This window comes from Kitasatospora brasiliensis (genome assembly GCF_032654805.1).
Taxonomy (GTDB): domain Bacteria; phylum Actinomycetota; class Actinomycetes; order Streptomycetales; family Streptomycetaceae; genus Kitasatospora; species Kitasatospora brasiliensis.
On record NZ_JAUOOW010000001.1, the window covers coordinates 1 to 57,671 of the forward strand.

Sequence of the window (57,671 nt, forward strand, 5' to 3'; positions counted from 1 at the left end):
GCCCAGGGCGCGTTCCAGCGCCGCCTGGTCCAGCTCGCCGGTCAGGCGCAGCGCCAGCGGCGAGTTGTAGAGAGCGCTCGGGCCCTCGATCCGGTCGATCAGCCAGAGCCGCTGCTGGGCGAAGGAGAGCGGCACCCGCTCCGGCCGCTCGACACAGGCGGTCAGCGCGAGACGCTCCGCCCCCGAACCGAGGCACGAGGCGAGCCCGGCCGGCGTCGGCGCCTCGAAGACGTCCCGGATGCCGAGTTCCGCGCCCAGCACCGCCCGGACCCGGCTGAGCAGCCGGATGGCGAGCAGCGAGTGGCCGCCGAGCTCGAAGAAGTCGTCGTCGGCACCGACCACGTCGAGGCCGAGCACCTCGCGGAACAGGCCGCAGAGGATCTCCTCCTGCGGGGTGCGGGCGGCCCGGCCGCCGGCCAGCGCGGCGAAGTCGGGGGCCGGGAGCGCGGCCCGGTCCAGCTTGCCGTTGGCGGTCAGCGGAAGGGCGTCGAGCGTCACCACCGCGGCCGGGACCATGTAGCCGGGCAGCGACTCGGCGGCGAAGGCGCGCAGGGCGGCCGCGTCGAGGGGGCCGTCGGCGACCACGTAGGCGACCAGGCGCCGGCCACTGTCGTCGGGCAGCACGGCGGCCTGGCGCACGGCCGGGTGGTCGGCCAGCACGGCCTCGATCTCGCCGGGTTCGATCCGGAAGCCGCGGATCTTCACCTGGTTGTCGGTGCGGCCGAGGTACTCCAGCTCGCCGTCCCGGGCGCGGCGCACCAGATCACCGGTGCGGTACATCCGCTCGCCGGGGGTGAACGGGCTGGCGACGAAGCGCTCGGCGGTCAGGCCGGGCCGGCCCAGGTAGCCGCGGGCCAGGCCGGCTCCGGTGAGGTACAGCTCGCCGGGGACGCCGACCGACACCGGGTTCAGCCGCTCGTCCAGCACGTACCCGGCCGTCCCGGCGACGGCCCGGCCGAGCACCGGGCGGTCCACGCCGTCCAGCGGACGGGTGAGGGCGTGCACGGTGGACTCGGTGGGGCCGTACATGGTGTGGCCGGTGGTCAGCGGGGCCTCGCACAGCCTGGTCCACAGGCCCTGGCCGATGGCCTCGCCGCCGAGCAGCAGCAGCTTCGGCGCGGGCTCCTCCAGCAGGCCCTCCTCGATCAGCTGCTCGGCGTAGGAGGGGGTGACGTGCAGGGCGTCGAGCCCGGCGCGGCGCGCGTGGCGGACGAGCTGGGCGGCGTCCCGGCGGACCTCGTCGCCGATCAGGTGCAGCTCGTGCCCGGCGATCATCCAGAGCACGACCTCCAGCGAGGCATCGAAGCAGAGCGAGGCGGTGAGCGCGACGCGCAGCCGGCCGTGCGCGGCCTCGGCGTCGGCGATCAGGGTGGCCCGGTGGCCGGCCAGCAGGGCGGCGAGGCTGCCGTGCGGGACCACCACGCCCTTGGGGCGGCCGGTGGAGCCGGACGTGTAGATCACGTACGCCGCGTCGGCCGCCCGCAGCGCGGGCCTTGCGCCATCCGCGGGGCCGGGCGTGTCCGTCACATCGAGGACGGGCAGCTCGGCGAGCAGTTCGGGCAGCGGCCAGCGGTCGTCGGTCAGCACCAGGGCCGGCGCCGCGTCCGCCAGCATGTGCGCGGTGCGCTCCGCCGGGTACTCGGCGTCCAGCGGCAGGTAGGCGCCGCCGGCCTTGAGCACCGCCAGCAGTCCGACCACCGTCTCGGCCGAGCGCGGCAGGGCGAGGGCCACCACCTCGCCCGGCGTCAGTCCGGCCTCGACCAGCCGGTGCGCCAGTCGGTCGGCCCGCGCGTTCAGCTCCGCGAAGGTCAGCGCGGTCTCCCCGCACACCAGCGCCACCGCCTCCGGGGTGGCCGCCGCCTGCGCCTCGAACACCTCCGGCGCCGGCGGCACCTGCGAGTCCGCCAACGGCGTCGCACCGCCGATGAGTTCGGCCCGCTCCCCGGCCGCCATGACCTCGGCGTCGGCGACGGCCAGGTCCGGGTCGGCGGCGGCCTGCCGCAGGATCAGGACCAGCGCGTCGGCCAGCCGCTGCGCCGTCTCCCGGTCGAACAGGTCGGTGGCGTACTCCAGTCCGCCCGCGAGCCCGTCCGGGGTGCCGTCCGCGCGGTGGCGCTCGGTCAGCGACAGCCGGAGGTCGAACTTGGCGGTGCCGTAGTCGACCGGCTCCTCCTCGGCCGTCACCCCGGGGAAGGCGGGGCCGGACGCGGCGGCGGTGGCGAAGGTCAGCATCACTTGGAACAGCGGGTGCCGGGCCAGCGAGCGGACCGGGTTGAGCTCCTCGACCAGGCGCTCGAACGGCGTGTCCTGGTGTTCGTACGCGGCGAGGTCGGTGTCCCGGACGCGGCGCAGCAGTTCGGCGAAGCTCGGCCGCCCGGAGAGGTCGGTGCGCAGCACCAGGGTGTTGGCGAAGTAGCCGACCAGGTCGGTGACGGCCTCGTCGAGGCGGCCGGCCACCGGGGTGCCGATCGGCAGGTCGGTGCCGGCGCCGAAGCGGTGCAGCAAGGTGGCGTAGCCGGCTTGGAGGAGCATGAAGAGGGTCGCGCCGTGCTCGGCGGCGAGTTCGCCGAGCCGGGTGTGCAGCTCGGCGTCGAGTTCCAGCGGGACGACGGCGCCGCGGTGGCTGGCGACCGGCGGCCGGGGGCGGTCGGCGGGCAGCGCCAGCTCCTCCGGCAGGTCCTTCAACCGGGTACGCCAGTGGGCGAGTTGGCTGGCAGCCAGGCTCTCGGGGTCGTCCTCGTCGCCGAGCAGGGCGTGCTGCCACAGGGCGTGGTCGGCGTACTGGACGGGCAGTGGCTGCCAGTCGGGGGCGTGGCCGGCCAGCCGGGCCCGGTAGGCGTCGGTGAGGTCGCGGTAGAGCGGGCCGAGCGAGGCGCCGTCCCCGGCGATGTGGTGCAGCACCAGGACCAGGACGTGCTCGTCCGGGCCCTCGGGCCGCAGGTAGGCGTGCACCGGCAGGTCGGCGGCCAGGTCGAAGGTGTGGCGGGCGAGTTCGTCGACCGGGCGGTCGGTGGTGGTGAGCAGCGGGGCGTTGGGGCCGTCCAGGATGTGCTGGTACGGGGTGCCGTCGTGCTCGGCGAAGACGGTGCGCAGCGCCTCGTGGCGGCGGACGGTGTCGTTCAGGGCGTCCGCCAGGGCGGCGGCGTCGAGCGGGCCGCGCAGCCGCAGGGCGAGGGTGACGTTGTAGGTGGCGGCGGGGCCCTCGGCCTGGGTGAGGAACCAGAGGCGGCGCTGGGCGAAGGAGAGCGGCACCCGCTCGGGCCGGGGGGTGGGGCGCAGCGCGGGGCGGGCCGGGGCGGGGGTGTCCGCCAGTCGGGCCACCAGAGCGGCGACGGTGGGCGCCTGGAAGAGGTCGCCGATGGCGAGTTCGACGCCGAGTTCGGTGCGCGCTCGGGCGACCAGGCGGGTGGCGAGCAGGGAGTGGCCGCCGAGGGCGAAGAAGTCGTCGTCGATGGTGATGTCGTCGATGCCGAGGAGTTCGCCGAAGAGGGCGCAGAGCACCCGTTCGCGTTCGTCGCGGGGTGCTCGCCCGGTGTCGTCGGCGGCGAGGTCGGGGGCGGGCAGGGCGCGCCGGTCGACCTTGCCGTTGGCGTTGAGCGGCAGCGCGTCCAGCAGGACGACGGCGGCGGGGACCATGTAGCCGGGCAGCGCGGTGCCGGCGAAGGCGCGCAGCTCGGCCGGGGTGAGGCCGGGGTCGGCGGTGCAGTAGGCGACCAGCCGCAGGTCTCCGGGGCGGTCCTCGCGGGCGACCACGATGACCTGGCGGACGGCGGGGTGGCGGGAGAGGGCGGCCTCGATCTCGCCGGGTTCGATCCGGAAGCCGCGCAGCTTGATCTGGCCGTCGATCCGGCCGAGGAACTCCACGGCGCCGTCGGCGCGCCGGCGGACCAGGTCGCCGGTGCGGTACATGCGCTCGCCCGGCAGGTACGGGCAGGCGACGAAGCGTTCGGCGGTCAGGCCGGGCCGGCCCAGGTAGCCGCGGGCCAGGCCCGCGCCGGCGAGGTACAGCTCGCCGGGGACGCCGGGCGGGACGGGGCGCAGCCGCTCGTCCAGGACGTAGCAGCGCGTGTTGTCCAGCGGGGTGCCGATCGGCACCCGGGGGCCGTCGAGATCGGCGGGGGTGAGCGGGTGGTGGGTGGCGAAGGTGGTGGTCTCGGTGGGTCCGTAGACGTGGGCGAGCAGCAGGTCGGGGCAGGCGTCCAGGACGCGGCGCAGCAGCACGCCGGAGGCGGCCTCGCCGCCGGTGCAGACGACGCGCAGGGCGGCGAAGGTCTCCGGGGCCTGCTCGGCGACGAGGTCGAACAGGGCCTTGGTGAGGAAGACGGCGGTGACGTCGTGGCGGGTGGTGACGGCGTGCAGGGTGTCGGCGTCGAGCGGGCCGGGCGGTGCGACGACGACGGTGCCGCCGGCCAGCAGGGGCGTCCAGATCTCGTAGGTGGCGGCGTCGAAGGCGTGCGGGGAGTGCAGCAGGACGCGCCGGTGGCAGCCGTCCTGCCAGCGCCGGTCGGCGGCGAGGTCGAGGACGTCGCGGTGGCGGACGGCGACGCCCTTGGGACGGCCGGTGGAGCCGGAGGTGTACATGGCGTAGGCGAGCTGGTCCGGGTGGACGGGCAGGCCCGGCCGGTGGGCGGGGGCGTCGGCCTCGTCGCCAGGGCGGACCACGGCGGCACTGTGCGGGAAGCCGGGGTCGGCGCGGTCGGTGAGCAGGACGGGGGCGCCGGTGTCGGCGAGCACGTCGGTCATCCGCTCGGGCGGCAGGCCGGGGTGCATGGGGACGTAGCAGCCGCCGGCCTTGAGGACGGCGAGGGTGGCGACGACGACGTCGGCGGAGCGTTCCATCAGCATGGCGACGGGGGTTTCGGGGCCGACGCCGAGGGTTCTCAGGTGGTGGGCGAGGCGGTTGGCGCGGGTGTCCAGTTCGGCGTAGCCGAGGGTGCCGCCGTCGTACGCGAGGGCGGTGGCGTGCGGGGTGCGGTCGGCCTGGCGCTCGAAGGCCTCGGCGAGGGTGCCCGTCCGGCGGGGGGCGTCGGTGGCGTTCCACTCGGTGAGGAGGCGGGTGCGCTCCTCGGGGGCGAGCAGGTCGAGGGTGCCGATCGGGGCGTGCGGGTCGGCGGCGGCGGCGGCCAGCAGCCGGCCGAGGCGCTCGGCGAGGGCGGTGACGGTGGTGCGGTCGTAGAGGTCGGCGGCGTATTCGATGGAGCCGGTGAGCCCGGCGGGGGCGCCGTCGGGGCCGTGGTGTTCGGCGATGCCGATGTTGAGGTCGAACTTGGCGACCCGCAGGCCGATCGGTTCGGTGGCGCACTCCAGTGCGGGCAGGTCGAGTCGGGCGTCCTGGCCGTGGTTCTGGAGCACCAGCAGGGTCTGGAACAGCGGGTGGCGGCCGAGGGCGCGGGGCGGGTTGAGTTCCTCGACGAGGCGCTCGAAGGGGAGGTCCTGGTGGGCGAAGGCGTCGAGTTGGGCCTCGCGGACCCGGCCGAGCAGTTCGGCGAAGCCCGGGTCGCCGATAGGGGCATCCCCAGCGGAGCGAGGGGAAGTGTCGACGCGCAGAACCAGCGAATTCACGAAGAAGCCGACCAGGTCGTCCAGGGCGTCGTCGGCGCGCCCGGCGACGCCGGTGCCGAGCGGGATGTCGGTGCCGGCGCCGAGCCGGGTGAACAGGGCGGCCAGTCCGGCCTGCAGGACGGTGAACAGGGTGGTGCGGTGGGTGTGGGCGAGGTCGAGCAGGGCGGTGTGCAGATCGGCGCCCCAGGCGAGGTCGACGGAGTCGGCGGCGCCGGTGGGGGCGGGCGGTCGGGGGCGGTCGGTCGGCAGCTCCAGCTCTTCCGGAAGATCCTTCAACTGGGATCGCCAGTAGTCGAGTTGGCGGGAGAGCAGGCTGTCGGGGTCGTGTTCGTCGCCGAGCAGGTCGCGCTGCCACAGGGCGTAGTCGGCGTACTGGATCGGCAGCGGTTCCCAGTCGGGGGCGCGGCCGGTGAGCCGGGCCCGGTAGGCGGTGGCGAGGTCGCGCAGCAGCGGGCCGAGCGACCAGCCGTCACCGGCGATGTGGTGGAGCACCACGAGCAGCACGTGCTCGGTCGGAGCGAGGGTGAACACCGTGACCCGGATGGGCAGTTCGCGGCTCAGGTCGAAGGTCTCGGCGGCCGCGGCGTCCCGGCGGGCCGGGTAGTCGTCCGGTGCGCAGTCCACGGCCAGGAAGCGCGGCCGCGCCTCCTCGGCCGGCAGGATCCGCTGCACCGGCACGCCCCCGGCCACCGGGAACACCGTGCGCAGGGCCTCGTGCCGGGCGACCACGTCCGCGGTCGCGGCGCGCAGCGCGGCGGTGTCGAGCGCGCCGCGCAGGCGCAGGGCGAACGGCAGGTTGTACAGCGCGGTGGGCCCCTCGATCTGGTCGATCAGCCAGAGCCTCTGTTGTGCGTACGAAACCGGGATCACGGTGCTTCCTCTACTCGGGTCTACTGACGTCACGGGCTGATCGAGGGGGGGACCGTCAGACGATGGCCAGATCGGGGCGGATGCTCGGCCGGCAGTCCAGGACCTCCAGCGGCTGCCCCATCGAGACGGCGATCTTGCGCGCGCCCCGGTACGGGTCCCGGCCGTGGGCGCAGAGCACGTTGTCGACCAGCATCACGTCGCCGACCTGCCAGCGCTCCCGTACGGTGGCGGCGTGGTAGGCCTCGTTGAGGGCGTCGACGTCGGCCCGCTCCAGCGGTTCGCCGTCGCCGAAGCCGGTGTTGAACGGCAGGCCGTCGGGGCCGAACTCCTCGGTCATCGCCTCCCGGATGTCCGGGTCCAGCGACCACTCGTTCCAGAACGCCAGGTGGTTGAACCAGACCTCCTGGCCGGTCGTCGGGTGGTGGATGGTGCCGGGGCGCAGCTGGCCGGTGCGCAGGTTGCCGTCCGGCAGCCACTCGCAGGTGATGCCGTTCTCCCGGCAGTAGGCCTCGACCTCGCTGGGGTCCTCGGTGGCGAAGGCGGTGCGCCAGCCGAGCGAGATGTAGTCCGAGTAGTTGCGGGTGAGCGTCCAGCCGGAGGTCCGCATCCGTTCGACCAGGTGCCCGGGAAGCAGGTCGAGCACCTGGCGGCAGTCGGCGGTGGGGGTGGCCCCGCCTTCCTCGGGGGCGGTCAGGCAGGCGAAGAGCAGCCGGCCGGGGAAGGTGAGGGTGTAGCTGTTCTCGTTGTGCATCCGGATCGGCTGGATGGGCGGCAGGTCGGTGGAGGAGTAGACGCCGTTGCCGTAGTCGCTACGCGGGGTGGCCTTCTCCCGGTAGGGGGTGCGTTCGGGGATGAGGACGTCGCGCACGGCGGCGACGTCCTCGGTGCCGGTGACCGGCAGGCCGCGCAGGAAGATCGTGCCGTAGCGGTGCAGGGCGTCGGTGAGCGCGCTCTCGTTCTCGCGCAGCCACTCGCAGGCCTCGCCCATGCCGGCGGTGCGCGGCGCGTGGGCGAGGGCCGGGCGGCCGGGGTTCAGTTCCCAGGTCGGCATGGTGGCGGTCACCGGTCGGCGTCGGCGAGGGCGGCGACCAGGCTGGCGGGCCTGATGTCGGTCCAGTTGGCCTCGATGTAGTCGAGGCAGCCCTGGCGGGTGTCCTCGCCGTGGACGGTGGTCCAGCCGGCCGGCGCGTCGATCCAGACCGGCCAGAGCGAGTGCTGGTTCTCGTCGTTGGCCAGCACCAGGTAGCCGGCGTTGTCGTCCTCGAACGGGTTGCTCATGGTGTCCTCCTTGGGTTGCTTCGAAGGTAGGCGCCGGCCGGTGGGTGGTAGGGCAGGAGTCGCGGCAGGAACGCGGCAGTTGGTCCTCTCGTACGTCGCCTCAGCGCGGGGTGAGGCGGACCGGGAAGCGGTCCAGGCCGAAGTTGATGATGGAGCGGTTGTGGGTGGCCGGTCCGGTCGGCTCGATCGCGGCGACGCGCTCCAGCATCGCCGTGAACAGCCCGCCGAGTTCGGCCTTGGCCAGTGGCGCGCCGACGCAGTAGTGGGCGCCGAGGCCGAGCGCGAGGTGCTTGTTGGGGGCGCGGTCGAGCAGGATCTCCTCGGGCCGCTCGAAGGCCTCCGGGTCCCGGTTGGCGGACCACACCCAGACCGCGACCCGGTCGCCGCGCCGGATGACGCGCCCGTCGAGCTCGGTGTCCCGGCCGGCGGTGCGCAGGGTGTGCAGCCCGACCGAGGTCCAGCGCAGCAGTTCGTCCAGCGCCGAGTCCATGCCGACCTCGCCGCGCTGCAACTGCCGCCAGAGTTCCGGATGTTGGACCAGGGTGTAGAGTCCCATGGCGGCGGTGTGGCGGACGGTCTGAACGCCGCCGACCACGATGTTGTCCAGGTTGAGGACGACGTCCTCGACCGGCAGCAGCTTCCCGCCGACCCGGTAGGAGGCCATCATGGAGATCAGGTCGTCGCGCGGGTCGGTGCGCCGCAGCATCACCTGGTGCAGCAGGTACGGGATGAGCTGCTGGTGGCCGGCCCGGCGCTCCTCGGGAGTGCGGCCGAGGAAGGCGACGTCGCAGACCCGTACGACCATGTCGCGGTCCGCCTCCGGGACGTCCAGCAGGTCGCACATCACGGCCAGCGGCAGCGCGGAGACGGCGTCGACGAGGTCGACCTCGCCCTGTTCGACGGCCCGGTCGACGATCGAGGCGGCGAGTGCGGCGATGCCCCGGGAGGCGCCGCGCACGGCGCCGGGCGAGAAGAACGGGTTGGCGGGGGCGCGCAGTTCGCGGTGCCGGGGCGGGTCGGTGAGGGCCATCATCCGGCCGGAGCCGACCGGGACGTTGCCCGCGCCGGCGCCGAGCAGCGAGCCCCGTTCGGAGCTGTAGACGGCGGCGTTGCGCAGCACCTCGGCGGAGTGGCGGTAGGAGAGCACCGACCAGACCGGGCCGTCGTCGACGGTGTCGGTGCGGTGGACGGCGGCCTCCCGGCGCAGCTCCGCGACCAGCGCGGGGGTGTCGGGGCGGGCCCACAGGTCCGGGTCGGTGAGGTCGACCGCGGTGGTGGTCAGCATGGCTACTCCGTGGTGGGCTGGTGGGCGGCGCGCGGCCGCGTGATCAGGGAGGTCAGCAGGTCGACCGGGCCGGGCCCGTCGACGGTGGCGAGCAAGTGGCCGCCGGGGACGACGTGTTGGCCGAAGGCGCCGCGGGTGTGCACCGCCCAGCCTTCGAGTCCGCCACCGGTGAGCAGCGGGTCGTCCTCGCCGACGACGGTGTGCAGGTCGGAGCCGATCGGCGGGTGCGGCCGGGGCCGGTAGCCGGCGCTCACGGCCAGGTCGGTGCGGATGCCGCGCAGCGCGTGCTCCTTCAAGTCGGGTTCGCCTTCGACGAGTTCGGCCATCCCGGCGAGCCGGAGCAGTTCGTCGGCGGTGTACCGCGGGCGGTTTGCGCCGCCCCAGACGGCGGGGGGCGAGGCGGAGCCGGCGACGACCAGTTCGGGCCGCCGCTCGGCGGGCAGCGCTCGGGCGACCTCGTAGCCGAGCAGCGCGCCGAAGCTCTGCCCGTAGAAGCCGAATCGCCCGGTCAGGTGCGGATCGAGGGCCTCCACCACGGCGTCGACCAGCAGGTCCCAGCCGGCCGGCATCGGGTGGCCGATCCGGCCGCCGCGGGCGGGCGGGCGCAGCGCCCAGACCTCGGCCACCGGGGCGAGGGCGCGGGCGAGCCGGGTGTAGGCGGTGGCGTCTCCCCCGGCGTGCGGGAAGCAGAACAGCCGGTACGTCGGGTTGAGTCGGGGCACCGGGACGAGCAGCCAGTCCCCCTCCGCGCGGGGGCGCACCCGCAGGGTGGTGGTCATCCGGCGACCACCCTGGCGCGGGCGGTGAGCGCGGGCCGGGGGGCGGCGGTGCCGGCCGCGACGGCCCGTTCGACGGTGGCGGTGAAGGCGGCAAGGTCGGCCGAGTCCAGCAGGTGGCGCAGCTGGAGTTCGATGCCGAGCCGGCGGCGCAGCAGGTGGACGACTCGCAGTGCGGCGAGCGAGTGGCCGCCGAGTGAGAAGAAGTCGTCGGCGGGCCGGACGCCGCTGACGCCGAGCACGGTGCTCCAGACCTCGGCGACCTGCTCGGGCAGTCCGCCGGTGCTCTCCCGAGATCCCTCCCGCTGTGTGGCGGGGACGGGCAGCGCGGCCAGGTCGACCTTGCCGTTCGGGGTGAGCGGCAGGGCGTCCAGCACGGTGATCACCGAGGGCACCAGATGGGCGGGCACGGTGGCCCTCAGCCGCTCGGTCAGCTCGGCGGCGCTCACCGCGGCACCCGTGACGTACCCGGCGAGCCGCCGGTCGCCGGGCGCGGGCTCGTACACCGTGACGGCGGCGGACTGGACGCCCGCCAGCCGGGCCAGCGCGTGCTCGACCTCGCCGAGTTCGATCCGGTAGCCGCGCAGCTTGACCTGCCGGTCCACCCGCCCGACGTACTCCAGCCGGCCGCCCTCGCCGCGCCGGGCCTGGTCGCCGGTGCGGTACATGCGCTCCCCCGCGCGCTCCCCCGCCGCGAAGGGGTCGGCGACGAAGCGTTCGGCGGTCAGGGCGGCCCGGCCGAGGTAGCCGTGGGCGAGGCCGGGGCCGGCCAGGTAGAGCTCGCCGGCCACGCCGTCCGGGACGGGGGCGAGCTTCTCGTCCAGCAGGTACAGCCGCACCCCGGGCAGCGGCGCGCCCAGGTGCGGGCCGGGGCCGCTGACCGGCGCGGTGACGGCCTCCACGGTGCACTCGGTGGGCCCGTACAGGTTGACGGCGTCGATGCCGCCGTCGGCCAGCTCCCGCCAGGTGCGCTCGGGTACGGGCTCGCCGCCCATCAGCAGCCGCGGCACCCGGGCGGCGCCCAGCGGCTCGCGCAGCAGCTCCCAGTGCGAGGGGGTCAGATCGAGGTCGGTGACGGCGTGCTCGGCCAGCAGGGCGGCCAGCTGCGCCGGGTCGGCGCGGTGCTCCTCGCCGATGACCAGGACGGTGTCACCGCGGCAGATCCGGGCCCACTGCGGCACGGAGGCGTCGAAGGAGACGCTGGCGTTCCAGCCGGCCACCCCGGGCTCGGCGCGCAGCGTCCCGGTGGCCTCCAGCCCGGCGAAGAGCGCGGCGACGGCGCCGCGCGGCACCTCGACGCCCTTGGGGCGGCCGGTGGAGCCGGAGGTGTAGATGACGTACGCCGGGTCCAACGGGTGGGTCTCGACGGGCAGTTCGGGCCCTTCGGCCACCGCGTCCGGGCGCAGCACCGGCACGCCCTCGGCGGCCGGGAGGCCGTCGACGCTGATCAGGGCGGCGAGCCGGGCGTCGGCGGCCATGAAGGCGAGCCGTTCGGCGGGGTAGGCGGGGTCGAGCGGCACGTAGGCGGCGCCGGCCCGCCAGACGGCGAGCAGGGCGACCGGCAGGTCGGCGGTGCGGGCGAGGTGGACGCCGACCCGGTCGCCGCGGCCGACCCCCCGCTCGCGCAGCGCGCGGGCCAACCCGTGGGTGCGGCGGTCGAGTTCCGCGAAGTCCAGGCGGTCCGCGCCCGCCAGGACGGCGGTGCGCCCGGGGTGGGCGGCGACGGTGGCGCGCAGGCGCTCCAGCAGATCGGTCATGGCTGCTCCTCAGGACTCTCGGACGGCGGCGGCCATGGTGTGCAGGGCGGCCGCGTAGGTGTCGATGAACCGTTCGGCGTCGTCGTCGGTGACCAGCGAGCGCTGGTGGTCCACGGCGAGCAGCACCCGCTGCGAGACCGGGTCCTGGATCACCGAGGCGCCGAAGGCGAAGCTGTTGGGCTCGTGGCGCAGGGTCGGCTCGGTGCCGATCCGGCCGTCCACGATGCGGGCCGAGCTGAGCCGGCCGAGGGCGTGGAAGCGCAGGTAGCCGAACTGGCTGTCCAGCGCGGTGTCGGCCATCAGCCGGGCGAGCCGGGCGAAGGGCACCCGGCGGTGCGGCAGCATGTCCAGCTCCTCGCGGTGGACCTCGCGGACCAGGGCGAGCAGGTCGTCGGTGGGCTCGCAGCTCAGCGGGACGGTGTTGAGGAACAGCCCGTACACCTCGGTGCCGCCGAGCCGCTCCAGCCGCCCGTTGACGGCCAGGCCGGTGGTGACGCGCGGGCGCCCGGTCATCGCGGCGAGGGCGCGCAGGTGGGCGGCGAGCGCCACCGACTTGACGGGCACGCCCAGCGCGTCGGCGACCGCCCGCAGCTGTCCGGGTGCCTCGGGCAGCACCCGTTCGACGGTGCGCGGCGCCTCGTGCACCGACTCGCTGCCGGGGAACAGCTGGCCGCTGGCGCCAGAGAGCCGCTCGCGCCAGTAGCCGAGGGAGCGTTCGTCCCCGGCGGCCCGCCGTTCGACGGCCACGAAGTCGCGGAAGGCGGTGCGCGGCGGCGGGGCGGCGGCGCTGTCCGGGTCGGCGGCGAGGGCGGTGTGGCGTTCCAGGATCTCGGTGAGCAGCGAGGTGAAGCTCCAGCCGTCCAGGATCGCGTGGTGCTCGGAGACGGTGAGCTGGAAGGCGTCCTCGGCGAGGCGCTGCACGGTGATCCGGAACAGTGGCGGCGCGGCGAGGTCGAAGGGCGTCCACCGGTGGGTGTCGAACATCTCGCGGACCGCCGCGTCCTGGTCCGGCTCCGCCGCGCCGCGCAGGTCGGCGAACTCGACGGGGGCGGGCAGCCGGGCGTGGACGAGTTGCAGCGGTTCGCCGTAGCCGGACAGGTCCAGGCCGGTGCGCAGCACGGCGTGGCGGTCCATGGCCTCGGCGACGGAGCGGCGGAAGGCCGGTTCGTCGAGGTCGCCGGAGATCCGGTAGGAGTTGACGTTGTGGTAGCTGTCGGTGCCGCCGGCGATCTCCATGTGGAAGACCATGGAGAGCTGCATGGACACCATCGGGTAGGCGTCGGCGAGGCCGGGCGGCAGGTCGGCGCGGTCCTCCGGGGTGAGCAGGGCGAAGGGCTCGTGGGCGTCCGGGCCCTCGGTGACGGGCTCGGCCCGTGCGAGCAGGGCGGCGACGGTGGGGGCGTCGAAGACGTCCCGCAGGCTGACTCCCCAGCCGCGTTCGTGCAGCGCGCCGGCCAGGTGGACGGCCCGGATGGAGTCGCCGCCGAGGTGGAAGAAGTCGTCGTGGACGCCGATGCCGCCGACGCCGAGGACCTCCGTCCAGACGGCGGCGAAGGCCTCCTCCTCCGGGGTGCGCGGCTCGGTGTGGCCGCCGCCGGGCGCGGCGACGCGCACGCCGGGGGCGGGCAGCGCGGCCCGGTCCACCTTGCCGTTGACGGTGAGCGGCAGCGCCTCCAGCAGGGTGTAGCTCGCCGGGACCATGTACGGGGGCAGCGAGCGGCCGAGGAAGGCGCGCACGTCGGCGGGCTCGCGCCCGGTGACGTACGCGGCGAGCCGGTCCTCGTGCACGGTGACCACGCAGGCGTCGACGTCCGGGTGGGCGGCGAGCGCGTTCTCGATCTCGCCGAGTTCGATCCGGAAGCCGCGCAGCTTGACCTGGAAGTCGGCGCGCCCGATGTACTCCAGGGCGCCGTCCGGCAGCCGCCGGGCGAGGTCGCCGGTGCGGTAGAGCCTGGCCCCCGGCGGGCCGTACGGGTCGGCGACGAAGCGGCCCGCGGTGAGGCCGGGGCGGCCCCAGTAGCCGTGGGCGAGGCTGCCGCCGCCGATGTACAGCTCGCCGGCCACGCCGGGCGGGCAGGGTCGCAGCCAGTCGTCCAGCACCTGGGCGCTCAGGTGCGGCATCGGCGCGCCGATCAGGCTGCGGTCGAAGCCGGTGCCGGAGGCCAGGTCGTGGGTGGTGACGTGGACGGTGGTCTCGGTGATGCCGTAGAGGTTGCAGAGCCGGGCCGGGGGCGGCGGGTCGAGTTCGAACCAGCGCTGGACGACGGCCGGGTCCAGCGCCTCCCCGCCGAGCATGATCCACTTCAGTACGGGCAGGGCGCGCGGGCTGCGGCGCAGCACCGGCTCCAGCTGGCGCAGCGCCGAGGGGGTGAGACACAGGTAGGAGACGCGCTCCTGTTCCAGCAGCTGGGCGAACTCCTCCGGCGAGCGGCTGGTCACGTACGGGACGACGACCAGGCGGGCGCCGTGCAGCAGGGCGCCCCACATCTCCCAGACCGTCCAGTCGAAGGCGTAGCTGTGGAAGAGCGTCCAGGTCTCCTGCGGGCCGAAGCCGAAGTGCCGTTCGCCGTCCGCCATCAGCCGGCTGACGTGCTCGTGGGCGACGGCGACGCCCTTGGGGCGGCCGGTGGAGCCGGAGGTGAAGATCAGGTAGGCGATGTCGTCGGGGCGGCCGACGGCCGGCGGGCGGGTGTCCGGGCGGGCCGCCAGATCGGCCGCCTCGGCGGTCAGGTCATAGGCCTGCCACGGCCCTTGGGGCACCAGCTCGGGGCGGTCGGTGACCACCAGGGTGGTGCCGGTGTCGCCGAAGACCAGCGCGGCGCGTTCGGCGGGGGCGGCCAGGTCGACGGGTACGTAGGCGGCGCCGGTCTTGAGCACGCCGAGGACGGTGACCAGGACGTCGGCGGTGCGCTCCAGCAGCATGCCGATCCGGTCGCCGGGGCGGGCGCCTCGGGCGCGCAGCGCGTGGGCGAGGCGGTTGGCGCGGCGGTCCAGTTCGGCGTAGCTCAGGGTGCGGTCGGGGTCGCTGACGGCGGGCCGGTCGGGGTGGGCGTCGACGGCCCGCTCGAACAGCCGGTGCAGGCAGTGGCCGGGGGTGTCGGTGGCCCGGTCGGTCTCGGCGGCCTGGCTGGTCAGCCGCAGCACGGTGGCGTCCGGGTCGTCCAGGGCGGCGGTGAGCAGGATGTCGTACTCGGCGGCCAGCCGGCGGACCGTCCCGGCGTCGAACAGCTCGCTGCGGTACTCGGCCTCGCCGCGCAGCCCGCCGGTGTCTCCCCCGTCGAAGACGGACCAGGTGAGGTCGAACTTGCTGGTGCCGTTGGAGCGCACCCGGCTGTCGGCGGTGGCCGCCGGGCCGAGCGCCAGCGGGGTGCGGTCCTCCTCGTGGGCGCCGAACACCACCTGGACCAGCGGCGGGTGCTGGGCGCTGCGGGCGGCGCCGAGCAGGTCGACGATCTGGTCGAAGGGCAGGTCCAGGTAGCCGTAGGCCTCGAAGGCGACGTCCTGGACGTGCTCCAGCAGGTCCCGGAAGCTCAGCGCCGGGTCGAGTCGCAACCGCAGCGGCAGCAGATTGACGAAGTAGCCGAGCAGGTGCTCCAGTTCGGGGCTGTCGCGGGTGGTGACCGGGGTGCCGACCACCAGGTCGTCGGCGCCCGTCCAGCGGTTCAGCAGCAGGGCGAAGGCGGCCAGTTGGACGGTGAACGGGGTGACGCCCGCCGCCTCGGCCAGGGTGCGGACCCGGGCCGCCGTGCCGGAGGCCAGGGTGAACTCCTCGGTCCGGCCGGCCGCGCCGCGCTCGGCGGGCCGGGGCCGGTCGGTGGGCAGTTCCAGCAGCGCGGGCGCGCCGTCCAACTGCTCCTTCCAGTAGGTCAGATGCTCCTCGTAGGAGGTGTCGAGCCGCTCCCGCGCGTGGTCGGCGCACTGGACGGTCAGCTCCGGCAGTTCGGCCTCCCGGCCGGCCACCGACGCGCCGTAGCACTCGGCGAGTTCACGCTCGAAGACCTCGGCGGACCAGCCGTCCCAGACGATGTGGTGGACGGTGAACAGCACGGTGGTGCGCTCGTCGGCGAGCCGGAAGGCCTCGGCGCGCAGCAGCGGGCCGACGGCCAGGTCGAAGGGCTCGGCGCAGCGGGCGGCGAGCAGCTCCTCCAGGCGCTCGGCCGGCCCGGGGTCCTCGCGCAGGTCGGTCACCGCGAGCGGCACGGTGAGGTCGTGGTGGACGAGTTGGCGGGGGCCGTCGGGGTGCAGCGCGAAGGTGGTGCGCAGCGCCTCGTGCCGGGCGACCACGGCGGCCAGGGCGCCCTGGAGCAGGGCGAGGTCGAGAGGGCCGGTGACGTCGAGGGTCCAGGGGGTGCAGTAGGTGACGGCCCGCGGATCGAGGCGGTCGAGGAACCAGAGGCCGCGTTGCAGCCCCGAGACGGGCGCGATGCGCGCCGGGCGGTCGGACGGGCTCACGGCCTCGTTCCCTTCGGGTGCGGGGCGGCCCGTCATCGGGCGGCCAGCCGTTCGGCGATGGCGCTCACAGTCCTGGCCCGGAACACCAGTTGCGGGGGGACGCGGGTGCCGGTCTCCCGGGACAGCCGCATCGCGACTCGGACGGCGGCCAGCGAGTTGCCGCCGATCCGGAAGAAGTTGTCCTCGCGGCCGACCTCGGCGAGGTCGAGCACCTCGCGCATCGCGTCGGCGACCAGCCGCTCGGCCTCGGTCAGCGGGTCGGGGGCGGCCGCGGCCCGGCGGCCGGCGGGGGCGGGCAGCGCCTTGCGGTCCACCTTGCCGTTGTGGTTGAGCGGCAGGGCGTCCAGCACGTCGAGGGTGGCGGGCACCATGTGCTCGGGCAGCAGGCCGGCCAGGTGGTCGAGCAGCGCGTCCGGCTCGGGGGCCGGGGCGCCGACGGTGACGTAGGCGGCGAGCCGGCGGTCGCCGGGGGCGGGCTCGTGGACGGTGACGGCGGCCTCCCGGACGGCCGGGTGGCGGGTGAGCGCGTCCTCGATCTCGCCGGGCTCGACCCGGAAGCCGCGGATCTTGATCTGGTCGTCGATCCGGCCGGTCACCTCCAGCAGGCCGTCGGCGTTGACGTGGCCGAGGTCGCCGGTGCGGTAGAGGCGCTCGCCGGGGGCGCCGAACGGGGAGGCGACGAAGCGCTGGGCGGTCAGGCCGGGCCGGCCGACGTAGCCGTGGGCGAGGCCGCCGCCGGCGGCGTACAGCTCGCCGGTCACCCCGGGCTCCACCGGGCGCAGCAGCTCGTCCAGGACGTGGACGGCCTTGCCGTTCAGCGCGGCGCCGATCGGCACGGAGCCGCCGGTGGCGTCCTCGGGGGCGACCCGGTGGCAGGTGGTCAGGCCGAGGCTCTCCACCGGGCCGTAGCCGTTGGCGACCGCCAGGCCCGGATAGGAGCCGAGGGCCTTGGCGACGTGGGTGACGGAGGCCCGCTCGCCGGCCGTGATGGCGAGTTTCAGGCCGTCGTAGGTGTCCGGGAACTCCTCCAGCAGGAAGTTGAACAGGCTGGCGGAGAGCTGCAGTTGGGTGACGCCATGGCGTCGGGTCAGCTCGGCGATGGTCTGCGGGTCGGGGCGCTGGCCGGGCTGGAGGACGCAGACTCCGCCGAAGCAGAGCGCGCCGTACAGCTCCAGCGCGAAGGCGTCCCAGGAGACCGGGGAGCATTGCAGCCAGACCTCGTCCGGGCCGAAACGGGCGTAGTCCTGGCCGAGGTAGGTGGTGGTGAGGGCGCGGTGCGGGACGGCGGCGCCCTTGGGGCGGCCGGTGGAGCCGGAGGTGAACATCACGCAGGCGAGGTCGGCGCCGTCGACCGGCAGGCCGAGGTCGTGCGCCGGGTGCCGGGCGAGGTCGGCGGCCGAGGCGTCCAGGTCGACCTGGCGCTCGACGGGGAAGGGAAGGGCGGTGTGCCGGTGGGTGACCACCGTGGCGGCGCCGGTGTCGGCGATCGCGCCGGCCAGTCGCTCGGCCGGGAAGTCCGGGTCGAGCAGGGTGTAGGCGGCGCCGGTCTTCAGGGCCGCCAGCAGGGCGGTGACCATCTCCGGCCCGCGCTCGGCGAACACGGCGAGGGTGTCGCCGCGGCCGATGCCGAGGCCGGCCAGGTGGCGGGCGAGCCGGTTCGCCCCGGCGTTCAACTCGCCGTAGGAGACGGTCCGTTCGCCGGAGATCAGGGCGGTGGCGTGCGGGTCTCGGGCGGCCCGGGCCTCGAACAGGGCGTGCACCGGCACCTCGACGGCGGCGGCCAGGGTGCCCAGCCACTCCTCGCACAGGTTCGCCATGGTGGCGGGGGTGAAGAGGTCGCTGTCGTACTCGAAGCGGCCGGTGAAGCCGGCGCCGAGGTCGTCCACCGAGACGGACAGGTCGAAGCGGGAGACGGGGTTGGAGTGCAGGGCGCGGGTGACCTCGTGTCCGCCGAGGGTGAACGGCCGCGGGTCCAGCGGGTGCAGTTCCAGCAGCACCTGGCAGAGCGGGTTGCGGTCCTCGGGACGCTCGTCGAGCACGGCGTTCGCGATGTCGTCGAAGGGCACCTCCTGGTGCCGGTAGGCGCCGATCGACACCTCGCGCACGTGCCGGACCAGCTCGCGGAACGAGGCGCCCTCCGCCAGGTGCAGCCGCAGCGGCAGCAGGTTGATGAAGTAGCCGATCAGGCCGTCGAGTTCGGTGCGGCCGCGGACGTTCACCGGCGAGCCGAGCACCAGGTCGCGCCGCCCGGAGCGGCGGTGCAGGGTGAGCGCCAGCCCGGCCAGCAGCACCATGAACGGGGTGGCGTCCTCGCTGCGGGCGAGCGCCCGGACGGCCTCGGCCACCGGGCCGGGCATGGCGAAGCGGTGGAAGGCGCCGCGGAAGGCCTGCTCCTCGGGGCGGGGGCGGTCCGGGGCCAGCGCCGGATCGGTCGGTGCGTCGATCAACTGTTCGCGCCAGTAGTCGAGTTGGCGCTCGGTGGTGTCGTCCTGGTACTGCCAGGCGGCGTAGTCGCCGTACTGGACGGCGAGTTCGGGCAGCTCGGCTTCCCGGCCCTCGGCCAACGCCTCGTACAGCTCCTGGAGTTCGGCCTCCAGCACCGGCAGCGAGCCCTCGTCCCAGACGATGTGGTGGAACAGCAGCAGCAGGGTGGTCGCCCCGTCGGCGCGGAAGACCCGGGCCCGTACCAGCGGTCCGGCCGCCAGGTCGAAGGGCTCCAGCGCGGCCTCGGCGACCAGCTCCTCCACCCGGTCGGCGGTGGTCTCGGTGAGGGTGAACGGCAGCTCCACGGCGGGGTGGACGACCTGGCGCGGGCCGTCCTCGGCGAGCTCGAAGGTGGTGCGCAGGCTCTCGTGCCGCTGGACCACGGCGGCCAGCGCCCGGCGCAGCAGGTCCGGGTCCACCGGACCGGCGAAGCGGAACACCCAGGGCACCACATAGGTCGGCGCGTCCGGGTTCCACTGGTCGAGGAACCACAGGCCGCGCTGGAACGTGGACAGCGGGGCCTCGCTCGTGCCCCTCCTGGTCAGCTCCGGGCGCTCGCCGCCGGCCGCGGAGGTCACCGCGGCGGCGAACTCGGCCAGCGTCGGGGCGTCGAAGATGGTGTACGGCGACACCATGCCGAAGACGTCGAAGACCCGGCCCACCACCCGTACGGCGGTCAGTGAATCGCCGCCCAGGTGGAAGAAGTTGTCGTCGGCGCCGACCTCCGGCACCCCGAGCACGTCCGCCCACACCGCCGCGATCAGCTGCTCGGCGGGGGTGCGCGGCGGGCGGGCCACCGGCTTGTCCTTCGCCGCGGCCCGGGGCTCGGGCAGCGCCGCGCGGTCCACCTTGCCGCCGGCCGTCAGCGGGAAGGCCTCCAGCGCGGTGAGCGTCGCCGGGACGAGCTGCTCGGGCAGCCGCTCGGCCAGCCAGGCCCTCGCCTCGGCGTACCGGGGCGCCACGCCGGTGACGTACGCGGCCAGCCGGCCCTCGTGCGCCACCGCGACACAGCCGGTGACGCCCGGGTACCCGGCCAGTACCTGCTCCAGCTCGCCGGGCTCGACCCGGAAGCCGCGGATCTTCACCTGGTGGTCGGTGCGGCCGAGGAACTCCAGCGGGCCGTCCTCGGCGGTGCGGCGCACCAGGTCGCCGGTGCGGTACATCCTGGCGGCGCCCCGCTCCTGCTCCGCCGCGAAGGGGTCCGCGACGAAGCGGCCGGCGGTCAGGCCCGGCCGGCCGAGGTAGCCGGAAGCCAACAGCAGCCCGCCGACGTACAGTTCGCCGGCCTCGCCCGGCGGCACCGGGCGCAGCCGCTCGTCCAGCACGTGGAGCCGCCGCCCGCCGACCGCGCTGCCGATCGGCACCCGGGCGGCCCGCACGGGATCGCCGTCGAGCCGGTGGGTGGTGGCGGTGACCACCGTCTCGGTCGGGCCGTACGCGTTCAGCAGCGGCACCCCGGTCGCCGACCACCAGGCGGCGGCGGTCGCGGGCTCCAGCTTGTCGCTGCCCGAGATCATCAGCCGCAGGCCGCGCGGCACCCGGCCGCCGAGGGCCGCCACCACGTCGTGGAAGTAGCCGGCGGCCAGGTTGGCGACGGTGACGCCCTCGGCGTCCAGCAGGTCCAGCAGGGCGGCCGGGGCGAGCAGCCCCTGCTCGGGCAGAACCAGGCAGGCGCCGACGGACAGCACGCCGAGCACCTGCTCCACGGCCACGTCCACGGTCGGGCGGTGGAATTGCAGCATCACGTCCCGCTCGGTCAGCCCGAAGGTCTCGACCACGGCCGCCAGGTGGCCGGCCAGGACGGTGAACGGCACGTGCACGCCCTTGGGGCGGCCGGTGGTGCCGGAGGTGTAGATGACATAGCCGGGGTCCGCGGCTTCGCCGATTTCACCGAGCTCGGTGAGTTCGTCGCCGTCGAGGGCCAGGCAGGCCCCCGCGTCCTCGGCGATCCAGCGGTTGCGCTCCTCGGGCGCCTCCCGGTCCAGCGGCAGGTACGTCGCCCCGGCCCGCAGCACGGCCAGCAGTGCCACCACGTGGTCCAGCCGGTCGCGGCCGGTGACGGCGACCGTCCGCCCGGGGCCGATCCGGGCGGCGAGGTCGGCGGTCAGGCCGTCCAGCTCCCGGTAGCTGACGGTCCGCCCGCCGGTCCGGACGGCCGGCCGCTCCGGGAAGCGGCGGACGGCGGCGGCGAACGGCGCGAATGCGGGCACCGTGAATCCAGGTTCCGTCAGTGCGACGGGAATACCGCGTGAGGACATCATCCAGCCCCAGATCGTGAGAGGAAATCGGCAACGAGAATTGACGATAGGGAGAATCCGAGGGCCCCATCGGCAGAATGGGCGGAAGGAGATCGGCAGTTTCCTGATGCCGCCTTCCGGGCAGGCCAGGGCTACTGGTCGGAAATCGTTCCGGAATTGCCGGGAGACCAGACGTCCTCCCGGTCCAGAGCTCCAGGAGCGTATTTCCCGAGTGCGCTGATCAGCAGCCGGAGTTCCAGTGCCAGGCAATCCGCGAAACGTCGCAGCCCGGATTCCGGGTCCTCCGCGACGGCGAGCAGCGCCGCCCGTCCGAGGCCCACCGCGCGGGCCCCCAGCGCCAGGCTCTTGACCGCCCGGGCGCCTTCCCACATCCGCCCGGAGACCAGCAGGCAGGGCGGCGGCGCGGCCGTCAGTCGGCGCAGGCACTCCGCGAGCGGCAGGCCGACGTGCGGCAGGAACACCCCGGGCGCCCAGCCGGTGCCGCCCTCGGCGCCGTCCACCACCACGGCGTCCGCACCGGCCTCGTGCGCCACCCGGGCGGCCTCGGCCACGTCCCGGCCGGGGTAGAGCTTCACCCAGATCCGCACCCGGGGGTAGTTGTTGCGCATCAGCCGGATCTGCTGGCGCAGGATCTCCGCGGTGAAGGTGCCCGGGGTGGCGGCGCGCAGCACCCGCCCGTCGCCGAACAGCGGGTCCAGCCCGAAGCGGTCGCCGAGCGCGGCGGCGGCCTCCCGGTCCAGGACGGTCATCCCGCCCAAGCCCGGCTTGGCGCCCTGGCCGACCTTCAACTCGAAGGCCAGTCGCCCGGATTCGAGCAGCGGCAGGGCGGCCGGGTCACTGTGGACGAGGTTCCAGACCTCGGCATCGGCGTCCTCGGTGCTCTGCTGGACGGCCACCCCGCCCAGCCCGTCCGGGAGTTGCCCGGTGTAGGCGCGCAACCGGCCGAGCAGCGTACGGTCCGCCGCCTCGCCGAGCCGGCCGTAGCCGTTGACCGGCACCACGTTCTCGCCGATCACCATCGGGATCCCGAGCGCCCCGGCCTGCCGGCTCAGGGCCAGCCCGAGGTCTCCGCCGGCGGCCCGGGTGGAGCCGGTCGCGGACACGTACACCGGCAGGGACGAGGTGAAACCGCCGATGACGGTGGCGAGTTCGACGTCCCGGTAGTCGGGCTCGCGACCGAGGTCGATCAGCTTGGCGAGCCGCTGCGGCAGGAACAGCGGCGGGACGATCCGCAGTGCGTCCAGGGCGTCCCATGGCGACGCCTCCTCGGGCCGGCCGGCGCCGAACAGCACGTGCCCGTACTCCTCGGCGGGCGGGAACGCGGCGGCCGCCCCGGCCCGGGCGCGGCGGCGGACCTCCTCCTCCGGAAATCCCGGCGCACTCACGTCACTCACGGGGACACCACCCCCGCGATCTTCGGGAAGGCGCTGGCCTGCCAGACGGCATCCAGCCCGGCGACGTACCGGGTGAGCCGCTCGACGCCGATGCCGAAGCCGGCGCTGGCCGGCACGCCCTCGCGCACCAGGTCCAGGTACCAGCGGTACTTCTGCGGGTTCTCGCCGGTCTCCCGCATCCGGGTGATGATCTCCGCGTAGTCGTTGGTGCGCTGGCTGCCGCTGCACAGCTCGCCGTAGCCCTCGGGCGCCAGCAGGTCGAAGTTCCGCAGCAGGCCCGGGTCGTCCGGGTGCTCACGGTCGTAGAAGCCGCGCGAGCCCTTCGGGTAGTCGGTGACGAAGAACGGCCGGTCGCGCCGGGCCGACAGCAACGCCTCGCCCTCCCAGTCGAGTTCGGCCTCGGCGCGCTGCGGGTGGCCGATGCCGCGCAGCTCGGCGACCGCCTCCGCGTGCCGGACGCGACCGAAGGCGCCCTTCAGGAGTTCGGTGAACGCCTGCGGGTCCCGGCCGAGTTCGGCGAACTCCTTGGGCAGTTCGCGCACCGCGCTGTCGACCATGTGCACCACCAGGTCCTCGGCGAGCTGCACGGCCTCGTCCCGGCTCGCGCCGGCCGCCTCCACGTCCAGCTGGTGGAACTCGGCCAGGTGCCGGCTCGTCCCGGCGGTCTCCAGCGGCTCCAGGCGGACGTTCGGGGCGATGCAGAAGATCTTGTCGAAGGCGAGCAGCGAGGCCTGCTTGTAGAGGATCGCGCTGGTCATCAGCTTGTAGCGGTGGCCGTAGTAGTCGATGTCCACCTGCTTGGAGCCGCGCGCGCCGGGATCGGTGACCGGGCCGATGATCGGCGGCAGCAGCTCGGTGAAGCCCCGGCCGCGCAGGAACTCCCGGGCAGCGGTGAGTAGTTGCTGCTGGATTCGAAGGGCGCTGCGGGTGGCGGGCGCGGTCAGGTGCTGGCCCGGATCGGTCTGGTGCCGGGGGGCGGCCGGGGACAGGAGGGTGGCGTCGGGCATGGTCGGAGTCCTCTTCTCTCGGGGGTCCGTGGTGGTTCGGTGTGACGCGTCAGCGCGCTACGGGCAGGCCACGGGCGGCGAACGCGGGTACGCGGTCGGCGGCCCGGCCGTCGTGGCGCCGCCGGACGCGGGAGAGGGCGGCCGGCGGACCGGTCACAGCAGGACCTTGGCGCGCAGCCCGCCGACGAACGCGTGGAACCCGGCCGTCGAGGCGCCGTCCTCGAAAACGGCGTCGAACCCGGCGGCCAGCAGCGCCCGTTCGCGGTCCGGGTCCTCGGCGCCGGCGATGCCGAGCTTGCCGCCGATGACGGTCGGGGTGCGGCGCAGTTCCGGGCAGGCGCGCAGCGCCGGGATCACCCGCAGGCCGTCCTGATGGCCGTGCCCGTTGACGCTGCTGATCACGATCAGGTCCGGCTCGATCCGGCGGCATTCGGCGAGCAGCAGCGCGTCCGGGACACAGGCGCCCAGATTGGTCACCCGGTGCCCCATCTCCTCCAGCAGGAATTGCAGGAACGTCAGGTTCCAGGTGTGCGAGTCGGAGGACATCGTGGTGACGACGACGTCCAGCCCGCCCCGCTCGGCATTTCCGTGCTCCACAACTCGGCCCTCATCGGTAGAGATCGTCGATGGCACTTCGGGGCACGTTCCGCGACGGCTTCACCCCACGGAGAACGCTAGGAACGATCGGACCCGGCAAGCGGCAGCTCCTGCGGCAAGAAGCGGCAGAATCGGCGGGTCGGCGGGATCGGCTCGGCGGGTCGACTCGGCGGATCGGCTCGGCGCGTCGACTCGGCGGATCGGCTCGGCGCGTCGACTCAGCCCGCGACGGCCAGCAGCGGGGCGTCCCCGGCCGGTGCGAACCGCAGCCCCGACTCCTCCCGGACGAGGCGCCGGCACAGGTTGAGCACGGTGAAGCGCAGGCCGTCGCGGGCGGGCACGCTGCGGATCAGTCCGCGCGACAGCAGCTCGTACACCGTCTCCAGGCAGGCCTGCGGCGCCCAGCCGCTGCGGACCACCGCGTCCTCCCCGGACCAGTCCCCCGGCTCGTCCACCAGTACGTCCAGCAAGGAGCGCTGACGATCCGTCAGATTGCGGATCGCAGGCTCCACCTCGTCCCGCACGTCACCCCGCGCGCCGAACACCACCGGCGGCGCCGCCAGGGTGAGCGGGACGGCCGCCAGCCGGGCCACCAGCTGGGCGGTGGACTGCACCAGCGCCCACCCCGCCGCGCGCTCCAACGCGCCCGGCAGGCCGTCCAGGTGGCGGCAGAGCTCCGCGACGGCGGGTGCCTCGGAGCGCTCCAGGGTGTAGCCGGGGCGCAGCCGGGACAGGTGCGAGAGCAGCAGCCGCACGGCCCCGACCTGCGCCAGCGCCTCCGGTTCGGCGTCGAGCTCGGGAGCCGGTACGGGCAGCGGCGCGAGCGGGATGACCTGGCCGCCGGGCAGCGGCCGGGCCTCCCGGGCGGTGATCAGTACCCGCAGCCCGGGGCAGTGGCGGAACAGCCCGTCCAGCTGCCCGGCGTCCACTCCGCCGTCGGCGCCGTCCAGCACCAGCAGGGCGGGCCGGTCGCCGATCTCCCGGACGAGGTCCTCCACCGGGCCGCGCCAGGGCAGCGACCCCCCAGGCATCCCAGGCATCCCAGGCCCGCCGGAGCCGCCGCCGCAGGCCACCCAGCGCACCGACCAGCGGGCGGCCAGGTGCAGCCGGCGCGCCACCTCAAGGGCAAGTCGCGACTTGCCTACCCCGCCGAGCCCCACCAGCGAGACCAGCCGGTCCCCGTGCACGGCGAAGGCGTCGGCCAGCACCTCGGCCTCCATCTCCCGGCCGACGATCGCCCCGCGCGCGACCGGCGGGGCGGCCGGCTCGGCCACCGGCTCGTCCCCGAGCGGGTGGCGCCGGGCGGCCTCCTCGAAGTCCGTCCGGCTGCGGCCCTCCAGTCGCAGCGCGTCGGCCAGCAGCCGGACGGTCTCGTTGCGGGGCCGGCGCACCCGGCCGCTCTCCATGTCCCGGATCGCCCGCACGCTCAGCGTCGCGTGATCGGCCAGGCACTGCTGGGTCAGCCCGATCCGCTCGCGCCGCACCCGCAGCAGCTCGCCGAACCCCGCCGCCGTCCTCACCGCTTGCACCGACTGCCCGACGTCCATGCCTCGTCTGCCCTTCGTGGTCCGGACTCCTCCTGGGACGGCTCCGGCGGCGGCCTCAGCGCCGGGCACCCGCGCGGCCCGTGGTCCGACCGCGCGGTCCCCGGTGATCAGGCTGTGGCCACCAGACCGGCTCCCTCCGGTTCCCGATGCTCCTGGCTCGCCGTCTACGCCCGATCAACGGCCGATCACCGACCCCACCCATGACCTTCACCCGGGCCTCACAGCACCGTCACCGGCCCGGATGCAGGAGTGCGAGGCGGATCGCCGCCGGGGCTGGAACACGCCCGCGGCTCCCGGATCGGTCGTTTCCGATCCGGGAGCCGCGGGTTCGGCTCTCCGTCCGCCTCGTCGTGGTCCGGTTCCCCCGTCGGGGTGGTTCCCCCGTCGGAGTGACGATCCGCGCCGATCAGGTCCGGTCGGGCCCCGTTCCGGTCCCGGTCCCAGTCCCGGTTCCGCCCCCGGTTCCCGTGGTCCCGTCCTGATCGGTCGGGCCCAGCCGCGAAAGCGGCGCGGTCGTGACGCGCCCGACACACAGCGCCCAGATGACCAGGGCGTCGAGCGCGATCAGGACGAGAGCCCAGAGCGGGTAGTAGGGCAGCCAGACGAAGTTGGCGAGCATCCCGAACGCCGCCACCACCACACCGACGATGCGGGCCCAGGCCGCGCCGCTGAAGACGGCCACCCCAGTCACGATGATCACGACCCCGAGAATGAGGTGGAGCCAGCCCCACCCCTCGGTGTTCATCGAGTACACGTAGCTACGGGTGACGATGAGCACGCGGTCCCTGTGGATCGCGGCGGCCCCCTGGAAGACCGCCATGAGGCCGGCGGAGATCAGCATGACCCCGGCGAAGATGGTCCACCCACTCGCGTAGGGGTACCGCTGGGGCCCCAGGGTGGTGGGGCCGGTAGCACTACTCGCCATGACACGGGCTCCTTCGATTGCGCCCGCCCCGCGGACGCGGGGGGACGGGGAGGGGCGAGCAAACCGGGCGGAGGTGCTCCGGGGGGGGAGACCCCGTGACGGCAGAGCCCCGTAATCACGGTAAGACCGGACCTCCGGCTCCGCTTGACCTTGACACCGTGACAAGCCCTTCGCTGTGGCCCAGGAGGTGGTCCTGATGATCAGGCCGAACGAAGGCACGGACATGGGCACGGACACGGGCACGCACGCGGGCACGGACACCCACATCGCTCGGGCACTGCGCGCGCTGGAGCACCACGACCCTTCGGTCCGTCTGCGGGCCACCCTGGCGGTCGGCACCAGCCCGGCCCCGGGGTTCGTCGGCAAGCTGGTCGAGCGGTGCGCGATCGAGCCGGACTTCTCCGTACGCGAGATGCTCACCTGGGCGCTCACCCGCCACGCGGCCTCGGTGACGGTCCCGCTGCTGCTCGGGGAGGCCGGTTCTCCCCGCGCGCAGGCCCGCAGCCAGGCGCTGCACACACTGTCCAAGATCGGGGACCGGCGGGCCTGGCCGGTGTTCACGCCCGCGCTGCTGGCCGACGCCGACGACGAGGTGGCCCGCACCGCCTGGCGGGCGGCCGTCGCGCTGGTGCCCGAGGGTGCCGAGCCCGGGTTGGCCGTAATGTTGGCCGCCCAGCTCGGACGCGGCGAACGGGAGACGCAGCTGAGCCTCAGCCGGGCGCTGATCGCGCTCGGGGAGGCGGCGCTGCCGACGCTGACCGCCGCGACGACGGACCTCGACCCCCGGGTGCGCAGCCACGCGCTCGCCACCGAGCGGCTGTGGCACGACCCGGACGCCGGATTCGAGTCCGCGATCGAGGAGGCGAAGCGCGCGGCGGCCCTGGCGGGGGCCCCGGGAGGGACGGTAGGCAGTGTTGATCGGTGACGTCGCCCGGCGGTCGGGGGTCAGCGCCCGCATGCTCCGGCACTACGAGTCGCTCGGCCTGGTCCGGCCGACGGGCCGCACCGACTCCGGCTACCGCCAGTACGCGGAGGAGGACATCCGGCGGATCTTCCACGTCGAGAGCCTGCGCTCCCTGGGGCTGTCGCTGCGCGACGTCGGCCGCGCGCTCGACGACCCCGGCTTCGCGCCCGCCGCGCTCGTCGACGGCCTCGTCCGCCGGACCAGGGAGCGCATCGCGGCGGAGACGGAACTGCTCACCCGGCTCAGCCGGATCGGCGCCGCCGAGCCCGCCGGCTGGGAGGAGGTGCTGCGGATCGTCGCGCTGCTCCAGGCGCTGGAGTCGAAGAGCCCGGGGGCGCGGCAGCGCGCGGCCCTGTCCGCGGGCGAGGACGCGCAGGTCCCGGTGGAGGCCCTGGTCGAGGCCGTGCTGGGCGAGCCGGACCCGAATGTCGCCGGCGCCCTGCGCTGGGCGCTGGCCCAGGCGGGCGGGGAGGGGCCGGCGCTGCTGGCGAAGGGCCTGCACGCGCCCACGGCCGAGGTACGCGAGCGCGCCGTGCGGTCACTCGCCGAGCTGCCGGGCGGCGAGGCCACCGCCCTGCTGCGGGAGGCCCTCACCAACCCCGACCCGATGGTCCGTCGGCAGGCGGCCCTGGAGCTCGGGACGCGTGGTGTGGCGGACGCGGTCCCGACCCTCATCGAGATGGTCGTCGAGGACGGGTCGGCGAAGGGCAAGGACTCCGAGGCGGCCGACGCGTTGAGCGTCCTGGCGGCCGATCCCGCGCTCGCGGAGCGGATCGCCTCCGGCCTCGCCGACTGCCTCGCCCACGAGACCGCCGGGCCGTCCGCCCGCCGCCGGCTGACCCAGGCGCTCGCCGACATCCCGGGCGCCACCGCGTCCCGCGCCCTCGAAGCACTGGCCCGGGACGAGGACCGTGCGGTCGCGCTGACGGCCACGTACATTCTCAAGCTACGCACCGCGCGGTAGCGGTCCGGCGGTTCGGGGGGTGGGGACGGCGTGACGGGGAGCGGGCAGTTCCGCCGGCAGCGCAGGCTCGCGCTCTCGGTGGCCATCGACACCGTCGGCGCGGGGGTCTTCCTGCCGCTGTCGCTGCTGTACTTCGTCACCGTCCGGCACTTCTCGGCGGCCGCCGCGGGCACCGCCGTGACGGTCGGCTCCCTCGCCTCCTTCGCCGTCGTACCGCTCTGCGGGCGCGCCGTCCAGGCCCTCGGGCCCAAGTCCTGCCTGCTGGTCAGCAACCTGCTGACCGCGGGCGGCTACGGCCTGTTCTTCGTGGCGGGGCACCCGGCCGCGGTGACGGCGGCGACGTTCGTCGTGACGGCCTCCGACCGCCTCTACGGGGCCGCCTGGCCCACGTTGGTCGCCCGGCTGGCGAAGCCGGAGGAGCTGACCCGGTGGTTCTCCGCCGTCACGGTCCTCAAGACCACCTGCCTCGGCTTCGGCACCCTGGCGGCCACCGCGCTCCTGGCCCTCGCCGGCGGACGCGGCCTGGAGGTCGCGCTCGCCCTCAACAGCGCCAGCTCCCTGCTCGCCGCCGCCCTGCTGCTGGGGGTCCCGGTGCCCGCCGCCGAGCCGCCCGCGAACACCGCGGCGAGGTCGAACACCCGGGCGGCACTGCGCGATCGGCCGTTCCTCTCCCTGGTCGCCTCCCAGACCCTGCTGTCCGCGGCCTGGCTGATCCCGACCGTCGCCTTCCCCCTCTACCTGGTGGAGACCCTCCACCAGCCCGCCTACTGGCCCACCGTCGTGGTCGCCGTCCGCTACGCCACCGCCACCGGCCTACAGATGCGCGTCACCCGTGGGCTCTCCGGCTGGAGCCGCTCCCGGGTCCTGCGCCTGGCGATCGCCGCGGCCGGCGCCGCCATCGCCCTGACCGCGACCATCTCCACCGCCCCGCCCGCCTTCCAGGGCCCCCTCGCCGTCCTCGTCGCGGCCACCCTGGCCCTCGCCGAACTCGCCTCCAAGCCCACCGCCGCCGCGGCAGCGGTCTCGCTGGCCCCCAAGGGCGACGAGGGGCCGTACATGTCCCTGTTCCAACTGACCTGGACGGTCTCCTACGCCGTCGGGCCGGCCGTCATCGGCGTGGGCCTGGACAACCCCCCGCTCCTGTGGGCCGCCCTCGCCGGCTGCGTCGCGGCCAGCGCCCTGGCCCACCGCCTCAGGGCCCCGCTACGACGGAGCCCGCCGGACCGGCTCCCCGCCGAAGCGCCCGACCTGCGCAAGCGCGTCGAGGCCCCTGACCTGAGCCCCTGACGATCAGTCAACGACTGTGCACCATAGGCGATGTGCCCGCAACCGGTCATTGATGCTCCACCGTCATGATGATTGGCCTTGGGGGAATCCGGTGCAGCCGTCGCCATGGAGTGATCATGCGCATCACGCTCGACAGGGAACACGAAGGAAGGTCCAGGACTCGGACGGTCCGAGGGGTCAGAGCAGCGGCCATGGCCGCCGTCGGGGTGGCGGCGGTGTTCGGCGCCGGGCCCTCCGCCGCCGCCCCCGTCTCGCGCACCCTGCACTACACCTGCTCGTCCTCGGTGATCGCCGTCACGGCGGACATCACGATCGACGCGGACGCCCCGACCTCGCTGGAGGTGGGCCGGCCCAGTCCACGGTTCACCGTCCGGGGGACGGCGAGGGTGGACGAGAGCTTCGCGCGGTACGCGGGCATCATCGGCGCCACGAAGGTGGACGGATCGGTGGTCGCACGCGGCACCATGGCGGCACCCCAGGGCGACATTCCGCAGGACGTGCCCCTGTCCATCGCCACGACCGCGATCCCGGCGTCCGGCTCGTTCACGCTCACGGCGACCGGCACGGCGCCCTCCGTGACGCTCGGCCGGCCCGGTCCGGCGAAGATCACCATCCAGGGCTTCACCGTTCAGGTCACCCCGAGGACCGCGAGCGGCGAACCGACCTTCATCGGTACCATCGCGGGCGCCTGCTCGCTGAACCCCGGGCAGGACAACGTCCTCCAGTCCCTCACCGTGACGGCTCCCCCCGCCCCCTCCCCGCCCGCCCCCGGGCCGGCGGACACCGGGCACCCCGCCCCGCCGACCACGAAGCCCTCGGGCACCAAGTCCGCTTCCCGGCCCGGCGGATCGGGCGCGACCGGCGGCGGACCAGGTACGACCGGCGGTTCGGGAACCCAGGACGCGAGCGGCGGACCGGGCCCCTCCACCGCATCCGGAGCGGCGGTCCCGTCGGACGGCCCGGGCGAGCCGAGCCCGTCGGGATCGGCCACCCCCACCCCGACACCGTCGACTCCCGACGCCACGAACACGCCGACCGCCTCACCGCTGTCCAAGCCGAGCGACGGCGCCCCGATCGGCACCGCCTCCGTCGAACTCCCGGCCGAGCACCGGCACTTCCCGTACCCGTACCTGATCGCCGCCGCCGCCCTGGCCGCCACGGGCGCCGCCGGGCTCTTCGCCTGGATCAGGAAGCGCCGCCGCGGGCCGGCCGCCCCGACCCACGGCCACGTCGGCGAGGTCGTGGCCGCCGAGAACACCGGACCGGACGCGAAGCGGCAGGAGGACCGGTGACCGGCCGTCAGTGCCGGATCGGCGGCTGCGCGGCCGGCCCGTAGGCGCGCAGCTGGTACGGGAGGTGTGCGGGTCGCCGCCAGCGGAGTTCGAGGCCACAGGCCCCGAGGACGGAACCGAAGGCGTGGCGCATCGCGTCCTGGACGGCGGTGCGCAGCCGCGCGGCCCGATCGTCGCCCTCGGCGGCGGCGGACAGCCGCCGGGAGGGGTTCCAGCGCAGGTCGGCGACGCCGGTGGTGTCGTCCCCGTCGTCGACGGGGCGGCACACGTCGAGGGTGATGCCGGGCGCGTGCAGGTGGTCGGCGACCGGCAGGCCGGCGAGCGCGGCGGCGCGGCCGACCGCTTCGACGACCTCGGCCCCGATGCCGAGGTCCTGCGGGCGCGGCCCGACCCCGGACGGGGCCGAAGCGCGGACGTCGACGTGCCCGGCATCCGCGGCCTGGCCGACCCGGGTCTCGCCCTCCGGCCGCCCCAGGGTGACCTCCAGGCCGAAGGCCGGCAGGAACTCCGCCAGCGCGTTCTGCATGCCGCTGATCACCACGTCCCGGGCGGCGGAGGCCGGTTGCTGCGCCATCGCCGCGGCGGCCAACAGGCGCGGCCCGGGTTCCCAGTGCAGGGCGATCAGGCCGGCGCAGTGGTCGGAGTCGCCGTACGGTTGGGCCGGGCGCAGGTGGACGCCCGGTCCGTGGCCGCCGTAGCCGACGGGCAGGCCGGCGAGGAGGAGTGCCTCGGTGATGCGGTCCGCGAGCAGCGGTGACCGCGGTGGTGCGAGCCGTGCGGCAGCCGTGTCCACGCCGTCCTCCTACCGGTTCCGGGCGGCGCCCGACGACCACCGTCGGCGCCCGAGCGTACGGCGTACCCGGTTGTCCCGTCGGCGAACCCCCGAACGACCGAACCCCCGAACGACCGAACGACCGCGGCGCGCCCCCCCCCCCGGGGGGGGCGCGCCGGCGGTTGCCGTCCGGTCAGTTCCAGGGGTTGGCCGGCGAGTCGTTGATGGCCGTCCAGAACCGGGTGTTGCTGGGGATGTTGCCGTAGGCCCAGAAGGTCCAGCCGCCGGTCTGCGACAGGTCCGGCCCGTAGTGGCCGTCGTGGAACTCGGCCTCGCGCCAGTTGGCGCCGTAGGCGGCCTGGCAGACGCTGTCCGCCGCGGCCCGGCTGTTGAGGCGGGCGCCCTGGACCGGCTGGCTGAGGGCGACGGTGCCCATCGCCCAGCCGTTGTAGAAGCCGAGGCTGATCCCGGACGGGGCCGGGCTGCCGTCGACGTTGAGGCAGAGCACGGGCAGCGAGACGGACGGCGCGGTGTCGCCCTGGTAGGCGTTGCTCGGGCTGCCGCCGGGGCCGCCGACCTGGACGGTGCCCTGCGGGCCGTAGGAGAGGGCGGCCCAGGTCATGCCCAGGTGGGTGGCCGGCCCGGTGGCCGCGGAGGCCGGGGCGGCGGTGAGCGGGATCAGGGCGGCAGCGGCGACGGCGGTCGCGGCGGCGACGGCCTTCTTCAGACGGTTCATCAACTGCTCCTGGTTCGGGGAGTTTCACCGGGTGACCGGCCCGTTTCGGCCGGTGCCCGACAAAGCTCTCAATCGCACGCACACAACTGGCATGATCTGGTCATCGATTCATCACAGCTCACGCTCATCCACCCACAGCGGCGGCCCCGCCCGGCCCCGCCGGCCCCAGGGAGGAACGCTTGGAGTTCAGGATCCTCGGCTCGCTGGAGGTGTGGACCGGCGACGGGAGGCGGGTCCCCTCCGAGGGCTCCCGGCAGGAGCGGCTGCTCGCCGCCCTGCTGCTCAACGCGGACAGCTCCGTCCCGGTCGCCCGCCTGGTGGACGCCGTCTGGGACGAGCGACCGCCGGCCACCGCCACCCGGCAGGTCCGCAACCTCGCCGGGGTGCTGCGGCGGCGCTTCGCCGAGGCCGACCCGCAGGCGCCGCCCGTCCTGCTGACCGACGGCCGCGGCTACCGCATCACCCTCACCGGCCACCACCTGGACGCCCGCGCCTTCACCGACCGGCTGGCCGCCGCCCGCCGGGAGGCCGCCGCGGGAGGGATCGCGGCGGCGGTCGACGGGCTCCGCGCGGCGCTCGCGCTGTGGCGCGGCCCCGCGCTGGACGGGCTCGCCGTGGACGCGGACGCCCCGGGCGCGGTGGCCCTGGACGAACTGCGGCTGACCGCCTGGGAGGAGTGCCTCGATCTGGAACTCGCCCTCGGCCGGCATCGCGCGGCCGTCCCCGAACTGACCGCGCTGGTCGCGGACCATCCACTGCGGGAACGTTTCACCGGACAGCTGATGCGGGCCCTGCACGGCTCCGGACGCACCCCCGAGGGCCTCGCCGCCTACCGCCGGATCGCGGACCGGCTGGCCGACGGCCTCGGGCTCGACCCCGGGCCGGAACTGCGGGCGCTGCACCTGGACCTGCTGGCCACCGAACCGCTGCGCGTCGAGCCCATGCGCGTCGAGCCCGTACGCGCGGAGGCGGCCCGCCCCGAGCAGGCGCCCGCCCCGGCCGAGCCACCTCCACCCGCCCAACTCCCGCCCGCCCTGGCCACCTTCGTCGGCCGCGACACCGAGCTGAGCGCCCTGGACGCGCTGCTCACCGCCCCCGCGCGGCAGAAGGCCACCGTGTGCACCGTCTCCGGCCTCGCCGGGGTCGGCAAGACCACCCTGGCCGTCGACTGGGCCCACAAGGTCCGGGACCGCTTCCCGGACGGCCAGCTCTACGCCGACCTGCACGGCTACTCCGTCGACGCGCCGCTCGCCCCGCACACCGTCCTGGCCCGCTTCCTGCGCGCCCTGGGCGTGCCCGGCGACCGGATCCCCACCACGCCGGACGAGGCGGCCGCGCTCTACCGCTCCCTGCTGGCGGGCCGCCGGCTGCTCGTGGTGCTCGACAACGCCCGCGACGCCGAACAGGTCCGACCGCTGCTGCCGGGCGCCCCGGACTGCCGCACGGTGGTCACCAGCCGCACCCGGCTCGACGGCCTGACCGTCCGCAACGGCGCCCGCCCCCTGGTGCTCGACGTCCTGCCCGCCCACCAGGCCCTCGATCTGCTGGCCCGGCTGCTCGGCGAGCACCGCACCAGCGCCGAGCCGCGCGCCGCCGCCGAACTGGCCGCCTCCTGCGGCCGGCTGCCCCTCGCCCTGGCCATCACCGCGAGCCGCCTCGCCGCCTGCCCGGACCGCAGCCTCACCGACCACTCCGCCGAACTCCTGGACGTGGAGCACCGGTTGAGCGCCCTCCAGATCGAGGGCGACGCCACCTCGGCGGTCCGCGCCGCCTTCGACCTCTCCTACCGCTCGCTGCCCGCCGAGGCCCGGGCCCTGCTGCGGCTGCTCACCCTGCTCCCGGCCGTCGGCATCGGCTCGGAGGCCGCCGCCGCCCTGGCCGGCGCCCCGCCCGCCGCCGTCCGGCCGGTCCTCGACCGGCTGGCCACCGCCCACCTGCTCGCCGTCGACGAGCACGACCGCTACCGGCTCAACGACCTGCTGCACCTGTACGCCGCCGAGCGCTACTCCGTCGAGACCGGCACCGCCGAGCGCCGCGCCGCCCTGGCCCGCCTCGGCTCCTGGTACCTCCACCGCGGCGGCTCCCCCGTCTTCCGCCCCGCCGCGCCCATCCGACCGGCCCCCGCCGCGACGACCGGCTCGCGGCCCAGGCACCCGCGACCGGCCGAACGCGCCTGGCGCAGAGGCGGGAACATCTACGATGCCGGTACGGGCCACCGTGCCCGCCCATACCCTCCGCACCTTCGGACAGAAAGCGAGCCACAGAGTGGGTAGCAGTGTCGAGACGCTGGAATTCCAGGCCGAGACCCGCCAGTTGCTCCGGTTGGTGATCCACTCGATCTACTCGAACAAGGACATCTTCCTGCGCGAGCTGATCTCCAACGCCTCCGACGCACTGGACAAGCTCCGGCTGGAGTCGCTGACCGACTCCGACCTCCAGGCCGACACCTCGGATCCGCACATCGCGCTGGAGGTCGACCGGGACGCCCGCACCTTGACCGTCCGCGACAACGGCATCGGCATGAGCCGGGACGAGATCGTGGAGCTGATCGGCACGATCGCCAAGTCCGGCACCGCGGGCCTGCTGGAGAAGCTCAAGGACGCCCAGGACGCCGCGGCGGCGCAGAGCCTGATCGGGCAGTTCGGCGTCGGCTTCTACTCGGCGTTCATGGTCGCCGACAAGGTCACCCTGCGCACCCGGCGGGCCGGCACCGACGCCGGCACCCAGTGGGAGTCCGACGGCGAGGGCACCTACGAGCTCCAGGCCGTCGACGGGCTTCCGGTGGGAACGTCCGTCACCCTGCACATCAAGCCCGCCGACACCGAGGACGGCCTGGCCGACTACCTCGCCGAGTCGAAGATCCGCCAGATCGTCAAGCAGTACTCGGACTTCATCCGCTGGCCGATCCGGATGGCCACCGAGCGCACCGACGCCGAGGGCGCCACCACTCGCGAGACCGACACCCTCAACTCGATGAAGGCGCTCTGGGCCCGGCCGCGCAACGAGATCACCGAGGACGAGTACACCGAGTTCTACCGGCAGATCAGCCACGACTGGCAGCCCCCGGCCAAGACCGTCCACATGCGCGCCGAGGGCACCTTCGAGTACGAGGCGCTGCTGTTCATCCCCTCGCAGGCGCCGTTCGACCTGTTCTCCCGGGAGGCCAAGCGCGGCGTGCAGCTGTACGTCAAGCGGGTCTTCATCATGGACGACTGCGAAGCGCTGATGCCCAACTACCTGCGCTTCGTCAAGGGCGTGGTGGACACCCACGACCTGTCGCTGAACATCTCCCGCGAGATCCTCCAGCACGACCGGCAGATCCGCGCGGTGCGCCGGCGCCTGGTCAAGAAGGTCCTCGGCGCGGTCAAGGAGGTGCGCACCGGCGACGCCGAGGCCTACGCCACGTTCTGGTCGCAGTTCGGCAGCGTGCTGAAGGAGGGTCTGCTGGAGGACACCGACAACACCGAGGCCCTGCTGGACCTGGTGTCGGCGGCCTCCACCCACGACCCGGACAAGACCACCACGCTGCGCGAGTACGTCGAGCGGATGAAGGACGGCCAGGAGGCGATCTACTACCTGACCGGCGAGACCCGCGCCACGGTCGAGAACTCCCCGCACCTGGAGGCCTTCCGCGCCAAGGGGTACGAGGTGCTGATCCTCACCGACCCGGTCGACGAGGTCTGGGTCGAGCAGGTCCCGGCCTTCGACGGCCACCGCTTCCAGTCCATCGCCAAGGGCCAGGTCGACCTCGACGAGCCGGCCGACGGGGGCGAGGAGGCGGACGCCGAGAAGAGCAGGCGCGAGCAGGACTTCGCCGCCCTGCTGGCCTGGCTGACCACCTCGCTGGCCGGGCAGGTGAAGCAGGTCCGGCTGTCCTCGCGGCTGACGACCTCGGCGGCGTGCCTCGTCGGCGACGCCCACGACATGACCCCGACCCTGGAGAAGATGTACCGGGCGATGGGGCAGCAGGTGCCCCCGGTCAAGCGGATCCTGGAGCTCAACCCGGCCCACCCGCTGGTGGCCGCGCTGCGCACCGCGCACGAGGCCGACGCCACCGATCCGGCGCTGGCGGAGATCGCCGAGCTGGTCCACGGCAGCGCGCTGCTCGCCGAGGGCGGCGAGCTGCCCGACCCGGCCCGCTTCACCCGGCTGCTCACCGACCGGCTGACCCGGGCGCTCTGAACGGAACCGGTGGCGCCGTCCCATCGGGGGCGGCGCCACCGGCGCGTCCACAGGGCTTGGTCCGGCAGAGCCTAGTCCAGCTGGGACAGCGCGTTGGTGACCAGCTTGGTGGCGAAGTCGTTGCCCTGGCCGGAGATCCGGTTGATGTACTCCGCGAGCAGCACGGCGGTGGCCTCCAGCGGGTTCATCTCCTCCCTCGTCCAGGAGCCGTACTGGGCGCGCCACAGGTTGGGGCTCAGCCCGGTGCCGGCGGCGACGAGCAGTCCGGCCATGGTGGGGATGACCTCGGGATCGAAGGTCCTCGGCATCATCCGCATGGTGCCCACCAGGCTGGGGATGGCGTGCTCGATCACGTCCTCGTCCTGGTGCTCGAAGGCCTGGCGCAGCCAGTTCATGAACACGTAGACGAGGGTGCAGGCGCCCTCGATCAGCGCCTCGGCCTGGTCGGGGCTGTAGGACGCGGTGATCTGGTCGACCAACTTCCGGTGTTCGGGGTCCGCCCCGGACTTGCCGTCGTAGACGGCCTTGAGCCGGGAGTCGATCACCATGAGCGCGGCGCTCACATCGCCGACGGGAGCGTTACTGGGGTCGCAGGACGGCACGGGACTCCTCCTCGAACGGCCACGGCCCGGGCGGCCGGTCCGTTCGTAGGCTAGGCGACCGCTCGGACGGGGTCCGGCGCGTCCGACCGGCGCGGCCCCGCGCGGCTGCCGCCCGGGGCGGGCCGGGGCGGCACCGTGGCGGTGGAGCTGGGGATGTCGCCCGGCCCTGTCACCCGACAGCAACTCCTCACACGTCAGGGAGAGGAGCATGCCGCCGGATTGACGCCGCCCCGCGGAGGCCGTCCGACACGCCGGTCGCGTGCCGGACGGCCCGCCCGTCAGGCGGACGGCACGGCGCCCTTGGCGTCGCGGCGGCGCAGGTAGACGGTGGCGAGGAGGCCGGCGACCACCGCGCCACCGCCCACCCCCGCGACGGACGGGTTGATCATCGGGACGGAGGCCGCGGGCTCGGCCCCGCCGCACGAGGCGTGGCCGATGACCAGGTTGGCGCCGTTCAGCGACGGCAGCAGGGTGATGTGGACGGCGTTGACGGTCAGCACGCCGTTCGCGTCGGTGGTCTGCTCGTTGAGGACGATCGAGCCGACGAGCGGGATGCTGACCTTGGTGTTGGCGGGGGCGTTGGCCTGGAGGTTGGTCGGGATCCCGGCGACGCTGACCGACCCTCCGGCGATCAGGCCGCTGCCGGTGGCCCCGGTCGGGGTGGCGTTGCAGGTCGAGTTGACGCCGGTCAGCGAGACCGAGGCGACACCGAGGTTGAGCCCGATCTTGTCGACCGTCGCGGAGGCCGACGAGGTACCGGCCGCCGGGTCCCCGGCGGTGGTCGCGGTGAGCGTGGAGTTGGTGGCGACCGGCCCGATGGTGAGGCCGACCAGGGTCCGGGTGCCGCCGGCCGGGTAGGTCGACTCGGGCGACGGCGCCACCGCGACCATCCCACCCAGCGCCTCGGTGGACACCACGTAGGCGTCGGCCGCGGGGGCGGGCAGGGCGGCGAACGCCGGGGTCGCCACGGAGAGGGCGCCGAGGGCGAGCGCGGTTCCGGCGAGGACACGGTTGCGGGTACGAGTTCTCACGGGTTGGCCTTTCGGAAGGGGCGCACGGCGGAGCGGTGTGTCCGCGGTGCGGGGGGCAGGAAGGGTGGGTGGTGCGTCGACTCCGCCGGCCGGTCGCGGCGTGGGGATCGGCCGGGGAGAAGTCTTGGGCGCTCAGGCGGCGCTCGGTTCGGCGGTCAGGCGACGCTCAGGCGGCGGCGATCTCCTGAGCCGCGGGCGCCGGCAGCGGCTCGGCGGTCCGGGCCGTCTTGTGCCAGGCGCCCTTGCGCCGCACGATCCGCCAGAAGGCGCGGACCGCGACGAGGTAGGTGGTCGCGGCGTACACCGCGAGGGCCAGTCCGTAGCCGAGCGCGGCCCGGCGACTGATCCCCGGCTCGCTGCGCCGCCGGTACAGCGGCCCCCAGAGCGCGAACTCGGCGACCCCGACGACCAGGTAGAGGGTGATCAGCACCGCGCCGCCCTGGCGGAGGAAGGCGAGGACGAACTCGGGGTAGAAGACCGCGTTGTAGGCGAAGGCGGCGATCGGCACGGTGTAGACCACCAGGCCGACGACCTGGAGCCAGGGCTGGACCATGAAGTAGAGGACTTCCAGGAAGCCCATGGTGGTGAACTCGCGGGAGCGCCAGACCTTGCGCAGGTACGGCGCGCACTGCATCGAACCCTGCGCCCAGCGCACCCGCTGGGTGATCAACTGCCGTACGTTCCACAGGGCTTCCTGATCCACCCAGGCGGTCGTGGTGTAGCCGTTGCGCCAGCCGGCGAGCATCATCCGCAGCCCGAGCTCGAAGTCCTCCAGCAGCGCCTTGCCCCATGGTTCGCCGCCGCCCCGGTCGATCGAGCGCAGCGCGCTGAGCCGGTTGGCCTGGCCGTTGCCGCCCACGTTGACGGTGCGGGTGAGCCGGCGGGTGATCTGGATCGCGGAGATCGGGCCGCGGAACTCGATGTCCTGCAACCGGGCCAGCAGCCGGGCGAACCGGTTGGCCGGCCGCCCCCGGTTCGGCAGCGGCACGGCGACGTCGCGGTTGGACATCCGGACCTCGACCTGGACGGCGCCGATGTCCGGGTCGGCGAAGCAGGACGGGCCCGCGAAGACGTCCAGCATGCCCGGGGAGGGCCGTCCGTCGGCGTCCACCACGGTCAGCACGACCCGGTCGGCGTCGGCGCCCTCGGGCAGCCAGGCTTCGAGCGCCCGGTAGGCGGCGTTCAGGGCGTCGCCCTTGCCGGTGCGCGCCTGCGGCAGCCGTCGGCTGACCAGGTGGACGGGCCGTCCGGCGTCCGCTCTGGCCCGTACCTCCTCGGCCGTCCGGTCCTCGGAGTGGTCGTCGACGACCCAGATACGGGCCTGGGGGAAGTGCCGGGCGAGGTAGTCCAGGGTGGTGCCGATCACGGCCTCCTCGTCCCGGCAGGGTATGAGGAAGTGCCAGTCGAACCGGGCCGGGTCGCCCGGGGCGTCCGGGCGGGCCCGCAGGAAGTTGCGCACGATCACGGCGACGTAGGCGAGGAAGCCGATCCCCAGCACGAAGGAGAGGGAGACGGACATGTCGAGCAGGGTCACGGCACATCGGCCTCCGCGTCGCGGGTGGACGTTCGGGTGATCAGGGAGAGGAAGAGCAGCAGGGCGATCAGCCCGGCGGCCATCATCAGCAGCGAGCCGAACAGCACGTGCGTCCAGCCGAACCCCTCGTCGCCGTACCGGTGTTGCATGGCGACGATCAGCGTCATCCGGCCCAGGTTGGCGGCCGCGACCAGGGCGGCGGCCAGGGCGAAGGCCAGCAGCACCCGGGCGGGCCGGCGGGTGCCGAACAGCAGCAGGACACCGGCCAGCAGGGCCAGCGGGGCGATCAGCAGGGCGCTGCTGCATCCGGTGCTCAGGGCGATTCCGCGCCCGAATCCGCCCGCGTCACCGGCGTACAGCACCGGCGCGTCGGGGGATTCGAGCAGCAGGGTCCGCAGGCCGAGCGCATGGGAGACGAGCCACTGGGCGCCGGCCATCTCGCGGAACCGGTAGGCCCGTTCGCCGACGACCAGGAACCCGCACAGACCCAGCAGCAGCGGCCCGGCCACCCCGGCGAGCACCCGGCCGGACAGCGGCAGTGGCCGACGGGCCGGGCCCGGCGGGCGGGCGGGTTGCGGGAACACATCTGCGGTCACGAGGAAATCCCTTGGGGGAAAGGCGGGTTGGCGGATGTCGCGGCGCGGCTACCGGCCGTCGCGGCGTCGCCCGGTCGACGCGTCCCGGTCGGCGGCCAGTCGGCTGCGCCGCAGCAGGGCGACTCCCACCAGCACGAGGGCCGTCCCGGCCGCGGCGGCGATGCCGAGGCCGGGCGAGCCGGTCGAGGCCAGGACGCCGCCACCGGCCGCCGTCGGGGGAAGGCCGCCGCCTATCGGTCCGTACATGGGTGGGTTCCTCTCGTTGCGACCGGGTTGTCCGGATCTTTGCGATCTGGAGCCGTATGTTGCTGGGCTGATCGGATGATCCGATAGGTCTGGCGCGCCCATTCGGGTGGAATTCACCCGTTTGCCGTAGCGCCCCCAAGTCGGCGCTCCACGACCGGGCCTGATGCAAAGGCATACGAACCACTACCCGGTGCCACCGAGGCCGATCCGCCCCGCGTACGCCAAGTGGGTGACATTGATCCGATGTGTGGATATTTCTTTCGAATCCCCCCATATCGTCTGCTGATACTTCCCCCTCTCGCCCCTCGCCCCCTTCGGAGCGCCATGTCCTCCACCGATGTCGCCCTGGTCCTCGGCACCCGGCCCGAGATCGTCAAACTCGCCGGTGTGGCCCGGCTCCTGGGCCCGCGGGCCCGCATCGTGTGGAGCGGCCAGCACTGGGACCCGGCCCTGACCACCAGCTTCTTCACCCAGTACGGCCTCCCCCGCCCGCACCACCTGCTGACCGGCGTCGGCGGCGAGCCGCGCGGCCGGCAGATCGGCCGCATGGTCAGCGCCCTGAGCGACCACCTCGCGGCCCACCCGCCGGCCGCCGTCGTCGTCCAGGGCGACACCAACACCGCCGCCGCCGGCGCCCTGGCCGCGCACTGCGCCGGCATACCCGTCGTCCACGTCGAGGCCGGTCTGCGCTCCTTCGACCCCGACATGCCCGAGGAGGCCAACCGCCGCCTGATCGCCCCGCTCGCCGACCTGCACTGCGCGCCCACCGCGATCGCGGCGGCGCACCTGCTGCGCGAGGGGATCGAACCGGACCGGGTGGTGATCACCGGCAACACCGTCGTCGAGGCGACCCTGGAGACCCTGCCCTCCGAGGCCGAGGCCCACCGCGTCATGGCCGGACACGCCGTCACCCCCGGCGGCTATGTGCTGGCCACCATCCACCGCCCCGAGAACACCGACGACGCCGCCCGGCTCGCCCAGATCCTCGACCAACTCGCCGCCCTGGACCTGCCGGTGCTCCTGCCGCTGCACCCCCGCACCCGGGCCGCCGTCGAAGCGTTCGGTCTGCGCGGCCCGGCCACCCGGCTGCGCCGGATCGAGCCGCTGGACCACGCCGGCTTCCTCGCCCTGGCCCGGCACTGCCGCCTGCTGGTGTCGGACTCCGGCGGAGTCCAGGAGGAGTGCACGGTGCTCAAGCGCCCGCTGGTGGTGGTGCGCAACTCCACCGAACGCCCCGAGGCCGTCCAGGCCGGCTTCGCCCGCCTCGCCCGGCCGGGCCATGAACTCGGGCGCGCACTAAGGGAGTTGCTGGCCGACGAGACCGTCACCGAACGGCTGGGCCGACTCCCCTCCCCGTACGGCACCGGACAGGCCAGCACCGAGATCGTCGCCGCGCTCCGCCGCCGCTACCTCGCGGCCGAGCCGACCACCGAACAGGCCACCGAACAGGTCGCGCTCGCGCTCTGACACCCCGATCCGCTCCGGAACCCCCCGACCCGCCCGCAAGCTGCCTGGCAGGAAGGTGACGGATCGCGCCCGTCGACCCCGGGTCAACCCGGCTGGCAGGGTCTGACGCAGCCCGCAACCGGCGGGATCCACTGCTTCCGGGGGGTTCCCTTGACGACGACATCCGACCGCCGGGCTGCCAACCGACCCAGTGCGGCCGACCGGCCCGGCACGGCCCCGCGCCGGTCGCGGACCGCGAGCTGAGGCGGGCACCGTGGACGACCGCTACGAGCGCCACTGCCTGGCCGACCCGCTGTTCTACGACGAGCCGGCCCGCGCCGAGCGCCCCGACGACCGCTTCGCCGCCGCCACCGCCCCCCTGCCCCAGGGCTGGCAGCGACTGGAACACGGCCCCTGGGTGCATGTGCGCGCGCCGCACGCCGAACTGCCCGAGCAGGGCTGGAAGGTGCACGTCTCGGCGACCCCGGACGAGGCCGAGCGGGTCATCGACCTGGTCCTGGCGTACTGCCTGGAGCACCGGCTGACCTGGAAGTTCCTGCGCGGCCGGGCCACCGTGCACATGCTGAACAGCAAGTACGCCAACCGCGGCTCCAGCGGCAAGCTGATCACCCTCTACCCCGAGGACGACGCCCGCCTCGCCCAGGTGCTCGACGAGCTGTCCGCCCTGCTCAAGGGCGTCCCCGGCCCGTACGTGCTGAGCGACCTGCGCTACCGGGAGGGCCCGCTCTACCTGCGCTACGGCTCGTTCAGCGAACGCTACTGCACCGACGAGCACGGCCGGCGGGTGCCCGCGATGAGCGGGCCGGACGGCGAGCTGGTCCCGGACGTCCGGGGCACGGTCTTCGCCGTACCGGACTGGGCGCCGGTACCGGAAGTCGTCGCGGCCCAACTGGCCGCCGACGCCGAGCGGGAGGCCGCGGAGGCACAGGACGACTTCCCGTTCGAGGTCACCAAGGCGCTGCACTTCTCCAACGGCGGCGGCGTCTACCTGGCCACCGACCAGCGCGACGGCCGCCAGGTCGTGCTGCGCGAGGCCCGCCCGCACGCCGGCCTGGACCATGCCGACCGGGACGCGGTGCAGCGGCTGCTGAGCGAGCGCCGGGTGCTGGAGGCGTTGGCCGGCCTGGAATGCGTGCCCGCGCTGTACGAGTACCGCCAGGTCTGGGAGCACCACTACCTGGTCGAGGAGTACGTCGAGGGCGAGCGGCTGGAGGAGGTCTTCACCCGCCGCTGCCCGCTCGCCCACCCCGAGCCGGACGAGGCCGAACTGGCCGAGTACACCGCCTGGGCGCTGGACGTGGTCGAGCAGGTCGCCGGCATGCTGGCCGCGCTGCACGAGCGCGGGCTGGTCTTCGGCGACCTCCACCCCAACAACGTGCTGATCCGGCCGGACGGGCGCTGCGCGCTGGTCGACTTCGAGATCTCCTTCCCGACCGACGCCACCACCGCTCCCCCGCTGGGCGCGCCGGGCTTCGTCTCCCCCACCGCCCGGCGCGGCACGGCGGTGGACGAGTACGCCCTCGCCGCCCTGCGGCTCTACCTCTTCCTGCCGCTGAACAACCTGCTGGCGCTGGACTCGGGCAAGGCCGAGCTGGCCGCTCGGGAGATCTCCGCGCGCTACCCCGTGGCCCCCGGCTTCGGGGCCGAGGTCGCCGAGGCGCTGCACCGGGCGGCCGGCGGGAAGCTGCCGCCGGGCGCCACCGAGCGCCGCACGGACACCGAGCGGGAGGCGCCACCGGCCTGGCCGCAGGCGCCCTCGGCGGACACCGAAGCGTGGCGCCCGGTGCTGGACTCGCTGGCCGCGGGCATCCTGGCGACGGCCACCCCGGAGCGCACCGACCGTCTCTTCCCCGGGGACGTCGAACAGTTCGGGCCGACCCACAACGGCCTGGGCCTCGCCTACGGCGCGGCCGGCGTGCTCCACGCCCTGCACGCCTGCGGCCGGCCCGTCCCCGCCGAGCACACCGACTGGCTGGTGACCCGCGCCGACGCGGTGCCGGACCTGCCGACCGGGCTGTACGACGGACTGACCGGCATCGCCTGGACGCTGGCCCGCCTCGGGGCCCCGGAAGCGGCCGGCACGCTGGTCGAGCGGGTGCTCGCCGCCGAGCTGCCGCTCGACCCGGGGCTCGGCTCCGGACGCGCCGGCATCGCGCTCGGCCTGCTCGACCTGGCCGGGGCGCTCGGCCGGAACCACCTCGCCAACCTGGCCCTGGCGCTCGGGCACGAACTCGCCCGGGACGAGCCCGAGCCACGGCTGCGCGGCCTCCTCGACGGCTGGACCGGACAGGCCGCGCTGTTCCTGCGGCTGCACGGGCACACCGGCGAGAGCAGCTGGCTGACGGCCGCCGAGGCGGCGCTCGGCCGCGAGCTGGACGAGGCGGACATCACCGACGGGATGCTCTTCCTGCCCGAGGAGCGCCACCGCCGCAAGCTCCCGTACCTGGCCGCGGGTGGCGTGGGCACCGCCGGCCTGATCGACGAGCTGGCCCGGCGCACCGCCCCCGGCCGGCTGCCCGACCGGTTCACCGAGGCCCTGACGGCCGCCGACCGGGCCTGCCGGCCGGACCTGATCGCCGCCGCGGGCCTGTTCGAGGGCCGGGCCGGGCTGCTGCTGCACCAGCTGCGGACCGGGAACCGGACGGGAGCCGAGCGCCACCTGCGGCTGCTGGAGTGGCACGTGATGAACCATCGCGGCCACCTGGCGTTCCCGGGCTGCCGCTCGATGCGGCTCTCGACGGACCTCGCCACCGGCGCGGCCGGGGTGCTGGTCGCACTGCACGAGGCCGCGCTCGGCCCGGTGCCGCTGCCCGGCATCACCGACCTCCGCCTACCGCCCATCACTGTCTGACGGCTACTACTGCCCGACGCCGTCCGGCAGCCCGGATTTCCCCGGCCCCCGAGCCGAGGAGAGCACGGCGGTCACCGCCCGGTGGCCGTCACCATCCCACCGCAACCGAAAGGAAACGGACCATGTCGAAGATCCTCGCCCTCCAGGGCCTGGAGACCGAGACCGGCACCTCGGCCTTCACCACGACGATCCTGCCGCCCAGCCACACCAGCAGCGCCCTGCACGCGCGCTTCGAGGCGCCGGTCGCGGACGAGGCGGGCCACTGATGTCGAAGATCCTGGCCCTCCAGGGGCTCGAAGCCGAGACCGGCCTGGCGGCGTACACCAGCACCATGGACTGCCTGCCCCCCAGCCACCTGAGCGGCGCCGCGCACATGCGCTTCGAGCTGCCGGTGACCGACGAGGAGACGATGCGCTGATGTCGAAGATCCTGGCCCTCCAGGGGCTCGAAAGCGACACCGCGATCATCTACACGCACATCAGCTTCATCAGCACCCAGTCGCACGACTGGGTGGACGGCCCGGTCGAGGCCGAGCAGCAGTAGTCGCCGACAGGCGTCGCGGCTGCCCGTCGGGCCCACCCCGACGGGCAGCCGCCCTGGCGTCTCCCCCCTCCCCCGGCACCTCGCACAGAACGACGGTCCCGACGGATACCTGTTCGACCACAAAGTGATTTCGGACAGTCCTGGCTCTCGTTCCGGACAGTCCGCGGAATCTTCGTGAACGGTGCTTCCCGACCCCCCACCCTGGAGTCGCCGGGCCGCCACAGCCGCTCAAGTCACTTGCCGTGAACGGCACTTCATCCCGCGCCCGGCCCCCCACCAGGAGGTCGCCATGGGTACTGACCGCCCCACCCGCAGGAACGTCCTGAAGGCCGCCGGCGGCCTCTCCGCCGCGCTGGCGCTCGGCGGCGCGAGCGTCCTCGCGACGGCCTCGGCGGCCCACGCGGCCGACGACGGCTTCGGGCTGCACATCGTGGACCGCAACGAGGGCGACGCCCGCATGTGGTACTACCGCTTCGCGACCGCCGAGATCGGCTGGCAGCCCGCCGTCAACGTGCTGCTGCCCGACGACTACCACACCAGCGGCCGCACCTACCCCGTCCTCTACCTGCTGCACGGCGGCCTCCAGGACTTCATCGAGTTCGACCACCAGGGCGTCCGCGACTGGACCGCCGGCAAGCCGCTGATCGTCGTGATGCCCGACGGCGGACAGGCCGGCTGGTACTCCAACCCGGTCAGCACCAACGTCGGCCCCCGGAACTGGGAGAGCTTCCACCTCAACCAGCTGGTCCCGTGGATCGACGCCAACTTCCGCACCTACGCCGAGTACGACGGCCGCGCGGTGGCCGGCTTCTCCATGGGCGGCTTCGGCGCGCTGAAGTACGCGGCCAAGTACTGGGGCCACTTCGCCTCGGTGAGCGCCCACTCCGGCCCGGCCAGCCTCCGCCGGGACAACGGCGCGGTCGTGCACTGGGCCAACCTCTCCGCCGCGGTCAAGGACCTGGCCGGCGGCACCATCTACGGCGCGCCGCTGTGGGACCAGGCCAGGGTCACCGCCGACAACCCGGTCGAGCGCCTCGAAAGCTACCGGAACAAGCGGATCTTCCTGGTCGCCGGCACCAGTCCCGACCCGACCAACCCGTTCGACCAGTTCAACGAGACCGAAGTGCTGGCCGGCCAGCGGGAGTTCCGCGCCCTGCTCGACAACGCCGGCATCCCGTACGAGGCGCACGAGGAGCCGGGCGGCCACTTCATCCGCGACTACATGTTCCGGCGCGACATCGACGGCATCATCGACCGGCTCCGCAAGGCCTAGCCCGGCCGCGCCCGCCCGCCGTCCGCTACTTCCCGACCAGGGTTCGGCCGATGATGCCGCTGAGCGCGCGGGGCGCCAGGCGCCGGGCCGTCCACAGCGCCCGGGTGCCGCGCCCGGGGAAGGCCCACGCGCGGCCGCGCGACAGGGCCCGGTCCATCGAGTCCAGCACCTTCTCCGGGCTCAATCCCGTGATCGGGCCCAGCAGTTCGGGCGACTCCCGGCGGATCCGTGCCAGCATCGGGGTCTCCACCGCGGGCGGGCAGACGCACAGCACCCGGATGCCCTCCGCACGGTGCTCGGCCGCGACGATCTCGGCCAGGAAGTGGACCGCGGCCTTGGCGGCGCCGTAGCCGCCGCCCAGCGGGACGGGCACCCAGCCGCCGATGGAGCCGAGGAGCACGATCTCGCCCCCGCCCCGCGCGGCCATCGCCGGGACCACGGCTTGGACCGTGTGGAGCGTGCCGCCGTACAGCACGTTCATCAGGCGCAGGGTGTCCGCCGGGGCCTGGTCGAGCAGCCGCCCCATCGCGGCGACGGCCGCGCAGTGCACCAGCCTGCGCGGCGGGCCCAGCTCCCGGCCGACGTCGCGGACCACGGCGGCCACCGCCTCCTGGTCGGTGACGTCACAGACGTACGGGAGCACCCCGGAGGTCTCGGCCGCCAGCGCGTCGAGACCGGCCGCGTCCACGTCCACCGCCGCGACCGCCCAGCCCTCCCGGGCCAGCCGCAGCGCGGCCGCCCGGCCGATCCCGCTGGCGGCACCGGTGACGACCGCCACCTCACCCGGCACCGACTTCATCCGTCACGCTCCTACGGCCGCGAGAAAGCATCGAACGGAATCGGGGTTCCGATCCGCCCGATGCCTACCCAGCCGACGGGCCGCCAACTCCCGCCAGGCCCAAGGACGATGGCCTCATCTTCCGCTGAAGAAGCCGAGCGCCCCCGCCGCGCAGACGCCGCCGACGCCCATGAAGACCGGGCTCAGCACCTTGATCTCCACCCAGCTGCCGGCCCGGAACCGCATGCCCTTCGGCGGCCCGATCGGGTACCAGCGCTTGCGCCCGATCGGGATCGGCCACAGCACCGGGCAGCCCGAGACGGTCAGCGCGTCGCCCAGGCAGTGCACCAGCGCGCCCAGCGCGATCGGCAGCCCGATCCACAGGTACTGCTGCCCCGGTTCCTCGAACAGCCACTGCGAACCGTTGCCGGGCTTGTCCAGGACCTCCGCGAGCATCCACGCGCCGGCCGCCCCCAGCAGCCACACCAGGACGTCGCTGGAGACCCGGGCCTGCCGCCACAGCAGGCCCTCGATCGCCAGCACCATGTGCACGAACAGCACCACCAGCACGCCCCAGCGGCCGCCGTACACGGCCACCGCCGCGGCGCCCGCCCCGCACAGCACCGCCCAGAGCCAGGTGTGGGTCAGCGTCCGGTGGCCGCCCGAGCGGCGCGGGTCGCCCTTGCCCCGGGTGGCCTTGTAGACGGCGTACGAGAGGTTGTCGATCACCTCGCAGGCCACCCGGGACAGCGGCCCGAACGCCCTGGATATCGTCGCCGCCTTGTGGTCCAGGTCCGGCGCCAGGGCCGCGCCCGCGCAGATCAGCGCGCCGGCGAGCAGGACCGGCCAGGGCATCGGCTCGCCCGTCCCGGCCGCCACCGCGCCCACCCCCAGCCACGCGGCCGCACCCGACAGCGAATGCGCCGGTCCCATCATGTCCGTACACCACCGATCCGTATCAGTTCCGTCCTCTCCGTGAGGACCTGACTTCACGGCAGCCTATCCGTCCAAGATCACCGGCCCCCCGGCCCGGTCAGGCCAGGCTCTTCTCCAGCGCGGCCAGGTAGCCGCGCATGAGGTGGTCGCGGATGCCCTCGCCGTCCGGGGAGAAGGCCGCGGCGCCCAGACCCTTGGCCCGGTCGGCCAGACCGGCGACCAGCCCGGTCCTCTCCTCGATGCGGCCGGCCGAGTCGATGTGGCGCAGCGCCTGGACGTGGGTGAAGGCGGGCTCCGGAGGCAGCTCGGGGACGATGTCGTTGCCGTGGACGAAGCGGAAGGTGCGCCCCTTCAGCCCCTTGTCGTACGCGGCGGCGAGCAGCCGGTCGCAGGTGCGGGGCTGGCCGAAGGTGTAGACGCCGTCGGCCGCCAGCCTGGGATCCTCCAGTTCGAGCCGGGCGGCGGCGAGCATGGCGAGGGCGCCGCCGAGGCTGTGGCCGGTGAACCACACGCTCTGGCCGTCGGTCCGCAGGTCGGCGATGGCCTTGGCGACGTCGGGGAAGACGGATTCGAGGGCCTCGGCGAAGCCGTAGTGGACGTAGCCCGTCCGGGCGGGCCCCGGCCAGGGCGGGGTGGTGGTGTCGGTGAGCCAGTCGCGGATCTGCGCGGCCTCGGTGCCCCGGAACGCGGTGACGATCATGGTGTCGCCGGCCATGGTGTAGGCCTGGGTGTCCTGGAGCGGGAACGGCGGGGTGAAGCTCGTCCGGTGGTGGCGCACGGTGTCGAAGCCCCAGGCGCGGGCCTGCTCGTCGATGGTGGCCTCGTCCTTGTAGGCGAGGTCGGAGGCCCTGGCCATCCAGTAGGCGTGCGGCAGGCTGTAGCCGGTGACGTGCTGGTCGAAGGTGGTGGGTACGGCCACGGGGGGCTCCTGTCGGCTCGACGGTCGAGACGGCGGGTCCGCTCCACGGCCCTGCTCTGCTCCACGGCCTTGCCGGTGCCCGCCGATGACGGCTCGCCACGGCTGCGCGGCGGCCGAATGCGACGCTACCCCGGCCCTGGTTCGCGGGCGAGCGGGATGCCGCCGACCGGCCTCGCCCTCGGCTCGTCCGCGTCCCGTCCCGTCCCGTCCCGTCCCGTCCCGTCCGGGTAGGCGAGCACCGCGAGCACCCGGCGGTCGTCGTCGGAGGCTCCCAGGCCGAGCTTGGCCCGCACTCCCGATCCGGGGGGTCCAGGCCCACCCCCGGGTCGGGGGTCAGGCCCAGGGCGGCCCGCCCCGCCCGTCCGCCCACAGGGCGAGCGCCCGCTGGTCGACGGCGCGGATGCCGACCTGGGCGCAGAACGCGGCGGCGGCCTTGGTGAAGGAACTGGTCGTCACCACGGCGGCCAGGTCGCAGCGGTGTATGTCGCGGTAGGTGCCGTTGACCTTCTGGACGTCCTGGGAGCCGACGAAGGTGCGCGGCCCGTACCGCTTCGCCTGGATCAGGATCCGCTGCCCGGTGGGGGTGGTGGCCAGCACGTCCGCCGCGAGGTCGCCGGCCCCGCCGACCACCGTCACCCGGGTGCAGCCGTCCCGGCGGCACAGGTCCGCCAGCGCGTGCTCGAAGGCCTTCGGGGTCATCGCCAGGAACGTCCCGATGTGCCGCAGCCCGGCGGTCCGCACGTCCAGCTCCCGCTGCCTGATCCGCACCCGGGCGCGCAGCACGGCGACCGCCGCCCCCGCGCCGACGACCAGCAACGAGCCGACCAGCAGCAGGTGTTGGGCGATCCACTGGAGCACCACCGCGACCACGGCGAGCGCCACCAGCGCGGCCGCGGCCGACGGCAGCGGGTGCCGTACGGCCTGCCGCACCAGACGGACGGTGGTCGACCGGCGTCGCCGGACAGGCCTGCGGGCCACGGAACTCCCCCTCACACCACGGTGTTCGGACGAGCCTAGAGCCAACCGCGCCTCGTGCGCCCGCGATCCACCGAACTCCACCCGCACGGGCTGCCGGGTCGACCGGATTCCGGCGGCGCCCGTCGACGGGCGGCCGCCGGACCGGTGTGTCAGCGCTTGCCCGGAAGTGACTGCCCCGACCCCGGCCGCCGCGGCTCGACGTAGTCGATCAGCTGCATCATCCCGAGGTCCTCGTGCTGGAGTTGGTGGCAGTGCAGCACGGTACGGCCGGTGAAGTCCGCGTACTTGACCAGGAAGGTGAAGGTGTCGCCCGGTCTGCCCCCGGCCAGGTTGATGGTGTCCTGCCACACCGGCGGGTCGAGCGGTTCGCCGTTGCGGTGGGTGACCAGGAAGTGGTTGGTGTGCAGGTGGAAGGAGTGGTGGAAGACCGGCTTGGGGTCGTCGCTGTGGACGGTCCACCGCTCGACGGTGTCGAGTTCCAGGGTGTGGTTGACGTACTCGGGGTCGAACAGGCCGTATGCGGGGTCGCTGCTGAGGTCGCCGTCGGGGTCGTCCGCCGGGGTCGGGTTGCTGCCGAGGACGCGGTAGGCGCTGGGGAACGGCCCGGGGAAGACGTCCGGGTCGATGTGGAAGACCACCTTGCGGTCGTCGTCGGGGTTGGCGATGTCGTCCTCGTCGAGGAACGGCATGCCCTGCGGCAGCGTCCGCGGCAGTTCCATCGCGGGCTCGACCGCGTCCCCGGAGACTTCGACCGTCATCAGCGGCACGGAGACCCCGTCGGCCCACAGCCGGTACGTCCCGGGATCGCCGCCCAGCACCAGGACGTCGGCGCGGTTGCCGGGGGCCATGATCACCGATTCGGTGGCGACCGGCTCGGCGAAAGTGATGCCGTCCTGGGCGATCTGATACATCGTCAACTCATCGTCGTGGCTGGCGATCTGGAGCACCAGCGTGGTGAACGCGAGCGCCGCCACCAGCCGCCAGCGCTGGACCTCGCCGGGGCGCAGCACGAGGGTGGGATTGACCTCGCCGTTGACGGTGAAGGTCGGCCGGACGTCCGCGAAGGCGTCGTCGGCCGTGAACTCGGGGACCTTGCCGTCCTTGAGCCGGAGCTCGTTGACGCACACCACGACGTCGGCGGCGGCCGCGATCTCCGGCACCTCGTCGACGTCCCCTTCGACGATGATGACCCCGGCCATCCCTCCGGCGATCTGTTCGGCCGTGGACCCGTGCACGTGCGGGTGGTACCAGTAGGTGCCGGCCGGGTGGTCCTCCGGGATCTCGATGGTGGTCAGGTACTCCGGCTCCGGGGCACCGCTCTCCACCTCGTCGGCGGTGCGCGGCCGGAACTCGCGCAGGACGTTGTCGGCCTCCCCGGACGGGGAGACGTGCATGCCGTGGGTGTGCAGGTTGAAGCTGTTCAGCCGGTGCGGGCGGTTGTGGGTGCCGTGGTAGGGCTTGTTGGGCGGCAGGCCGTTGACCTGTCTCAGCCGGAGGAGGTCCCCGGCGCGCACCCGCAGGGTCGGCCCGGGGACGGTCCCGTTGTAGGTGCGGGTGACGGCCGTCCCGTAGCCCGGGATCCAGGTGTCCGTGAACCGTACGTCGAGCGTCTGCTCCAGCACCGCGCGCGGCCCCGCGCCACCGGACGGCGCCGTCCCGCCGGGCGGCCGTGGGCAGCGGCGGATGACCGGCTGCGGGAAGGACGCCGTGGTGGCCGCCAGCGCGGGCCGGGCGAGGATCCCGTCGGAGGCGGCCACCAGGGTGGCCACGGGGAGGGCCTTGAGCAGCGATCGACGACTGATTCCGACATTTTCTCTCATAGCCGGGCAATGTAGGACGATTTTCACACTAGTTCGGTCAGGCACACCGGGTTCCCACCGGGGGTTGCGCCTTCCGGGCACCGGGCTCGGTCACGCCCGCTCCGGGTGCGTCAGGTTGGCCCCGCCGCGGGGGTCGAACACATGGATGCGCGTCGTGTCCACCCACAGCTCCAGCGCCGCGCCCTCGGCGGCCCGGGTGGCCGGGTCCAGCCGGGCGACCACCCGGTGCCCCTGCATCCCGGTGTCGGCCCGGCCCGAGTCGGCGGCCAGCTCGGCCAGCTCTTCGGTCGCCGCCGGTCCGCCCTCCTCCACGAAGTGGACGTAGACGTCCGAGCCCACCGACTCCCGCAGCTCCACCGTCACGGTGACGGTGACCCCGCCGGTGCGCCCCTCCGCCAGGGCGGCGTCCTCGAAGTCCTCCGGACGGATGCCGACGATCAGCTCGCGCGGCGCGTCGGCGCGCTCCAGGGCCCGCCGGGTGCGGTCGTCCAGCGGCAGGTCCCCCAGCGAGGTGCGCAGCGCGCCCCGTTCCAGCGCGGCGCCGAGGAAGTTCATCCCGGGCGAGCCGATGAAGCCGGCGACGAAGAGGTTCACCGGTTCGTCGTACAGCTGCTGCGGCGAGCCGACCTGCTGGACGACGCCGGCGCGCATCACCACCACCCGGTCCCCGAGCGTCATCGCCTCGACCTGGTCGTGGGTGACGTAGACGGTGGTGGTGCCCAGGCGCCGTTGCAGGGCGGCGATCTGGGTGCGCATCTGCACCCGGAGCTTGGCGTCCAGGTTGGACAGCGGCTCGTCCATCAGGAAGGCCTTGGGGTCGCGGACGATCGCCCGGCCCATCGCGACCCGCTGGCGCTGCCCGCCGGAGAGGTTGGCGGGCTTGCGGTCCAGGTGCTGGGTCAGGTCCAGGATCCGGGCGGCCTCCTCGACCTTGGCGGCGATGACGGGCTTGTCGACCTTGGCCAGGCGCAGCGCGAAGCCCATGTTGTCGCGCACGCTCATGTGCGGGTAGAGGGCGTAGCTCTGGAAGACCATCGCGATGTCCCGGTCCTTGGGCGCGCGGTCGTTGACCACCTCCCCGGCGATCCGCAGGGTGCCCTCGGTGATGTCCTCCAGCCCGGCGATCATGTTGAGCGTGGTGGACTTGCCGCAGCCGGACGGGCCCACCAGGATCACGAACTCGCCGTCGGCGATGGTGAGGTTGACGTCACGCACGGCGAGGGCGCCGTCCGGGTAGCGCTTGGTGATGCCGTCGAGCACGATCTCGGCCACGGTCCGCCTTCCTGGCCCGCCGGGGCCGGCGGGCTCGTCGACTCGGGTTCAGCCTTTGACTGCGCCGGCGGTGAGCCCGGCGACGATGCGGCGCTGGAACAGCAGCACGAAGACCACGATCGGGATCGTGATGATCACGGCGGCGGCCGCGATCGAGCCGGTCGGCTGCTCGAACTGGGAGCTCCCGGTGAAGAAGGCGATGGCGGCGGGGACCGTCCGGGCCGAGGTGGTGGAGGTCAGCGAGATCGCGAACAGGAAGTCGTTCCAGCAGAAGATGAAGACCAGGATGCCGGTGGTGAACACGCCCGGTGCCGCCAGCGGCGCGATGACCAGCCGGAACGCCTGCCACGGGGTGGCACCGTCCACCTTGGCCGCCTTCTCCAGGTCCCAGGGGATCTCCCGGAAGAACGCCGAGAGCGTGTAGATCGCCAGCGGCAGCGAGAAGGTCATGTACGGGATGATCAGCCCTGGCCAGGTGTCGAACAGGCCCAGCGCCCGCTCGATGTCGAACAGCGGCGAGACCAGCGAGATCGGCGGGAACATCGCGATCAGCAGGGACACCCCGATCAGCAGCCGCTTGCCGGGGAAGCGCAGCCGGGCCACCGCGTACGCGGCCATGGTGCCGAGCACCACGGCGACGGTGGTGGCGATCACCGCGATGCCGATCGAGTTCACCAGGGCGCGGGTGAACTCCGAGGTCTGGAAGATGCCGCGGTAGTTGGCCAGGGTCCACCGGCGGGGCACGAAGGCGCCGTCGGAGAGGGTGCTCGGGTCCTTGAAGGAGAGCGCCACGATCCACCACACCGGGAAGAGCGCGTAGAGCACGACCACCAGGTTGGCGATGCCCCAGCCGGTGAGCTCCCGGGCGTGCTTGCCGCTCATCGCCGCTCCGGTTCCGCGCCCGGCGTCGCCGCGCCGAACAGCTTGACGAAGACCAGGGCGATGAGCGCCACACAGACGAAGATCAGCACCGAGATCGCCGAGCCGATGCCCAGGTTGAGCGCGGTGAACAGGTTGTCGTAGCCGAGGATCGACACCGATCCGGTGCCGTTGGAGCCGCCGGTCAGCACGTAGATGTTGTCGAAGATCCGGAAGGCGTCCAAGGTGCGGAAGAGCAGCGCGACCAGGATCGCGGGCTTCATCAGCGGCAGGATCACCAGCCGCAGCCGCTGCCCGAAGCTCGCGCCGTCCACCATCGCCGCCCGGACGGTCTCCTCCGGGACGAGTGCCAGGCCGGCGAGCAGCAGCAGCGCCATGAACGGGGTGGTTTTCCACACCTCCGCGAGGATGATCAGACCGACGGCCGGCCACTGCTCGGTGAGCGGGGCGCTGCCCTCCGGCAGCAGGGCGGCCAGGTAGCCGGTGCCCGGCGTCCAGGCGTACTGCCAGGAGTAGGCGGCGACCACGGTGACGATCCCGTACGGCACCAGCACCGCGGTGCGCACGGTGCCGCGACCGAAGACCGCCCGATGCATCACCAGCGCGAGCGCCAGGCCGAGCACCAGCTCGATCGCCACCGACACCGCGGTGACCAGCACCGTGACGCCGAGCGCCTGCCACCAGAACGGCGAGGTCAGCACCGCGCCGTAGTTGGCCAGGCCCACCCAGTGGGCCTGGTCCGGAAAGCGCAGGTCGTAGCGCTGGAGGGACAGGTACAGCGCGTAGCCGATCGGGTAGGCGGTGACCGCGAGCATCACGATCACCGCGGGCGCGCACAGCAGCAGGCCCAGCCGGCGCTCCTGGCGGGCGCCGCGCGACGGACCGACGGGCACCGGCACGGGCGCGGGCTTGGTGGACGGTGTCACGGGATCAGCCCCTTCGAGCCGAGGGCGTCCTGGATCTGCCCCCGGAGGTCGGCCACGTCCCTCTCCGGGCGGATGCCGGCGGGCGGGGAGAGGGTGTGCGCGATGGCGATGGAGACGTTCTGGTAGGCCGGGGTCTGCGGCCGCACGCTGGCGGAGTCCAGGGCGGCCAGCACATCGGCGGCGAACGGGTAGCTGGCGGTCAGCTCGGGTGTCCCGTACAGGCTGCGCAGCGAGGGCGGCAGGCCGCCCTTCAGGGCGTTGGTGAGCTGGTTGTCCCGGTCGCGCAGGCAGAGGGTGGCCTCGGCGGCGAGATCGGGGTGCCGGCTGTAGGCGCCCACCGCGAGGTCGATCCCGCCGATCGTCACAGTGGCCGGGCGGTCGGCGCTCACCGCGGGGTACGGGGCCCAGCGGAAGTGCGGGAACAGAGCGGGCTGGTTGGCCTTCATCGACGGGTAGACGAAGGGGTAGTTGAGTTCGAAGGCGGCCGTGCCGGACTCCATCGCGAGCCGGTTCTGGTCCTCCATCTGGTTCGGCAGCGAGGGGTCGGCGGCCACCGAGGCCGCCAGGTCCCGCATCACCCCGGCGGCCGTGACGGCGGGCGCCCCGAGCGAGGGGGCCTGCGCGTCGGGGGTGAGGATCGAGCCGCCCGCGCTGGTGACCAGCGTGTTGAACCAGACCGTCAGCCCCTCGTACTGGGCGCCCTGGATCTCCACCAGGTGCGGCTTGCCCTCGGCGGCCAGCCGCTGGGCCTCGGCGAGCATCTCCGCCCAGGTGGCGGGCGGGGTCGGCACCAGGTCGTCGCGGTACCAGAGCAGCTGGGTGTTGGAGTTGTACGGCACCGCGTACAGCCGGCCCCGCCAGGTCGCGGTGCGCACCGCCGCGTCCAGGGTGTCGGCGGTGGCCCGCTCGCGCATCGCGCCGGTCCACTCGCGGATCCAGCCGGCCTCGGCGAACTCGGCGGGCCAGGTGACGTCCAGGCCCAGGATGTCCACATCGGCGTCGTGCGCCGCCATCCGGCGCACCAGCTGCTGGCGCTGGCCGTCCGCGCCGCGCGGCAGCTTGTTGTAGCGGATCGTGTAGCGGCCGTCGGACAGCTGCCCACAGCGGTCGGCGGCCTGCTGGAGGGCGCCCGAGTCGTCCGGGAAGTTGTACCAGTTCAGGGCGACCGCGCCACCGCTGCCACCGCCCCCGCAGCCCACCAGCGCGGAGGCGAGCACGGACAGTCCGGCGGCGGCGCTCGCCCATCGCGAGCGGAATCTGAGGACCCTCGGCATCGTTCTCCCGGGCTGGGACGGACCGGTCCGGCCGACCCTAGCCCGGTGCCCCGCCCCGCCCCGGGCGTGCCGCGCCGCCGACCAGCCGGACGGCCGAACCGGGCGCGGCCTGGTGGTACGGCCGCTTCCGGGAGGCGGCGGCCGACGGATGCGCGGATACTGGGGCCGCACCGTAACCGAGGAGCACGCCGTGACCGGACCCGTCGTCGTCGGATTCGACGGCTCACCCGAGAGCCTGGCCGCCGCCGCGTGGGCCGCCCGCGAGGCGCAGCGCCGCGGCCTGCGTCTGGATGTCCTCCAGGCCTGGCCCCGGCCGAAGCACGTCGCACCCGGGAGCGAACCGGGCGACCGCCCGGCGCTGGCCCGACTCGCCGAGCGCGAGGGTGAGTTGCGCGCGCTGGCGCCGGAGCTGACGATCGCCGCCGCGTCGGTGGCCGGCGATCCCGTCGAGGCGTTGGAGGCCGCCGCGCGGGAGGCCGCCGTCCTGGTGCTCGGCTCACGTGGGCTGGGCACGCTGCGCGGCTTCCTGGTCGGCTCGGTCAGCCAGGAGGTGCTGCGCCGGGCGGCCTGCCCGGTGGTGCTGGTCCGGGCCGACGGGACCGAGCCGGACGGCCCGGTGACGGTCGGGCTGGACCTGGCGCACCCGGCGGAGCCGGTGCTGGCCTTCGCCTTCGAGGCCGCCGCGCTCCGCTCGGCGCCGCTGCGCGTGGTCCACGTCTGGTCCCCGCCGGCCGGCAGTGAGTACATGTCCTACGGGGCGATCGGCGGGCTGGAGGGCGAGGTCTCCGCCGTGGAGCGCTCCGGCCTCGCCGAGGCCCTGGAGCCGTGGCGGTCCCGGCACCCGGAGGTGGAGGTGACCACCGATCTGATCCGCGGCAAGGCCTCCGTCGACCTGGTGGACACCTCCGCGACCGCCCGGCTGCTGGTCGTCGGCCGCAGGATCCGGCACATGCCGCTGCGCCACCACCACCTCGGCCCGGTGGCGCATGCCGCGATCCACCACGTGCACTGCCCGGTCGCGGTCGTCCCGTACGGTTGACCGGCGGGGCGCCCCACGCGCTAGGGTCCGGTGCCATGAGTGAGTCCGTACGCCCGCCCTTCGGCAACTTCGTCACCGCCGCGCCGGCCCTGGAGGTCTGCGCCGACCTCGCCCCGCCGGTCGCCGACGCGCTGAAGAACTGGGACGCGCGCGAGGCGGCGGCCTCGGTGATCTACGTCGACAGCGACCCCGAGCACGCGGACACCGCGGTGTTCTGCGCGGCCTACGACGCGCCGCCGGAGCTCTCCGCGAACTGCGTGGTGGTCGCCGCCAAGCGCGCCGGGGAGGTGACCCTGGCCGCCTGCCTGGCCCTGGCGA

44 protein-coding genes (1 of these 44 running past the window's edge) are annotated in these 57,671 nt (G+C 74.1%); 14 read left to right on the forward strand and 30 right to left on the reverse strand.

Translation table 11 applies throughout. The features are described from left to right. From QWJ13_RS00005 to QWJ13_RS34295, 13 genes are all read right to left on the reverse strand, one after another. Positions 1-6,432: non-ribosomal peptide synthetase (locus QWJ13_RS00005; protein WP_316519636.1), on the reverse strand; the 6,432-nt coding region annotated here is incomplete at its 3' end. Between the two features lie 55 nt (positions 6,433-6,487). Beyond that, entirely contained in the window at positions 6,488-7,483 is a 996-nt protein-coding gene (locus tag QWJ13_RS00010) for a TauD/TfdA family dioxygenase (protein ID WP_316519637.1), read from the reverse strand. Between the two features lie 8 nt (positions 7,484-7,491). Then, positions 7,492-7,710 (reverse strand): MbtH family protein, encoded by a 219-nt coding sequence (locus tag QWJ13_RS00015; RefSeq protein WP_316519639.1) that lies wholly within the window; start codon positions 7,708-7,710, stop codon positions 7,492-7,494. A 100-nt stretch (positions 7,711-7,810) separates the two neighbouring features. After that, a complete protein-coding gene (locus tag QWJ13_RS00020) occupies positions 7,811-8,995 on the reverse strand; it encodes a cytochrome P450 (protein ID WP_316519641.1) in 1,185 nt (394 codons plus the stop codon). Between the two features lie 2 nt (positions 8,996-8,997). Beyond that, positions 8,998-9,774 carry a thioesterase II family protein gene (locus QWJ13_RS00025; protein WP_316519643.1) on the reverse strand — a complete coding sequence of 259 codons (777 nt, stop codon included), beginning with the start codon at positions 9,772-9,774 and terminating at the stop codon, positions 8,998-9,000. After that, positions 9,771-11,528: a non-ribosomal peptide synthetase gene (locus QWJ13_RS00030; protein ID WP_316519645.1), complete on the reverse strand. Its 1,758-nt coding sequence runs from the start codon at positions 11,526-11,528 to the stop codon at positions 9,771-9,773. Before QWJ13_RS00030 ends, QWJ13_RS00025 begins: the two co-directional genes overlap by 4 nt. Before the next feature lie 9 nt (positions 11,529-11,537). Beyond that, a complete protein-coding gene (locus tag QWJ13_RS00035) occupies positions 11,538-16,016 on the reverse strand; it encodes an amino acid adenylation domain-containing protein (RefSeq protein ID WP_432277394.1) in 4,479 nt (1,492 codons plus the stop codon). Then, positions 16,013-20,674 carry a non-ribosomal peptide synthetase gene (locus QWJ13_RS00040; RefSeq protein WP_316519647.1) on the reverse strand — a complete coding sequence of 1,554 codons (4,662 nt, stop codon included), beginning with the start codon at positions 20,672-20,674 and terminating at the stop codon, positions 16,013-16,015. The genes QWJ13_RS00035 and QWJ13_RS00040 overlap by 4 nt, the downstream gene beginning before the upstream one ends. A 179-nt stretch (positions 20,675-20,853) precedes the next feature. Beyond that, positions 20,854-22,116, reverse strand: coding sequence for a glutamate synthase-related protein (locus QWJ13_RS00045; protein WP_316519648.1), 1,263 nt, complete (start codon positions 22,114-22,116; stop codon positions 20,854-20,856). After that, the gene (locus QWJ13_RS00050) at positions 22,113-23,123 is read right to left on the reverse strand and encodes an asparagine synthetase A (protein WP_316519649.1); all 1,011 of its coding nucleotides are present in this window, start codon (positions 23,121-23,123) and stop codon (positions 22,113-22,115) included. Before QWJ13_RS00050 ends, QWJ13_RS00045 begins: the two co-directional genes overlap by 4 nt. A gap of 153 nt (positions 23,124-23,276) precedes the next feature. After that, complete coding sequence (locus tag QWJ13_RS00055) at positions 23,277-23,669, reverse strand: cobalamin B12-binding domain-containing protein (RefSeq protein ID WP_432277440.1); 393 nt, start codon at positions 23,667-23,669, stop codon at positions 23,277-23,279. A 269-nt stretch (positions 23,670-23,938) separates the two neighbouring features. Further along, the gene (locus QWJ13_RS00060; protein ID WP_316519652.1) at positions 23,939-25,267 is read right to left on the reverse strand and encodes a helix-turn-helix domain-containing protein; all 1,329 of its coding nucleotides are present in this window, start codon (positions 25,265-25,267) and stop codon (positions 23,939-23,941) included. A 406-nt stretch (positions 25,268-25,673) separates the two neighbouring features. Then, positions 25,674-26,459 (reverse strand): DUF7144 family membrane protein, encoded by a 786-nt coding sequence (locus QWJ13_RS34295; RefSeq protein WP_432277395.1) that lies wholly within the window; start codon positions 26,457-26,459, stop codon positions 25,674-25,676. Between QWJ13_RS34295 and QWJ13_RS00070 the strand changes: the two genes are divergently transcribed. The 4 genes from QWJ13_RS00070 to QWJ13_RS00085 all read left to right on the forward strand — a co-directional run bounded on the left by QWJ13_RS00070 (position 26,389) and on the right by QWJ13_RS00085 (position 30,699). Further along, on the forward strand, positions 26,389-27,117 hold the full coding sequence (locus QWJ13_RS00070) for a HEAT repeat domain-containing protein (RefSeq protein ID WP_432277396.1): 729 nt from the start codon (positions 26,389-26,391) through the stop codon (positions 27,115-27,117). The two genes, QWJ13_RS34295 and QWJ13_RS00070, sit on opposite strands and share 71 nt — an antisense overlap. Next, the gene (locus QWJ13_RS00075) at positions 27,104-28,120 is read left to right on the forward strand and encodes a HEAT repeat domain-containing protein (RefSeq protein ID WP_316519656.1); all 1,017 of its coding nucleotides are present in this window, start codon (positions 27,104-27,106) and stop codon (positions 28,118-28,120) included. Before QWJ13_RS00070 ends, QWJ13_RS00075 begins: the two co-directional genes overlap by 14 nt. A 30-nt stretch (positions 28,121-28,150) precedes the next feature. Then, positions 28,151-29,407 (forward strand): MFS transporter, encoded by a 1,257-nt coding sequence (locus QWJ13_RS00080; RefSeq protein WP_316519658.1) that lies wholly within the window; start codon positions 28,151-28,153, stop codon positions 29,405-29,407. 191 nt (positions 29,408-29,598) lie between these two features. Then, on the forward strand, positions 29,599-30,699 hold the full coding sequence (locus QWJ13_RS00085; protein ID WP_316519660.1) for a DUF6801 domain-containing protein: 1,101 nt from the start codon (positions 29,599-29,601) through the stop codon (positions 30,697-30,699). Between the two features lie 7 nt (positions 30,700-30,706). Here the strand turns inward: QWJ13_RS00085 and QWJ13_RS00090 are convergent, their stop codons facing one another. Together QWJ13_RS00090 and QWJ13_RS00095 are read right to left on the reverse strand one after the other, a co-directional pair. Beyond that, positions 30,707-31,492, reverse strand: a complete 786-nt coding sequence (locus QWJ13_RS00090) for a hypothetical protein (protein WP_316519663.1) — start codon at positions 31,490-31,492, stop codon at positions 30,707-30,709. Positions 31,493-31,664: 172 nt separating this feature from the next. Then, entirely contained in the window at positions 31,665-32,207 is a 543-nt protein-coding gene (locus QWJ13_RS00095; RefSeq protein ID WP_316519665.1) for a hypothetical protein, read from the reverse strand. Between the two features lie 179 nt (positions 32,208-32,386). On the opposite strand from QWJ13_RS00095, the gene QWJ13_RS00100 reads away from it, so the two are divergent. Beyond that, a complete protein-coding gene (locus tag QWJ13_RS00100) occupies positions 32,387-34,480 on the forward strand; it encodes an AfsR/SARP family transcriptional regulator (RefSeq protein WP_316519667.1) in 2,094 nt (697 codons plus the stop codon). Beyond that, positions 34,473-36,389: a molecular chaperone HtpG gene (gene htpG, locus QWJ13_RS00105; RefSeq protein WP_316519669.1), complete on the forward strand. Its 1,917-nt coding sequence runs from the start codon at positions 34,473-34,475 to the stop codon at positions 36,387-36,389. The genes QWJ13_RS00100 and htpG overlap by 8 nt, the downstream gene beginning before the upstream one ends. Before the next feature lie 71 nt (positions 36,390-36,460). Here htpG and QWJ13_RS00110 read toward each other — a convergent pair whose 3' ends face one another. The 5 genes from QWJ13_RS00110 to QWJ13_RS00130 all read right to left on the reverse strand — a co-directional run bounded on the left by QWJ13_RS00110 (position 36,461) and on the right by QWJ13_RS00130 (position 40,398). Continuing rightward, positions 36,461-36,937, reverse strand: coding sequence for a glutathione S-transferase family protein (locus tag QWJ13_RS00110; protein ID WP_316521562.1), 477 nt, complete (start codon positions 36,935-36,937; stop codon positions 36,461-36,463). A gap of 332 nt (positions 36,938-37,269) precedes the next feature. After that, a complete protein-coding gene (locus QWJ13_RS00115) occupies positions 37,270-38,022 on the reverse strand; it encodes a choice-of-anchor P family protein (RefSeq protein WP_316519670.1) in 753 nt (250 codons plus the stop codon). 166 nt (positions 38,023-38,188) lie between these two features. Further along, positions 38,189-39,556 (reverse strand): XrtP-associated glycosyltransferase, encoded by a 1,368-nt coding sequence (locus QWJ13_RS00120; RefSeq protein ID WP_316519672.1) that lies wholly within the window; start codon positions 39,554-39,556, stop codon positions 38,189-38,191. Continuing rightward, the gene (locus QWJ13_RS00125; RefSeq protein WP_316519674.1) at positions 39,553-40,152 is read right to left on the reverse strand and encodes an archaeosortase/exosortase family protein; all 600 of its coding nucleotides are present in this window, start codon (positions 40,150-40,152) and stop codon (positions 39,553-39,555) included. Before QWJ13_RS00125 ends, QWJ13_RS00120 begins: the two co-directional genes overlap by 4 nt. Before the next feature lie 48 nt (positions 40,153-40,200). Then, positions 40,201-40,398 carry a hypothetical protein gene (locus QWJ13_RS00130; protein ID WP_316519676.1) on the reverse strand — a complete coding sequence of 66 codons (198 nt, stop codon included), beginning with the start codon at positions 40,396-40,398 and terminating at the stop codon, positions 40,201-40,203. 324 nt (positions 40,399-40,722) lie between these two features. Between QWJ13_RS00130 and wecB the strand changes: the two genes are divergently transcribed. The 6 genes from wecB to QWJ13_RS00160 all read left to right on the forward strand — a co-directional run bounded on the left by wecB (position 40,723) and on the right by QWJ13_RS00160 (position 46,532). Continuing rightward, positions 40,723-41,865 carry a non-hydrolyzing UDP-N-acetylglucosamine 2-epimerase gene (gene wecB / locus QWJ13_RS00135; RefSeq protein WP_316519678.1) on the forward strand — a complete coding sequence of 381 codons (1,143 nt, stop codon included), beginning with the start codon at positions 40,723-40,725 and terminating at the stop codon, positions 41,863-41,865. Between the two features lie 253 nt (positions 41,866-42,118). Beyond that, positions 42,119-44,716 carry a class III lanthionine synthetase LanKC gene (gene lanKC / locus QWJ13_RS00140; RefSeq protein WP_316519680.1) on the forward strand — a complete coding sequence of 866 codons (2,598 nt, stop codon included), beginning with the start codon at positions 42,119-42,121 and terminating at the stop codon, positions 44,714-44,716. Positions 44,717-44,838: 122 nt separating this feature from the next. Continuing rightward, positions 44,839-44,982 (forward strand): hypothetical protein, encoded by a 144-nt coding sequence (locus tag QWJ13_RS00145; RefSeq protein ID WP_316519681.1) that lies wholly within the window; start codon positions 44,839-44,841, stop codon positions 44,980-44,982. Beyond that, the gene (locus tag QWJ13_RS00150; RefSeq protein WP_316519683.1) at positions 44,982-45,134 is read left to right on the forward strand and encodes a hypothetical protein; all 153 of its coding nucleotides are present in this window, start codon (positions 44,982-44,984) and stop codon (positions 45,132-45,134) included. The genes QWJ13_RS00145 and QWJ13_RS00150 overlap by 1 nt, the downstream gene beginning before the upstream one ends. Further along, positions 45,134-45,259 carry a hypothetical protein gene (locus QWJ13_RS00155; RefSeq protein WP_316519685.1) on the forward strand — a complete coding sequence of 42 codons (126 nt, stop codon included), beginning with the start codon at positions 45,134-45,136 and terminating at the stop codon, positions 45,257-45,259. The genes QWJ13_RS00150 and QWJ13_RS00155 overlap by 1 nt, the downstream gene beginning before the upstream one ends. A 289-nt stretch (positions 45,260-45,548) precedes the next feature. Then, a complete protein-coding gene (locus QWJ13_RS00160; RefSeq protein ID WP_316519687.1) occupies positions 45,549-46,532 on the forward strand; it encodes an alpha/beta hydrolase in 984 nt (327 codons plus the stop codon). 25 nt (positions 46,533-46,557) lie between these two features. Here QWJ13_RS00160 and QWJ13_RS00165 read toward each other — a convergent pair whose 3' ends face one another. From QWJ13_RS00165 to QWJ13_RS00210, 10 genes are all read right to left on the reverse strand, one after another. Further along, positions 46,558-47,331: an SDR family NAD(P)-dependent oxidoreductase gene (locus tag QWJ13_RS00165; protein WP_316519689.1), complete on the reverse strand. Its 774-nt coding sequence runs from the start codon at positions 47,329-47,331 to the stop codon at positions 46,558-46,560. Between the two features lie 114 nt (positions 47,332-47,445). Then, on the reverse strand, positions 47,446-48,246 hold the full coding sequence (locus QWJ13_RS00170; RefSeq protein ID WP_316519691.1) for a metal-dependent hydrolase: 801 nt from the start codon (positions 48,244-48,246) through the stop codon (positions 47,446-47,448). 97 nt (positions 48,247-48,343) lie between these two features. Then, entirely contained in the window at positions 48,344-49,165 is an 822-nt protein-coding gene (locus QWJ13_RS00175) for a lipase family protein (protein WP_316519692.1), read from the reverse strand. Positions 49,166-49,290: 125 nt separating this feature from the next. Then, positions 49,291-49,458: a hypothetical protein gene (locus QWJ13_RS00180; protein WP_316519694.1), complete on the reverse strand. Its 168-nt coding sequence runs from the start codon at positions 49,456-49,458 to the stop codon at positions 49,291-49,293. Positions 49,459-49,498: 40 nt separating this feature from the next. Then, positions 49,499-50,143, reverse strand: coding sequence for a restriction endonuclease (locus QWJ13_RS00185; protein WP_316519696.1), 645 nt, complete (start codon positions 50,141-50,143; stop codon positions 49,499-49,501). A gap of 149 nt (positions 50,144-50,292) precedes the next feature. Beyond that, a complete protein-coding gene (locus QWJ13_RS00190; protein WP_316519698.1) occupies positions 50,293-51,963 on the reverse strand; it encodes a multicopper oxidase family protein in 1,671 nt (556 codons plus the stop codon). 90 nt (positions 51,964-52,053) lie between these two features. Then, positions 52,054-53,235, reverse strand: coding sequence for an ABC transporter ATP-binding protein (locus QWJ13_RS00195; RefSeq protein WP_316519700.1), 1,182 nt, complete (start codon positions 53,233-53,235; stop codon positions 52,054-52,056). Between the two features lie 48 nt (positions 53,236-53,283). Continuing rightward, positions 53,284-54,117: a carbohydrate ABC transporter permease gene (locus QWJ13_RS00200; RefSeq protein ID WP_316519701.1), complete on the reverse strand. Its 834-nt coding sequence runs from the start codon at positions 54,115-54,117 to the stop codon at positions 53,284-53,286. After that, the gene (locus QWJ13_RS00205; RefSeq protein ID WP_316519703.1) at positions 54,114-55,040 is read right to left on the reverse strand and encodes a carbohydrate ABC transporter permease; all 927 of its coding nucleotides are present in this window, start codon (positions 55,038-55,040) and stop codon (positions 54,114-54,116) included. Before QWJ13_RS00205 ends, QWJ13_RS00200 begins: the two co-directional genes overlap by 4 nt. Further along, on the reverse strand, positions 55,037-56,314 hold the full coding sequence (locus QWJ13_RS00210) for an ABC transporter substrate-binding protein (RefSeq protein WP_316519705.1): 1,278 nt from the start codon (positions 56,312-56,314) through the stop codon (positions 55,037-55,039). Before QWJ13_RS00210 ends, QWJ13_RS00205 begins: the two co-directional genes overlap by 4 nt. Before the next feature lie 190 nt (positions 56,315-56,504). Here QWJ13_RS00210 and QWJ13_RS00215 point away from each other — a divergent pair, with 190 nt between their 5' ends. Continuing rightward, positions 56,505-57,353 carry a universal stress protein gene (locus QWJ13_RS00215; RefSeq protein ID WP_316519706.1) on the forward strand — a complete coding sequence of 283 codons (849 nt, stop codon included), beginning with the start codon at positions 56,505-56,507 and terminating at the stop codon, positions 57,351-57,353. A gap of 35 nt (positions 57,354-57,388) precedes the next feature. Next, a protein-coding gene (locus QWJ13_RS00220; RefSeq protein ID WP_316519707.1) for a YbaK/EbsC family protein crosses the window boundary here: on the forward strand, positions 57,389-57,671 show its 5' portion. Its footprint extends 281 nt past the window's final position; the window shows 283 of its 564 coding nt (coding positions 1-283); the start codon lies at positions 57,389-57,391; the stop codon falls past the right edge of the window.

Excerpts from the sequence above, each read along its gene's own strand:
- QWJ13_RS00010 (WP_316519637.1), bottom strand. The coding sequence starts at position 7,483 with ATGCCGACCTGGGAACTGAACCCCGGCCGCCCGGCCCTCGCCCACGCG.
- QWJ13_RS00015 (WP_316519639.1), bottom strand. The coding sequence starts at position 7,710 with ATGAGCAACCCGTTCGAGGACGACAACGCCGGCTACCTGGTGCTGGCC.
- QWJ13_RS00020 (WP_316519641.1), bottom strand. The coding sequence starts at position 8,995 with ATGCTGACCACCACCGCGGTCGACCTCACCGACCCGGACCTGTGGGCC.
- QWJ13_RS00025 (WP_316519643.1), bottom strand. The coding sequence starts at position 9,774 with ATGACCACCACCCTGCGGGTGCGCCCCCGCGCGGAGGGGGACTGGCTG.
- QWJ13_RS00030 (WP_316519645.1), bottom strand. The coding sequence starts at position 11,528 with ATGACCGATCTGCTGGAGCGCCTGCGCGCCACCGTCGCCGCCCACCCC.
- QWJ13_RS00035 (WP_432277394.1), bottom strand. The coding sequence starts at position 16,016 with ATGACGGGCCGCCCCGCACCCGAAGGGAACGAGGCCGTGAGCCCGTCC.
- QWJ13_RS00050 (WP_316519649.1), bottom strand. The coding sequence starts at position 23,123 with ATGCCCGACGCCACCCTCCTGTCCCCGGCCGCCCCCCGGCACCAGACC.
- QWJ13_RS00055 (WP_432277440.1), bottom strand. The coding sequence starts at position 23,669 with ATGTCCTCCGACTCGCACACCTGGAACCTGACGTTCCTGCAATTCCTG.
- QWJ13_RS00060 (WP_316519652.1), bottom strand. The coding sequence starts at position 25,267 with ATGGACGTCGGGCAGTCGGTGCAAGCGGTGAGGACGGCGGCGGGGTTC.
- QWJ13_RS00070 (WP_432277396.1), top strand. The coding sequence starts at position 26,389 with ATGATCAGGCCGAACGAAGGCACGGACATGGGCACGGACACGGGCACG.
- QWJ13_RS34295 (WP_432277395.1), bottom strand. The coding sequence starts at position 26,459 with ATGTGGGTGTCCGTGCCCGCGTGCGTGCCCGTGTCCGTGCCCATGTCC.
- QWJ13_RS00085 (WP_316519660.1), top strand. The coding sequence starts at position 29,599 with ATGGCCGCCGTCGGGGTGGCGGCGGTGTTCGGCGCCGGGCCCTCCGCC.
- QWJ13_RS00095 (WP_316519665.1), bottom strand. The coding sequence starts at position 32,207 with ATGAACCGTCTGAAGAAGGCCGTCGCCGCCGCGACCGCCGTCGCCGCT.
- QWJ13_RS00110 (WP_316521562.1), bottom strand. The coding sequence starts at position 36,937 with ATGGTGATCGACTCCCGGCTCAAGGCCGTCTACGACGGCAAGTCCGGG.
- QWJ13_RS00130 (WP_316519676.1), bottom strand. The coding sequence starts at position 40,398 with ATGTACGGACCGATAGGCGGCGGCCTTCCCCCGACGGCGGCCGGTGGC.
- wecB (WP_316519678.1), top strand. The coding sequence starts at position 40,723 with ATGTCCTCCACCGATGTCGCCCTGGTCCTCGGCACCCGGCCCGAGATC.
- QWJ13_RS00145 (WP_316519681.1), top strand. The coding sequence starts at position 44,839 with ATGTCGAAGATCCTCGCCCTCCAGGGCCTGGAGACCGAGACCGGCACC.
- QWJ13_RS00150 (WP_316519683.1), top strand. The coding sequence starts at position 44,982 with ATGTCGAAGATCCTGGCCCTCCAGGGGCTCGAAGCCGAGACCGGCCTG.
- QWJ13_RS00155 (WP_316519685.1), top strand. The coding sequence starts at position 45,134 with ATGTCGAAGATCCTGGCCCTCCAGGGGCTCGAAAGCGACACCGCGATC.
- QWJ13_RS00160 (WP_316519687.1), top strand. The coding sequence starts at position 45,549 with ATGGGTACTGACCGCCCCACCCGCAGGAACGTCCTGAAGGCCGCCGGC.
- QWJ13_RS00165 (WP_316519689.1), bottom strand. The coding sequence starts at position 47,331 with ATGAAGTCGGTGCCGGGTGAGGTGGCGGTCGTCACCGGTGCCGCCAGC.
- QWJ13_RS00170 (WP_316519691.1), bottom strand. The coding sequence starts at position 48,246 with ATGATGGGACCGGCGCATTCGCTGTCGGGTGCGGCCGCGTGGCTGGGG.
- QWJ13_RS00190 (WP_316519698.1), bottom strand. The coding sequence starts at position 51,963 with ATGAGAGAAAATGTCGGAATCAGTCGTCGATCGCTGCTCAAGGCCCTC.
- QWJ13_RS00200 (WP_316519701.1), bottom strand. The coding sequence starts at position 54,117 with ATGAGCGGCAAGCACGCCCGGGAGCTCACCGGCTGGGGCATCGCCAAC.
- QWJ13_RS00210 (WP_316519705.1), bottom strand. The coding sequence starts at position 56,314 with ATGCCGAGGGTCCTCAGATTCCGCTCGCGATGGGCGAGCGCCGCCGCC.